Below are 57671 nucleotides of genomic sequence, written 5' to 3' on the forward strand. Positions count from 1 at the left end.
AACACATCGAGATAAGATAATTTTTCGTATTTAACGGCTGACTCATCTTTTCTCGGATCAGCATTATACACACCGTCGACATTATTTTTCGCCATTAAGATCACATCCGCTTCGATTTCAGCGGCACGCAGCGCTGCGGTTGTGTCCGTAGAGAAATAAGGGTTTCCTGTTCCCGCCGCAAAAATCACAACGCGTTTTTTCTCCAGGTGGCGGATGGCTTTTCTTCTGATGTAAGGTTCAGCGACCTGACGCATTTCAATTGATGTCTGCACTCTGGACTGGATTCCGAGCGTTTCAAGACTGTCCTGCAGGGCAAGTGAGTTCATGACAGTGGCAAGCATGCCCATATAATCGGCAGTCGCACGGTCCATTCCTAAGTCACTGCCTGTTTTTCCGCGCCATAAGTTGCCGCCGCCTACGACTACGGCCACTTCGACGTCAAGCTCAGCGATTTCTTTTACCTGTTTAGCGATGGATTGGATAACAGTCGGATTAATCCCGTTTCCCTGTTCTCCTGCCAACGCTTCTCCGCTAAGCTTTAAAACGATACGATTGTATTTTGGTTTTTCCATAATAACCTCCAAGTGTAAACATTGCCGTTTCCTATTATGCAAGAGAAAAAAAAGTTTGTAAATATAGTTTTAAAAATAGGGAACACAAGTAGTGTCCCCTATACTGCCTGAAAAGCCGCGAAAGATTCGCCGAGGCTTTCCGCCATTATTTTTTCACTTGGTTCATAACTTCTTCAGCAAAGTTTTCTTGGCGTTTTTCAATACCTTCTCCAACTTCGTAGCGGACGTAAGTTTTAACAGATGCGTTTTTCGCAGCGACAACTTGTTTCACTTTTTCGTCTGGGTTTTTAACGAAAGCTTGGTCTAATAAGCAAATTTCTTCGAAGAATTTGTTCAGACGGCCTTCAACCATTTTAGCTACGATGTTTTCCGGTTTGCCTTCTTGAAGAGCTTGCTGAGTCAGGATCTGACGCTCGTGGTTAGCTTCTTCTTCAGACACTTGGTCGCGTGAAATGTAACGAGGGTTTACCGCTGCAACATGCATGGCGATGTCTTTTGCAAGATCTTCGTCAGTTGTTCCGCTAAGAACAGATAATACGCCGATGCGGCCACCCATGTGAAGGTAAGCACCGAACGCTTCGCTGTCTTCTTTTGTAAGAACAGCAAAACGGCGAAGAGTGATTTTCTCTCCGATTTTAGCAACGTTGCTTGTGATGTATTCTTCAACAGTAGAACCGTTTTCCATCTTTTGTCCCATTGCTTCTTCAAGGTCAGCAGGAGCGTTTGCAAGAAGATGGTCAGCAAGCGTGTTCAGAAGCTCTTTGAAGCCTTCGTTTTTCGCAACGAAGTCAGTTTCAGAGTTTACTTCTAAGATAACGCCTTTGTTGCCGTCAGTTTTAATAAGAGTAGAACCTTCAGCAGCGATACGGTCAGCTTTTTTAGCTGCTTTCGCAATTCCTTTTTCTCTCAGAAGGTCGATTGCTTTGTCCATATCTCCGTCAGTTTCAGTCAACGCTTTTTTACAGTCCATCATACCAGCGCCTGTTTTTTGACGCAGTTCTTTTACCTGCTGTGCAGTAATAGCCATTTAAATTCCTCCTTATATGTGTAAACAAGATATGTATAGATACATTTTTCTTGAAAAAAGGTGATAAAAGGCAGTCCCTCTTATCACCTTTTGATTAGGTTACGCAGTTGTCGTTTCTGTTTCAGGTGCAGTCTCTTCAGCAGCTTCCGCTTCTTCTTCGCCTTGCTTCGCTTCTAAGATTGCATCTGCCATTTTAGAAGTAAGAAGTTTGACAGCGCGGATTGCGTCATCGTTTGCAGGGATTACGACATCAATTTCATCAGGATCACAGTTTGTATCTACGATTCCGATGATAGGAATGTTCAATTTGCGAGCTTCCGCAACAGCGATGCGCTCTTTGCGAGGATCGATGATGAATAATGCATCAGGAAGATCCTTCATGTCTTTAATTCCGCCGAGGAATTTTTCAAGACGCTCTAATTCTTTTTTCAATTGAACAACTTCTTTTTTCGGAAGCACTTCAAACGTACCGTTTTCTTGCATTTTTTCGATGTCTTTCAGACGCTTAATGCGTTTTTGGATTGTTTCGAAGTTTGTCAGTGTACCGCCCAACCAGCGTTGGTTGACATAGTACATGCCAGAGCGTACAGCTTCTTCTTTAACAGAATCCTGAGCTTGTTTTTTTGTGCCGACGAAAAGGATTTTTCCGCCTTCAGCAGCAAGGTTTTTCGTGAAGTTGTAAGCTTCCTCTACTTTTTTCACTGTTTTTTGAAGGTCAATGATGTAGATTCCGTTACGCTCCGTGAAAATGTAACGCTTCATTTTTGGGTTCCAGCGGCGTGTTTGGTGGCCGAAGTGAACACCAGCTTCAAGCAATTGTTTCATAGAAATAACTGACATGTGATTTCCTCCTAATAAAATGGTTTTTTTCCTCCGCTTAGGTCATTTTTGTGCAGAACTGCCGCCTGCAGCACCCTCTGCATAAATCGTTAAGCGTGTGTATTTAACACCAAGACATAATATAACACAGCTTTATGCGACAATCAAGAATCCTTTACAGCTTTGCCGCGAAATTTTAAAAACAGCTCGATTTCTGTCTTTCCGCTCTTCATCCGTTTGGCAATTTCCGCGGGAGTGAGCCCCTGTTCATATAATTCTGAAACGCGTTCTTCAAACGAATGCGCGCCGCTGTTTTCCTCACTTTCGGCCTGTTCCGTGGCACTGATGAGCTTTTCCATGTGATCCGGAATATCAGGCTCTTTTTGCGGTTTGACGGGCCGGGATTCCGCGTCTTCTGCGTCCGGCGCTTGATCAGCCCGGTTTTTGGCATCTTCGAGTCTTTCATTTTCTTCTTTTAACTCAAGCAGAAACGCAGCAAGGGTGTTTTCCGTCTCTTCAAGAATCTTCTTCTGCTGACGCTCCGTCTCCTTGAGGGCTGAAAACCTCGTGTACAGAATAATGACGGCATAAAGCAGCATGCCGTGAAGCACAAAGCTTAAAAGCCATAATAGTGTTGACATGTTTTTCACTCGCTAACCATGAGTTCATTATTGAATTACTTTTTCAAGCAGATGCTTTAATTTAAACAGCGCCTTTGAATGAATCTGCGAAATCCGGGAAGTCGAAAGGTTCAGGACTTGTCCGATTTCAGTCAGTGTCAGTTCTTCTTTATAAAATAAGCTGACGACAAGCTGTTCTTTTTCAGAGAGCTCGTGAATTTTGCCTGCAAGCTGGGCGATCAGCTCGTCCTTCATGATTTTTTCTTCCGGCGGCACATTTTTGTCATCTCTGATCATCACTTGAATATTCTCACCGTCATCCTGGTCGTGAAGCTTTTCATCAATTGATAAGAGATTGGCAAAAAACCCTTCATTCATCGTTGATACTACGTCTTGCTCCGTCATCCCCAGTTCTTCTGCGATCTCTGAAGGCGTCACATTCCGAAGGTAGCGCTGTTCAAGTTTTTCGATCGCCGCTTCGACTTTTTTTGTCTTCTCCCGTGAAGTTCTGGGCAGCCAATCTTCTTTACGCAGCCCGTCGATGATTGCACCGCGAATTCTAAACGAGGCATAGGTATCAAATTTTAAATCCCGGCCGGGGTCAAATTTTTCTAGGGCATCATATAAACCAAGCATACCAAGGCTCATTAGATCGTCTTTATGCACCGACTTCGGCAGTCCGACGGAAATTCTGCCGACATGATATGTGACCAGCGGCATGTAACGGCGCATTAAATCATCACCGGCTTTAGGATCTTTCCACTCTTTCCAGCGCGACCAAAGCACCTGATCTTCATAATTCAAGGATTGCATTGTTATCCCCCTACCTCATACCTTAATTAAATCGTTGTTTCACCTTGTTTAACAGTTCGGATGTGCAGCATGCAGGACTTTGGCTCAAATTCAATCGTCCGGCCGCTTGAGCCGCCGGTATCTTCACTGATGACCGGAATGTTATACAATGAAAGCTGTTCTTTAATGGCCGCTACGTTCCTTGGACCGATTTTCATCAGATCGTTTGTCATTTTAAACTTAAACATCTCGGCTCCCCCTGCGAGCTTTGCCTTCAGGGCAAACTTGCGGCATCCGGCTTTCAAAAGCATGTCAATCGTCGTCTTTACGGCGGTGTCCGCATATTTTGCGCGGTTCAGTTCCGCTGTTTTCGATAAACCGGAGTCCGGCAGCATCACGTGAACGAGTCCCGCCGTTTGTTTGTCTTTATCGTATAAAACCAGTCCCACGCATGAACCGAGTCCCGAAGTCCGGATTTTATCCGGATAACGCGCGATTTGAACATCCGCAATCCCCACTTTAACGACTGCGGCTTCCGCACGGCTCATAAAGCCGCACCCAATGAGACGAAGAGCTTTTCAAAAGAATCATAGTCCGGGAGCATAAACATATGGGCTTTGAGCTCCTGCCTGCTGCCTTGGTCAAAAATAGAAGTATCCACGACAATGGCATGTTCCCCGACTTGGCTGAGCTCCATCAGTCCTTCACTGATAACCGCACCGAACATATCCAGTGAGATTTCCGGCACACTCGGATAAATCTCAAGCTTCGTCAAATCAGCCAATGCCGTTAAATAGGAACCTGCTAAAATATTGCCGAACTCATGTAAAGCAGAAGAACTCAAATGATCTTCACCCAACTGGTCAATGTCAAAATCCGGATTTCCGATCAGTTCTCTGATAAACTGTTCCGCTTGATCAAAAGGCATGATGAGAAAGATAGACCCGGTCATGTCGCCTTCCATTCTTAAAAAGATACTGGCGACCGGCGTTTCGGCACCTCCGAAAAAATCAGCGAGCTCATCAAATGTCAACAAAGTCGCAAATGGCACTTCCATATCTATCTTTCTGTTCAGCAGCTGAGCCATGGCAGAGGCTGAGTGACCCGCCCCGATATTTCCGACTTCCCGCAAAATATCCATCTGCTCTTCTTTGATCGCTTCAAACTTACTCATGTTGTCTTATCCCCTTTAAGCATTCGGCTCTCCGGATGCAGATGCAGAAGCACCTTTATCCAGCACCGCATGCGCATCAATAATATTGAGGAGCCTGTTATCTTGCTTGACGATCTGTTTAATCCACACATCCGCTTCCTTTGTCTGGCTTTCGGGCGCGGATTCAATTTCATTTTCATGCACGGTGATGACATCATTAGCCTCATCCACAACCCACCCGACATCGGCGTCGCGGTAAGAAATAATGATAATCCGCGTCTCTTCTGTGATGTCCTGTTCAGGCTGGTTCAGACGTTTTCTTAAATCAAGAACCGGCGTAATCACCCCGCGCAGATTGATAACACCGCGGATATAAGGTTCCACACCCGGGACTCTCGTCGGTTTTTGCCACTTTTCAATTGATTTCACCTGGGAAACTGAGATAGCGTATTCTTTCCCGTTTATCATAAACACAATCATTTTTTCACCTGTTTTGATTTCAGCAGTCATAAGGGCACCTCCTCGTGTCGTTTTAGTAGATCAGCGCATTGCAATCAATAATCAGCGCCACTTCTCCGTTTCCGAGAATCGTAGCGCCGGAAATCGCAAAGACGTTCGTTAAATAGTCTCCGAGTGATTTCAGTACGACTTCCTGCTGGCCGATAAAAGAGTCCACGACAAAAGCAGTAGATTTATCGCCCTTTTTCACGACGATCATATGGAACTGATCCGCATCCTGTTTTGAATCCGTAATGCCGAATTCTTTTTTCAGGTAGACAATCGGAACAATCTGTCCTCTGAAATCAATCACTTCTCTGTCATGCGTCTGCAGGATATCTTTCTTTTCAATCACAGCCGTCTCTATAATAGAAGAGATCGGTATCGCAAACGTCTCTTCTTCAAGTTTAATGAGAAGGACGGATATAATTGAAAGTGTCAGCGGAAGCTGAATACTGAAAAGAGAACCCTGGCCTTCCGCAGATTTAACACTGACCGAACCGCCTAGTGATTCAAGTTTGTTTTTCACAACGTCCAGGCCGACACCCCGGCCTGAAATATCAGAAATTTGATCGGCAGTCGAGAAGCCCGGAGCAAAAATAAGCTCGTAAATCTCATTATCTTCAAGCGTTTCGGCATCACGTTCGGTGATGACATTCCGTTCGAGCGCTTTTTCGAGAATTTTCTTTCTGTTCAGGCCGGCCCCGTCATCTTCAACCTCAATAAAGACGTGGTTGCCGCTGTGATATGCTTTAAGCACGACATGGCCTGATTCCGGTTTTCCTTTATTCACCCGCACTTCAGGCGCTTCGATGCCGTGATCGATGCTGTTTCTGATTAAATGGACAAGCGGATCGCCGATTTCATCAATCACCGTGCGGTCAAGCTCTGTTTCAGCGCCGATGATGGACAATTCAATTTTCTTATTTAATTCCTTTTGAAGCTGGCGGATCATTCTCGGGAAACGGTTAAAGACGGTTTCTACCGGAACCATCCGCATATTCAGAATAATAGATTGAAGGTCTCCTGAGATTCTGGTCAGGCGTTCGACGGTTTCAGTCAATTCATTGTGATCTAGCTCTTTGGCGATCTGCTCAAGACGTCCGCGGTCAATGACAAGCTCTTCAAAAAGGTTCATTGAAGAATCCAGTCTTTCAATGTTGACACGAATCGTTTTCGAGCCGCTGTGATGCTTCGGCTGTTCTTCCGTTTTCGCTTGCGGGTTCGGCTGCTTGTCAGTCTTTTTAACCGGAACGTCCTTCACCGGTTCAGCTGCTTGCGGTTTTTCGGCCGTTTTTAACGGCGCGCCGACAGAAATTTCGACGTTCTCCACTTCTGAAATGCCGCTGATGAGGTCTTTAATTTCCTCAGCAGGCTGCTTTGTCAAGAAGCACACCTGAAAATCCGTTCCGAAATCTTCCGTCTCAAGCACTTCCGCGGCGGGTATCGTTTTTGCGACTTCCCCCGCTTCATTCAGCTTTTCAAATATCATGTACACGCGCACGGCTTTGAGCATGCAGTTTTCATTCAGGGAAATCGTTATTTCATAGCGGCTGAATCCTTGCTCTTCTGCCTCTTCGATGACAGTCCGTTCGAACTCATCATAATTCCATTCAGCTGAAGCCTGTTTCGTTGAAGCCGGCGGTTCTGCTGTTTCAGCTGAAGCGGCAGTCTCATGCACCGCGTTTACATCGAGTTTTGCGCTCACTTCTGAAATATCACGTTTGCCGTCTCCTCCGTCAATAATGGACTGCACCATCTCTTCAAGATGATCCAGCGCTTCAAACAGCACATCCAGCCAATCTGATGTGACCGGCATCTCTCCGTTGCGGATGGCGTCCAGCACATTTTCCATCAAGTGAGTTAAATGCGCCAGATCAGTATATCCCATCGTTGCGCTCATGCCTTTCAGCGTATGGGCAGCTCTGAAAGATGTCATGCACAATCTGAAGGTCTGACGGATCTTTTTCCAACAGCAGCAGCTTTTCGTTACATGTCTGTAAGTGCTCTTTACTTTCATCAATAAAGACATCTAAATATTGATTCATATCCAATTGATTCACACCCTCTCTTTTTTCACACATCCGGTGATGGATGCCGCGATTTCTTCCACATGTTTAATTTCATGAATGAGGCCCGCTTTTATCGCTGACTTCGGCATCCCGAACACAACACAGGATTCGTCGGATTCCGCAATCGTTTTAACGCCGCCTGTTCTGAGCATTTCTTTTACGCCCTCGGTTCCGTCGCTGCCCATGCCGGTCATAATGACGGCTACCTTTTCATAATCGGACAATCGGCTTGCCGAACGAAACAAATAATCGGCCGACGGTTTATGCCGGCTTTCCGTATCATGAACGTCAAGAATGATACGGAGCCTTCCGCCTTCCTCGGCAACCGTCATATTTTTTCCGCCGGGCGCGATGTACACCCATCCGTCTTTAGCCTCTTCACCGTTTTCCGCTTCCTTCACTTGAATATCTGACAAATGGTTCAGCCTGTCTGCAAGTGAAGCGGTAAAGCCTTCAGGCATGTGCTGCACGACAAATACAGGCGCCTGTAAATCCTTCGGCAGCTTCGGAATCACCTTTTGCAAAGCCCGCGGTCCGCCTGTAGAGGTCGCAATGAATACGGCCTGCTTAGCAGATTTTGCTTTCGGCCTCTCAAATCCCACAGCAGCCGGACGTTCCGGGGTGAGGGGCTCTTTCACCGCCGGCTCAGTTTCTTTTGCGAGGGACAGTCCCGCGGCAATCACCCTTTCAATCAGCTGTTCTTTAATTTTATAAAGATCAAGTGATATCGCTCCGGAAGGCTTGGTGATAAAATCAAAGGCACCCATTTCCAGACAGTTGATCGTTCGGTCTTTTCCTTGCTGCGTCTGACTTGATACCATGATTACGGGAAGTTTGTATATGCTGATGATTTTCCGCAATGTATCCGTTCCGTTCATGACCGGCATTTCAATATCAAGCGTGACAACATCCGGCTTGAGAAGCTCTATTTTTTTCAGCGCCTCTTCTCCGTTTCTGGCTGTCCCGATGACTTCTATCTGCACTTCCGCAGCCAGAAAATCGGTAATCATTTTTCTCATAAAAGCTGAGTCATCAACGACAAGCACACGAATCACTGTAAAGTCCTCCTCATTAAAAAAGAAGATAATCTCTCAATAAATGCCGGTTTCTCTTCTCTTGGTTTGTTTTCTTCCGTTTGAAACAAGACATCCGTCAGAAGACGGACGGACTTGCTGGCTTTTGCTTGAGGACTTTGTATTAAAAAAGGCACCTGGTCAATGACAGCTTGACTTACCAGCGGATCATCCGGGATGGAGCCGGCGAAACGCACCTCCGCGCCTAAAAACGTGTGAATCGCGTAAGAAAGACGGCTGTACGTGTCCAGCGCCTGTTTTTGGGTCCGAGCGCGATTGACGGCAATGTTTACGGTCAGCCGCTCATCCGCGAGGGTAAGATGTTTGATCGCGCTGTAGGCATCCATAATTGCCGTCGGCTCAGGCGTTGTCACGGCGAGAATGTCTTCTGCCGATAAAATAAACGGCAGCTGTTCTTTTGAAAGTCCCGCTCCCATATCAAACAGAACATAATCAAAATCGCTTAATACAGCGGAAAGACCATTCATAAATGCTGACCACTTCTCTCTGTCAGCTTGATAGATCGCCTCAAGCCCCGTTCCTCCGGATATGTAGTGAAGGCCTTTCGGACCGGAGGACAGTGATTGAGCCAACGCGTACCGATTCTCCATCACATCAATAATAGTGCGTGCAGATGCCGCACCGATCAGCACATCAATGTTGCCCATCCCGATGTCAAGATCAATGATGAGTGCTTTTTTTCCTTTTTCCTGCAGGGCAACGGCCATGTTTAATGTTAAATTAGATTTTCCGACACCGCCTTTGCCGCTGATGACGGCTAATGTCTTCGCTTTTTTTTCATAAAGCTCCGGCTTGGCCATTTGCCGCTGTCTCATTTTTCTTCTTAATGACTCTGCCTGATCGGGTTTCATGTCAAAAGCATCCTGACAAATTGTTCTGGTGAAGCCGACAGGATGTCTTCAGGCACATCTTGTCCATTTGTCAAATAGGCGGCCCCGATTCTCGATTCAGAAAGCACTTGAAACACGGAGCCGAGTGAGGCGGTTTCATCCGTTTTCGTAAAAATGAATTGATTGACCGGCACACCGGAAAATTGTTTCAGCACCTGTTTCATATCTTCATATTTTGCAGATGAAGATAATACGAGAAAGGATTGTAAGCCTGCTTCAAACGGAATCATCTCTTGTAATTCCGTAATATACTGCTCTTCTTTAAAGTTTCTTCCGGCTGTATCAATGAAAACATGGTCATATTCAGCGAATTTTTCCTGCGCCTTCAGACAGTCTTCCTTTGAATAACATACTTCAAGAGGAGCCTGAAGCAGCTCCGCATATGTCTTCAGCTGTTCGACTGCGGCAATCCGGTAAGTATCCGTCGTCATAAATGCAATTTTTTTGTGCTCTGTCAGCGTTGATGCGGCTGCAAGTTTTGCAAGTGTGGTCGTTTTGCCGGCCCCGGTTGAACCGAAAAGCACGACGTATTTTGATTGAATCCCTTCCTGCCACCTGTCTGCTGAGGGGAGTTTTTTCACTAACAAATCCTGCAATTTCGGGCTGACATTGTCTTCAGTTAAATCACCGGTGGCAATCGAAGAACGAAGCAATTCACTCAAAACGGCGTTTTGCGTATTGTCAGGAAGACCTGCTTGCTTCAATAGTCTCTCGGCTTTTTTTATTGGTTCGGGGAGCACTTCTTTATAACGTGCCAGATCACCAGATGCAGCATGATCCGAAAGACGCGGCGGCTGAACAGGCTCGGCTTTTTTCGCCGTTTCCGTCTTTTTCATGTCTTCATCGGCAGCTGGCGGCGTTTTTCTCGCTTCCCTGACGTCACGGTCTAAAACAGCGACCACTTCAACAGCCGGCTGCGACCGCAGCCCCAGCCATTTTCGCTTCTTTACTTGTTTGGAATGTAAAATGACGGCATCGTTGCCGAGTTCCTTTTTAATTTGCTTCGCGGCATCCTGCATTGAAGCGGCTGTAAATTTTTTTATTTTCATTAAATATCCACCACTCCAATGCTCTGTACTTCAACGTTTGCTTCCAGCTCATTATAAGAAAGAACCGGAAGATCAGGGAAATAGCGTTCTAACAGCTGTTTTACATACATTCTGACAGCAGGCGAACAGAGAAGAATCGCCGTCTCCTGCCGGATGGAAAGCTGCTCGGCCTCTTTAGCGACAGAACGGATGATACTGTCTGAAACCTCAGGATCAAGCGACAGGTAATTGCCCTGTTCAGTCTGCTGCACACCGTCTGCAATTGCTTTTTCGACCCGGCCTGAGCATGTGATGACTTTCAGCGTTTCATGCTCTCTCGCATATTGGGCCGTGATTTGTTTGGCAAGCGACTGTCTCGCGTATTCCGTCAAAAGATCTGAATCAGTCGTTAATCTTCCGTAATCGGCAAGTGTTTCAAAAATGGTCACCAAGTTTCTGATTGAAACTTTTTCTCTCAGCAATTTAGCAAGCACCTTTTGAATATCGCCGACAGAAAGAGGATTTGGCGTGACTTCCTCAACAAGCACGGGATAATTTTCCTTCAGATGATCGATCAGCTGCTTTGTTTCCTGTCTGCCGACCAGTTCATGGGCATGCTGCTTAATTTTTTCCGTAATATGCGTAGATACGACTGACGCCGGATCAACAACTGTATACCCCAGCATGTCCGCTTCATCTTTTGCAGCTTCGCTGATCCATTTTGCGGGCAGTCCGAACGACGGTTCAATCGTTTCAATTCCTTCAATCACGTCATCTTCAGGCGTCGGTGACATCGCTAAGTAATGATCAAGCAGGAGCTCTCCTTTAGCGACTTCATTGCCTTTAATTTTCAATCTGTATTCATTCGGCTGAAGCGCGATATTATCCCTGATGCGCACAACCGGAATGACAAGCCCTAATTCAAGCGCCAGCTGTCGTCTGATCATGACAATGCGGTCAAGAAGATCACCGCCCTGACCAGCGTCTGCGAGCGGCACCAGGCCGTATCCGAACTCAAATTCAATCGGATCAATATGTAAAAGCTGCACAACGCTTTCCGGGCTTTTCAGTTCATCCGCCTGAGCCTCTTCTTCAAGAATTTCTTCCTCTTCTTCGCTCGGCTTATCCGTTTTGGACAGCTTATAAGCGCCGAATGCAAGCAGACCGGCAATCGGCCCCGTCAGCAGAATGCCGATCGGCGTGAGAAGACCAAGCAAAAGAACAGTTCCCGCGGCTACATATAAGAGCTTCGGATAAGCGAACAGCTGGCCTGTAATATCATGACCGAGGTTCCCTTCAGATGCCGCTCTCGTCACGACAATCCCCGTAGCCGTTGAAATAAGCAAAGCCGGCATTTGAGAAACGATACCGTCACCGACCGTCAGCATTGTAAAGTGAGAAGCAGCTTCTTGTATGCTCATCCCCTGCTGCAGCATGCCGATTACGATCCCGAAAATAATATTGATCATCACGATGATGATACCCGCGATCGCATCCCCTTTGACAAATTTGCTCGCACCGTCCATCGCGCCGTAAAAATCCGCTTCCCGGGCGACTTTTTCACGTCTGTGTTTCGCGTCCTGCTCCGTAATCATGCCGGCGTTTAAATCGGCGTCAATACTCATTTGTTTTCCAGGCATCGCATCGAGCGTAAATCTCGCCGCCACTTCCGATACCCGCTCGGCGCCTTTTGTAATGACGATAAACTGAATAATAATCAAGATTATGAAGACAACAAGCCCTACCAGCACATTTCCGCCGACAACAAAATTCCCGAATGTCTCAACAACCTTTCCCCCTTCTCCGTGAGAAAGAATCGAACGAGTCGTCGACACATTGAGCGCAAGCCGAAACAGCGTCAATAACAGCAGCAATGACGGAAATATCGAAAATTGCAGCGGTTCTTGCATATTCATTGTGGTGAGAAGCACGATCAACGCAAGAGAGATATTAATGATGATCAATATACTTAACAACCATGGAGGGAATGGAATCACCAGCATTGCCACAATGAGGACAACACTTATTAAAACCGATAAATCTCTTGTTGACATGCTGTTTTTCTCTCCTTTTGAATCTGAAATTCACTATACTTTTTGTTTTGTTTTATAGACATAAGCCAAAATTTCCGCAATGACTTTGAAAAACTCTTCCGGTACGGCCTGGTCGATGTCAACCTGATCATATAACGCACGCGCGAGCGGCCTGTTTTCAATCGTCATGACCTCATGTTCTTTGGCGATCTGCCTGATTTTTAATGCGAGATGATCGACCCCTTTGGCAACAATGTAAGGGGCATCCATTTTCTTTTCATCATATTTTAGAGCGATCGCATAGTGGGTCGGGTTGGTAATGATGACATCAGCTTTCGGCACTTCCTGCATCATTCGCCTCATCGCCATTTCCCGCTGCTTCTGCTTAATTTTGGACTTGATAATCGGGTCGCCCTCCGATTTTTTGTATTCATCTTTTATATCCTGCTTTGACATTCTGATGTTTTTCTCATAGTCAAAACGCTGATATAAGTAATCGAGCCCGGCCAGCAGCATTAAAGCCCCTGAACCCGCAAGCCCCATCCAAAGAGTGAGCTTAGATACGAATGTGAGCACTTCCGCAGGCGTTAAAAGCGGAAGACGGAGAATATCGCCATAATGCAGCCAGAGCACCATAAAGGCGGCAAAACCGACTACGGCAATCTTCAAAATCGATTTAACCAGTTCAACAATCGCCCTCATGCTGTATATCCGCTTAAATCCTTTCAGCGGGCTGAGCTTGTTCAGGTCAGGTTTGAGAACTTCCGCAGAAAACAGAAAACCCACCTGCATGTAGTTGCTCACGACACCTGCCACAAGCGCGACCAGCATAATCGGCGCAAGGATGAGGCTGATATCTTTCACTGTATCCACAAAAAGCTCATGTACGTTAGACGCTGACAGATCTAATGCTATCGATTTCGTATAAAACGTTTTAATAAAGGACAGCAGCCTGTCCCGCATGTAAGGGCCGAGCGCGATCAGCGAAAGAAAGATAATCAGTAAAGAAACGGCTGTATTCACATCCGTACTTTTCGGGACCTGACCTTTCTTTCTTGTATCTTTTCGTTTTTTCGGGGTGGCTTTCTCCGTTTTTTCACCGGCAAAGAATTGCAGATTCAGTCTGAGTCTCATCACGTCACACCGACCAATGCCAATAAATTTCGCATTGTTTCAACGGTAAGGCTGAAGATATTGCGGACGAGGACAAACATCACCGCCATACAAACGATCAGCATAATAAAACTCACGGCTATTTTAAGAGGAAGCCCGACAACGAAAACGTTCAGCTGCGGCACCGTTCTCGCCACAATGCCAAGCGCCAAATCAACTAAAAACAGACTGGCTACAACCGGCGCAGACATTTGAAAAGCGATAATAAACATGGCATTGAAGCTTTTTGCGATAAAAAGTCCAAAGTGCTCATTTCCAAACGACGGAAATGCCTGATCAAGCGGAATATACTGAAAGCTGTAATAAATCCCGTCCAATAATAGATAATGGGCGTTTACGCTGAGCATAAATAACAGCGCCAGCGTATAAACGAATTGGCCGATCAGCGGGCTTTGCGTTCCTGATTGCGGATCAATGACATTCGCGATGGAAAAACCCATCTGAAAATCAATAAAGGAACCCGCGATCTGAATGGCTGCCAGCATCATGAAAGCAATCAGCCCGAGGCTCAAGCCCACAACGGCCTCTTTTATAACAAGCAGCATATACTGTTCCCCTATGTCAACTGACGGCGCATGTTTCAGCGTACTGAAGCAGATCACCGAAAGAAAGAAAGCAAAACCGATTCGGTGAACCGCCGGCAGATTCCGGTGCCCGAAGATTGGCACCGTTACAAAAAAAGCAGAAATTCTAATAAAAACCAATAAAAAAGCGGGAAATAAATCAATGATGGAATTCATTTGATTCTACCCTGCAAATCGGTTCAGATGAGAGAACAGATCAGTTGTAAACGAAAGAATCGTCGACAGCATCCAAGGACCGAAAAAGATCAGTCCGAGCATTACCGCCACGATTTTCGGAATGAACGCAAGCGTCTGTTCCTGGATTTGAGTTGTCGCTTGAAAGATACTGACGAGCAAACCGACGATCAGCGCGATCGCTAGCAGCGGCCCGCAGATCATCAATGTTACGTATACGGCTTTTTCCGCCATGGAAATTACAAATTCTGAACTCACAATTAGCACCTACCCTAAAAGCTGTCAAGCAAAGATTTCACGATTAAATACCATCCATCGACCAAAACGAAAAGCAATATTTTAAAGGGCAGAGAGATCATAACCGGCGGAAGCATCATCATTCCCATTGACATTAAGACGCTCGCCACGACCATATCGATAATTAAAAACGGAATAAAAATCATAAAGCCCATTTGAAAAGCGGTCTTGAGTTCCGAGATCGCATAAGCGGGCACCATCGTCGTCAAAGGAATATCCTGAATCGATTCGGGCTTTTTCATTTTGGCGTAGTTCATAAACAGCGCCAGATCCTTTTGCCTTGTATGCTTGCTCATGTATTCTTTAATCGGCTTCTCGGCTTTTGTATATGCTTCATCGAGACTGATTTTGTTGTTCATCAGCGGCGTTAAGGCATCCTTATTAATCTCAGAAAAAGTCGGAGCCATAATAAAAAACGTCAAGAACAGCGCAAGACCGATTAATACCTGATTCGGAGGCATGTTCTGCGTCGCCAGTGAGGTTCTCACAAAAGACAGGACGATGACGATTCTCGTAAAGCAGGTCATCAAAATCAAAATACCCGGAGCCACTGAAAAGACGGTCAAAAGCAGCAGTAACTTAACAGTAGAACTGACTTCGGTCGGACTGCTTGAATTAAAAAGATTAATAAATTCATTCATGATGATACGGGCCTTTCTTTTTTCCTTCAGAACGGCTTTGTTTCAGCTCGCTCAGCTGTTCTTTCAGCGCTTTTGAAAACGACGGAAGCATCGTTTGCGGCTTTTTTTCTCCATCCTTACGCGGCTTTACGAGTTTGTTCCATTCCACTTTTGAGGACATCGCCTCTTCGTATTGGCTCAGAATCGCCTCGCGCTCTTTTTCATCTTCAATTTCTTTTAAAAGCTGTATCGTCTCGCCGACACCGACCACAAGTACGCTGTTTCCCACTTTAATCAGCTGCACGGAACGGTTTTGGCCGACTGACGTTCCGCCGATATTTTCTACATATTGAAACGGCTTCAGCAGACGGTTTCTTTTATTCATCAGTTTGACAAATCCATAGATCAGCAGAATGACAAATAATAACGCCCCAATCATCTTTACAAAATCAAAAGCGGAGACAGAAGATGCAGAAGCATCCCCTATCTCTTGATCAGCCGTTTGTTTCGATGTATCGTTTTTTTTCTCTGTTTTGTTTGTTGATTGTTTGTCAAACCATTCGTTGACGGTGGAATTATCAGACTCCGCCGCAAAAGCAGGGAACGGATGTACATTGAGTAAAACGAAACAACAAATCAAAGCTAGTAAACCATGACTCTTTTTCAACAGTCGTACACCCTTTAGCTTAATGTTTTATTAATGGCTTCAAGCACGCGGTCCGCTTGGAATGGCTTCACGATAAAGTCTTTTGCCCCGGCTTGAATCGCGTCAATGACCATTGACTGCTGGCCCATTGCCGAACACATGATGATTTTCGCCTGCGGATCGATTTGTTTAATTTCCTTTAATGCGGTAATCCCGTCCATTTCAGGCATTGTAATATCCATTGTCACAAGATCGGGTGAATGCTCTTTGAATTTTTCGACCGCCTGTGCTCCGTCTGAAGCTTCAGCTACAACGTCAAAACCGTTCTTCACCAAAATATCCTTGATCATCATTCTCATAAATGCTGCATCGTCTACAATTAAAATTCTGTGTGCCATAATCTGTTTCTCTCCTCTATGTTCGCTTATTTTAAATTGTTAAGGCGGTCAGCCTGACTTAAAATGTCAGTAACTCTCACGCCGAAGTTTTCTTCTATGACAACGACCTCGCCTTTTGCTACGATCCGCTGATTGACCAGGATGTCAACGGGTTCACCCGCCAGCTTGTCAAGCTCAATTATGCTTCCCGCAGAAAGTTCAAGGATTTCTTTGACGCTTCTCTTCGTTCTGCCGAGCTCGACCGTAACGGAAAGCGGGATATCCATCAGCATATCAAGGTTGTTTCTTGAACCGTGCGCTGCCGCTGCATTTTGATCAAACGCCTGAAATTCCACCGGAGCGACTTGAACGGGAGCAGCTTTTTTAGCGGTTCCCTGTCTCTTCGGAAGCTCGGGTTTTGCCTGCGGTTCCTGCTGAACGGCAGGTTCCTGCTGCGGCGTTTCGTATGTTTCCTGCGGTTCTGACACGGTTTCTGCGGCTTCTGCCACAGGCTGATCTGTATTCATCAGCTCCGCGATCAGATCTTTCGCAAACGTAAGCGGATAAAGCTGCATGATGCTCGAATCGATTAATTCACCGACTTTCAGGCGGAATGAAACTTTTACAAGCAGGTCATCCTCCGGTATTCTGTCCGTCCCTTTTTCTTCCGTCACATCCAGAAGTTCAACCCGCGGCGGAGAAATGTCGATCTTTTTACTGAATACGGTCGACATCGACGTAGCAGCCGAGCCCATCATTTGATTCATTGCTTCCTGCACGGCGCTCAGGTGGATTTCCCCGAGTGACGGATCGGCGCCTTGGCCGTCTCCGCCGATCATCAAATCCGCTATGATGGCTGCGTCGCTTTGTTCTACGACGAGCAAATTGCTGCCGTCAAACCCTTCTGTGTAGTTCACTTCAATGGCAACATACGGATGAGGAAATTCATCACTGATTTTGCTTTTTGAAATGACGGTCACACTCGGTGTCGTAATGTCCACTTTTTGATTTAAAAGAGTGGACAGCGCCGTAGCCGAGCTGCCGAATGAAATATTCCCGATTTCTCCGATCGCATCGCGCTCAAGTTCAGACAAGTTCGCCTTTTGAGGCTGTTCTGTATCCTCTTGACTTCCTGTGCCATTAAGAAGAGCATCGATTTCATCTTGAGATAATCTATTGTTCATCTTGTTCACCTCTTATGTCGTGATCTAAAATTTGCACTGCCTGTCTTCGATTCACCCGGCCGGCCTGCCCTAAAAACTTCGGTTTGTTTCCGACCAATACAGTAAGAGGATCAGTCACTGATTTGTCCAGAGTTATACAGTCCCCGGCTTCCAAACTTAAAAATTCTTCTATTGTCAGTTCAGAAGCTCCCAAGAGAGCTACTACGGGAATTTGTGCCGTCATGATGCGCTTTTCAAGCAACTTTGTTTCTTCGGGCTTCGCTTCATTCCGATCTGATTGCATCCAATAATGTACGGAAAGCTTAGGGATTATCGGCTCAAGCACGACATGGGGAATACAAAGATTAATGACACCGCTGATTTCACCGATCTGCGTATTGAGAGAAATGACCACGACGGTTTCATTTGGCGAAACCATCTGTACAAACTGAGGATTCACTTCAAATTCAGTCATTTCAGGATCAATATCAGCAATGGATTGCCAAGCTTCTTTGTAGTTGCCCAGTGCATTTTCAAATAAATTAGAAATAATGTTCGTTTCTATTTCCGTAAGATTGTCAGCTTTGTTATGGGTGATGCCGATGCCTCCCATGACGCGGTCAAGCATGGCGTATGCGATGGTGGGATTAACCTCCATCATGATCCTGCCTTCCATCGGATGAACATCGAACAAATTCAGGATCGTCATGTTCGGTATGGAGCGGATAAATTCTTCATACGGCACCTGGTCAACTGAGCTGACAGATATATGGATATACGTTCTGAGCTTGGCGGAAAAGTGTGTTGTGAGAAGCCTCGCAAAGTTATCATGTATCCGGGTTAAACTCCGTATCTGATCTTTCGAAAACCTGAGCGCCCGTTTAAAATCATATACTTTTACTTTTTTCTCTTTAACTTCCTTTTTCAGCTCTTCCGCATCCGCCTCACCCGTCGAAATGGCTGAAAGCAGTGCGTCTATTTCATTTTGAGAGAGAACTTCTCCTGACATTTTCTTCACCTCCGTATTCTGTCAAATTTGTTTTTATTGCAGATTAAAGGAGGTAATGTACACTTTCTGAACTTTTCCTTCTTGGAGATAGCTGTTTACTTTTTCTTTTAAGGATTGTTTAAACGCTTCTCTTCCTTTATCTCCCTCAATCTCTCCGGCGCTTGTATCGGCTAAAATGGAAATGATGTTGTCTTTCACCTGAAAATCGCGTTTTTCTAGTTCTTCCTTCGCTTTTTCCGAGTCGGTTTCAAGCTTTATGCCGATGCGGATGATGCTGTCGGACTTTAAGTTCGTCGTGATATCATCGACAGACACAGTAGCTGCAACGACTTCATCGATTGTAGGCTTTTTGTCTTTGTCTGAATGTCCGCTGACGACAAAATATGCTGCCGTTCCGAGGCCGGCAACGACAATTAAAATAATCAGCATAATAATGACTAATTTTTTTTTCATTCTTCTTCCTCTATTCCCTGATCCAGTGAAAATATTTGTATGCTATGGTAAAACGAAATGACTTTTTTAAGAACTGCTTCTTCCGGTTCTTTCACGACGAACTTTTTGCCGTTGGACAGCGTAATCGTCGTGTCGGGGAAGCACTCAATCTGTTCGATAAACAGCGCGTTCAGCGTAAAAGGCTGGCCGTTTAAACGGGTGACTTGAATCATTCAATCCGGAGAAGCGGCCTTACCGCCCCCCCTCCCTCCTTACCGTTTCAGATTAACCAGCTCCTGAAGGATTTCATCTGAAGTCGTAATGATTTTTGAGTTTGATTGGAAACCGCGCTGAGCAACGATCATTTCGGTAAATTCATCTGTCAGATCAACGTTTGACATTTCAAGATAGCCTGCCAAAAGCTTACCTGAGCCGTTTTCGCCCGGAGCGGTGACAGCACTCGCAGCTCCTGAACTTAATGATTGTCTGTAAAGGTTTCCTCCGATTTTTTCCAGACCGGCGCTGTTAGGGAACGTGACCAGACCGATTTGTCCGGCATCATGAACCGCATCCCCTGCATCAGTGTATGTAACGGTTCCGTCTGCACCGATACTGTAATCTTTCGCGTCAGTCGGAATATTGATTTTGCCCCCGCCGATTTTTTCAAGGTAGTAGCCGTCAGTCGTAACAAGGTTGCCTTTATTGTCCTTCCCAAAATTCCCCGCACGTGTGTAAACGATTCCCGCACCTGTATTAATCTGAAAGTAGCCGTCTCCGTCAATGGCTAGGTCGGTTTTATTCTGTGTAGCCTGCGGGGCGCCGGTTGAATGAACGACATCAATGGAAGAAGTCGCGGCACCCAAGCCGATTTGTTTTGAATTGGTCACGTTTGAACCGCCGGCGACTGTCTGGCTGATCAAATCTTTAAACGTAACGCGGCTTTTCTTAAATCCCACTGTGTTGACGTTGGCGATGTTATTGCCGATTACATCTAGTTTTGTCTGAAAGTTTTTCATGCCGCTGATACCGGAATATAATGAACGTAACATGTTAAATTCCCCCTGGGTTTTCTTTTTATTTAGATGTTTCGCTGACGGCCGTGACATTCCACGGACTGACCTCTTTGCCATTTTCAAGCACGAGCACGTAATTGCCGTTTGAATGCTTGACTGAATTGACTGGGCTTGTCTGATCCTTCCCGTCGCTGTCGCTGAATGTGACATTTTTGCCGATCCAGTTCACATACATCGTAAACGGATCTTGATTTTCTACAAATTTAGTCATCGTCGTATTCATATTCATCATTTGCTCCAATGAAGAAAATGTCGCCATCTGGCTGATGAACTCTTTGTCATCAACCGGATTTAGCGGATCCTGGTTTTGAACCTGTGTCATTAGGATCTTCAGAAATTCGTCTTTCCCTAAATTCGTGCTGCTGTTTACGGCGGCGGTGCTCTTCGTATTAGAAGCGCCCGCTGCGGCATAATCCGAGTTTACAGATGTCAACTATTCTTCCTCCATTTCATTGAGAGAAAGCTCCTCCAGCATATCTCCGAATTCACCTGTCTGCTGCTGGTTTTTCTGCTCTCTCTGTCCCTGCTGCTGCTGTTTATTGTGATCGGCTGTCTGACCGTAAACCGGCTGCTGATCCCCGCTTTGAAGCGGGACGGTAAAACGGTCGATTTGGACCGACATATTCGGAAGCGACTGTTTCAGCTGAGGAAGATGCTGTTCCAGCAGCTCTTTCGCAGACTGGCTTGATGCGATTATTTTGCTTTGAAACATCCCGTTTTCGTTTGTCACCTTAATCGTGACAAAACCGAGGTTCTCAGGATTAAGACGAATCGTAAAGCTTCCGGTCGTTTTCCCGAAAGGCGTGTATTTCATCTGTTTCCAGCCGCTGATGACCTGGTCTGTTAACGGTTTATTTTCTGCCGGCGGCTGTTCGGCTCCTGCGGACGCTTGCTGAATGCCGGCAAGACTTCTCGTTCCCGAAAACAGTATATGCTCGGACAATTTGCTGTCAGATGCTTTCACTTGAGAAATCGTGCCGCTGTTTTGCTGTTCCGTTTTCCCGGCTGACTCTTGGGATGATTCAGATGATTGAGATAACACAAAAGCTTTCAGCTCAGTTTCAGCCATATTCCATTCCTTTGTTCCTTTTTGAGAAAGGCCCGCAAGCTGCTCAGCGACGCTTTGAAAGCTCTTCAGCTCAGCGGCCGACATAGAATAAAGCTTAGATGCAGATTCATTTTTCGGAAATAGCGTCTGCCGCAGGTCTTGAATCACGCGGTCCGGTACGCCTTGTTTTTTCAACGCCGCTAATAAACGGTCACCTTCCTGATAAACCGCCTTTGCCTGTGCGCTGTCCGGCTGATTCTCTTGATGCGCAAATAGCTGGGCTGCGGCTTCTTGAATGAAAAGGAGGCCCGTTTCAAGCGCGTCTCGCCCGGAATCCCCGTCATTAGCGGCGGGAGAACCCGGCTCAATCTTTTCAGGCTTCACATCATGACGTTTGCCGGCTAACATGTCTTCAACAGATTCAGCAAGCTGCTTCAATAAAGGAAGAGCGGTTTCAGCCGGTTGCTTTCCTTCAAGGGCTTTGACCGCCTCAAGCAGCTGTTTCAGCTGAAGTTCTTTATCTTCCGGGCCGGCTTTCAGCCAATCACCGATTTTCGAGAGAGCATCATTAAGCTCTGCATCACTTGTTTTTGCCTCATCTCCGGGCTTCTGTTGAGAAGTGATTTCCGACAGAAGCCGGTTCTGAAATAGGCCTAAGCTGTTTACATTCATCTTCACATTGCTGTTTTGCGCAGTCTGCGTGCGATTCCCCGTTATTTCAAGCAGCTTCAACTTACATCACTCCTTATTTCCGTCAGCGGATAGTTTTTCTGTATATTTAGCCGCTTGTTCAGGAGTCATTTTCGTCAAGATTTCAGCAAGCTGCTTTTTACTTAGTCCGTTTAAAATATCGAGGGCATCTTTTTCTTTCAGCTTTGCGATAATGCTTGCCGCTTTACCGCTGTCCATACTTTTATAGATATTGATCATTTTATCTTTTCCCGCTGAACCCGAAGCGTCTTTTTTCATTTCATCCGTTTTCTGCTGCTGTTCCGTTTTCTGCTGCTGTTCAGCTTCCTGTTTCAATGAACGGATTTTCTGGTTCAGATTGTCGATTTCGGATTTGCTTGTGTCCAAATCTTTATTTAAAATGTTGATTTCACTTTTTTGTTCCTTTATGGTCTTTTCAAGAGAAGCCGTTCGGTCTTCCTTCTGCTTTTCCGCTGCGCTTTTTGTTTCTTTCGTTTCGGGAACCAATTCTTTTAAAACAGGCGTTTTTGCGGCTGTTTCCTGAATCGGCTTCATCACATCTACGCCGGCAGCCCAAAGGACGATGCTTGCGACGATGATCAAAAAAACCAGCGGGATAATGATAAAAAGCAGGATTGAACCGAACTTTCCAGATCCCTTTTCTTTATCGGCCATTTTATTCGCTCCTAATGCCCCTGAATCATAAACTGCTTGATTGAAATATCGTCCATTTCCCTCATTTCTGCAGCTTTGTCTTCAAGAGCAAACATATTAAATTGTTTTTCCCGCATTTTTTCAAATTTCTTTACTTCAATGTTTTTTTCGGTGAGCTGTTCCTGCTTCTCATTCATTTCATTTCGTTTCATAATGACAAGTTTTTGATAATGATAGATGGTGTTCTCAAGATTGGAGACAAATTGCTGATAATGTCTCATTTCCTGAACGCTCATCCCGCATTTCAGCTTTGATTCTTTGTCTTTTTCGAGCGATTCTTTTTTGCTCATATTTTCATATAGTTTTTCAGCCACTGTTTCAAATTCAGAAACCGATTGTCTGTATTCAGACAATGTTTGGTCTTTTTCATTCTCTTTTAAGTCCAGCAGCTTTTGAAATCTGAATTGGTACGCCACGATGTTTATTCCTCTTTTCCTGTCATACTCGTCAATACCGCAATACTGTCTTCCAATTGAGCAGGTTCTTCAGTTCCTTGTTTTAAAAATTGAATGAGCTGCGGATAAAACTGAATCGCTTCATCAATTTCTCTCGATGACCCTCTTTTGTAAGCTCCGATATTAATGAGGTCTTCAGAGTTTTGATAAGTTGACAGAAGGTCGCGGAATTTGTTGGCCGCCTCTATATGCGCGGCGTCTGAAATATTAGACATAACCCTGCTGATGCTCTTCAGGATATTCACCGCCGGGAACTGCCCTTTGTTGGCAAGCGCCCGATCGAGAACGATATGCCCGTCTAATATACCGCGCACCGTATCGGCAATCGGTTCATTCATGTCGTCTCCGTCAACGAGAACCGTATAAAAAGCGGTTATCGTCCCTTGTTCATTCGCACCCGTTCTTTCCAGCAAACGGGGCAGAATAGCGAACACAGAAGGTGTATATCCTTTTGTTGTCGGCGGTTCCCCCGCTGCCAGCCCGATTTCACGCTGAGCCATCGCAACCCTCGTGACGGAGTCCATCATGAACATGACATTCCGGCCTTTATCACGGAAATATTCCGCAATGGCGGTCGCTGTATATGCCGCTTTCAAACGCATTAATGCAGGCTGATCAGAAGTCGCGACTACGACAATCGAGCGTTTCAAGCCTTCTTCGCCTAAATCCTTCTCAATGAATTCCCGCACCTCGCGCCCCCGTTCACCGACGAGTGCGATGATGTTTAGATCGGCTTCGGTCTGCTTTGCGATCATTCCCATCAAAGTGCTTTTTCCGACTCCGCTTCCGGCAAAAATTCCGATTCTCTGCCCTTTTCCTACTGTCAGCAGACTGTCAATCGACCTGACACCGACACCCATCTTTTCCCGTATCGGCGGCCGTTTCATCGGGTTTGGCGGCGGCTGTTCCGTCGAAACGGGAGACAATCCTTTAGGAAGCGCCCTGCCGTCAAGAGGCTCACCGAACGCATCAACAACCTGTCCGATTAAACCTGCGCCTACTTTGATACGGAGAGACTCGCCGGTAGCCTCCACAATGCTGCCCGGGGCAATGCTTGCCGCTTCCAGATAAGGCATTAACAGTATGTTTTCATCCTGGAAGCCTACAACCTCAGCTTTAATCGCTTTTTTTGAATGACCTTTCGGATAAATGAGACAAACATCTCCGATCGAGCTTTCGGGCCCTTTTGATTCAATCATCAGCCCGATAACACGTTTAACCTTACCGTAGCGTTTGTACGGATCCGCTGTTTCAATCGAGTCTATTAAATACTGTGTCTTCATTGCTCCGCTCCTGCCTCAAGCGCCGTTAAAAGCTTTTGCTTTAATTGCATCAGCTGGGTGTCTATTCCTGCATCCACCCGTCCGAACGGTGTTTCTATGGAGCACGTTCCCTTTGCAGCTTTTTCATCGGCATACAAGCTTAACCTGCATTCTTTGTACAACAGCTGCTGAATTTCATCCATATGCTGATGAACCGTCTCATAATATTCCGGGTCCACATAAATGGAAATGTCATCATAATCTTTCACTTCGGCTATTACCTGTTTGACTAACAGAAGAAAAGCTTCTTTATCATCACTTTTTTGCCGCCAAACTTTTTTAGCGAGCGCAACGGAAAGCTCAATGATTTCTTCCTCAGCGCTTTCCAGCTTTTCCTCGACTGACTGTCTGGCCATTTCCATAACGGCATTGGCCCGGCTGATGAGGTCTGCGTATTCGGCCTGAGCCTCAGCTTTTCCCAATGCCATGCCTTCGTTATATCCTTCTGCCTTTGCCTCTTCTATCAGTCTTTGTTTTTCATCCGCCCAGCGGCTTTTCTCTTCCTCAATCTGCCGGAGGGTGTACTCCAGCTGATTTTTCGCTTCTTCAGATACCCTGTCGGCTTCTGCTTTGGCAAAAGCCATGAGAACCTCAGGATTTTCTTCCTCCAGGCCGAGCTGGGGATGCGTTTTCCTGACTTCCTGCAAGGAAAGCTTGCGCCGTTTTTGTTCAGGAGAAAATGATGATTGCTGTTTAATGATATTAGACAATAATATCGTCTCCTCCGCCTCGCGCGATTACAATTTCACCGGCTTCTTCAAGCTTGCGGACGACGCCCACGATTCTTGATTGCGCCTCTTCCACATCACGCAAACGCACAGGCCCCATAATTTCCATTTCTTCTTTAAACGTTTCAACCATACGCTGTGACATATTGCTGAAGACGATCTCTTTGACTTCCTCGCTCGCAACCTTCAATGACAGCAGGAGGTCGTCATTTTCAACGTCTCTGATCACGCGCTGAATCGCACGGTTATCAAGGGTGACAATATCTTCAAAGACAAACATCCGTTTTTTGATTTCATCCGCCAATTCAGGGTCTTGTATTTCTAATGAATCAAGGATCGTTTTTTCAGTTCCTCTGTCTACGCCGTTTAACACTTCAACAACGGCTTCTATGCCGCCTGTCTGCGTATAATCCTGCGTAAAGGAGGAGGACAGCTTTTGTTCAAGGACCCGCTCCACTTCATTTATGATTTCAGGAGACGTCCTGTCCATAACCGCAATCCTTCTCGCCACCTCAGCCTGAACGTCCGGGTTCAGCTCAGACAAAATCTGTCCGGCCTGCACCGGGTCAAGGTAGGATAAAATCAGCGCCATCGTTTGCGGATGTTCTTGCTGAATGAAATTCAAAATCTGTTCGGGCTCCGCTTTTCTTGCGAAGTCAAACGGCTTTACCTGCAATGAAGAGGTCAGCCTGTTTAAAATGCTTACCGCTTTGTCTTCTCCGAGCGCTTTTTCAAGCACTTGGCGGGCGTAATTTAAACCGCCTTGAGAAATATAATCCTGAGCGATTGCGATATTATGAAATTCTTCAATGATTTCATCTTTTCTCTGATGATCGACGCTTCTGACTCCCGAAATCTCGAGAGTCAATCTTTCAATTTCTTCTTCAGACAAATGCTTGTACACAGAGGCTGATACATCAAGACCTAAGGAAATCATGAGGATGGCTGCTTTTTGTTTTCCTGTAAGCTTGTTCTGATCACGTTTCGCCATTTTCCATTCCCCCTAATCCTCGTCCAGCCAGCTTCGAAGCAATTTTGCAAAGTCTTCCGGTTTTTCTTTAGCCATTTTTTCAAGCTGTTTTCGTCTGACTGTTTCTTCCGTTTCATTTTTCTCTTCGTTGATATCAGGCAGTCGAACCGGCTCCGGCGCCGTTTCATATTCGTATTCTTCATATTCATCCTCTTGAGAGCGTTTCTTTCTGATGAGGAGAATAATAAGCAGAATAATGGCTGCAAGCAACACCCCGCCTGTAATATATACCCAGATCGGGAGACCCGAAGATTGTGCCGAATTTGTGTTCAGGCTTGTTTTTCCGTCAAACGGCTGTACGGATACAACGATTTTATTGTTGATATCATTGGCTGTCAGGTTTTGATTTTGCGTTTCATTTTTATCAAGGGACGTTCTGACAACCGTTCCTAAAATCTTCTGTATATCAGCCTGTCTCTGCGCTGATAATGAGGCGGCATTTTTCGGATTCGGCGGTTCCACCATGACCTGAATGCCTAAATCACGCACTTTATACGGGCTTTCTGCGATTTCTTTATGAATGCGGTTGACTTCATAGTTGATTTTATTGCTGCTTTTTTCGTAGTCTCCGCTGTTTGAACCGTCATTTGCCTGTTTATAGTTGGCGGTGTCATTGCTGCCCGTTCCGGCTGTTCCGCCGTTGGCCGCGCCATCGCCTTTATACGTTTCCGCAACTTTTTCGGCGCTTACCGCTATGCCTTCCATGTTATCTTTATCGACAGGCTCGACAATGTCTTCAGTGCGTTTTTCTTTCGTGAAGTCAACATCTGCCGTAACGGAAACCACGACTTTATCCTGTCCCATCATTGTGCCGAGCAGGGACTGAACATGTTTTTGAATATCCTTTTCGACCTGCGACTTAATACCTTGCTGAGAAGCATAACTGTCAGAAACGGACCCTGCGCCGCTGTCACTTTTGTCATAATATGTAGAATTTTGATCCATTATGACGATATTATCTTCTTTTAAGTTCGGGACGCTTTTCGAAACGAGATGGTACAGCCCGTTGATCTGGCTTTGATCAAGCGAGTAGCCCGGTTTAATCTGCAAAACGATCGATGCGGATGCTTCCGGCTGATCTTCCCCGACAAACACGGCTTCTTTCGGCATATTGATCATGACCTTCGAGCTTTTAATACCGTCCATTTCATTTATCAGGTTTGACAATTCAGTCTGAGTCGCCTCAACCTTTAAAACGTCAAACTCATTATCTGTCAGGCCGAAGCCCGCATTCTGTCCGAAAAACGAATAATCAATTGATCCCGTTTTCGGCAGGCCTTCCGCGGCAAGCTGGACTTTAAGCGAATCCACTTGGCTCTCAGGAACCTTAATGACCGTGCCGCCGTCAGCAAGTTCAGAAGACACCTTTTTCGTATCGAGCTCTTCTTTAATCTTCCCCGCTTCTTCCGCGGACAAGTCTTTATAAAGAGGCACCATCTTTTCAGACGAAGTAAAAATAATAACGACGATGAGTAAAATAATGAATGCGGCCAAGCCGCTTACCATGAGTATCTTCTGTGTTTTTGATCTGTTATTCCAAAACGCTGCCGTTTTGGTTTTCATTTGCGTTAGAGTACGATTCATGTTAACCCCCGGTCATTCCAGTCATTCTCTTTCATCTGACCACCACTACATCTGCATTCTCATGATTTCCTGATAGGCTTCCACGGCTTTATTGCGGAATTCGGTAGCGGCCGTCAGAGAAATATTTGCTTTTTGGGCAGCGATCATGACCTCGTCAAGGTTTACATCCTTTCCTGCAGCCAGTTCGTTCGTTATTTGGTCAGATTGCACTTGCGACTCATTTAACGAATCAATCGAGTTTTTTAAAAGCTCCGAAAAGCTTGTTTGATTTGAAGAATCAGTTTTTTGAGCTTGATTTAATTGATTCGTTACGTTTTGAGTGTTTTGGGTTTGTTGAAGCTGAAAAGGAGTAATAGCGTTAACCACTTACATCACCTTACTTTCCGATTTCTAAAGCCTTTAAAAGCATGCCTTTGGAGGCGTTCAATGCCGTCACGTTTGCTTCATATGATCTCGTGCTGCTGACAAGATCCACCATTTCCTTTAATGGGTCTACATTGGGTTTTTGTACATATCCGTCTTTATTCGCATCGGGATTTTCCGGATCGTAAACGAGATTAAAAGCGGATGGGTCTTCCGTAATCGAAGATACCTTTACACCATTTCCGGCGTTTCCGATTCCGTTCATCTTGGAATTTAAAAGGGACGAAAATGATTCGCCTCCGGATTGGAGAGAAACCAGCTTTCTTCTGTAAGGCACCCACTCGCCATTGACCTGCTTCGCTCTCGTTGTGTCCATATTGGCCAGGTTGGACGATACGACGTCCATCCGGACACGCTGTGCAGTTAAAGCAGACCCAGAAATATTTAAGCTTTGAAAGCCACTCATTATTTTCCTCCTGTCAAGACTGTTTTCAGGGAATTGAATTTGCCGCTCATTCTTTCAACCAAAGCCTGATAATTAATTTGGTTTTCGGCTAAATCTGTCATTTCTTTGTCGATATCGACATTGTTTCCGTTTTGCTGGTACGATGTATCACCGCTGGACACGATGGAATAATCGTCCCCCGAATCCGTAAAGTCAACGTGTCGATAGTCGGTTTTTACAGCCTCAAGATTGGATGTTTCCTGATCTAACAAATTTCGGAAAGAGACTTTTTTTGCCTTATAGTTCGGTGTATCTATATTGGCGATATTATTAGTTGAGACTTTTTGCTTAATGTCCGCTCTCCCCAAGGCATTCTCAAGATTTTGTATAGTTCCAGAAAATAAGTCCAAATCCACTTACCTCCATTTCAGATATTTTTCTCCTAAAAATCCTTGTCGAGAATTGTAAAACCATATGCTTATTGTAAGAAATAACAGGCTTAAAGTCTATGAAGTTGGGCTAAAAAAAAGTGCTCATTTGTATCTATTTTGCGCATAGGTATTAAGTCCTAGAGTATTTGGACTACAAGCATTTGATTAATATAAGACTGAAAATAGCCGAATTTCTGTATCTTCCCCATTTTTCACACAGCAAGATGGATTATCTCAAATCAGATACCAATAATCAACTTTAAACTGCAACTTTTCACCTATTGTCCATAAAAAAAGCAGGACCCCCGCTTTTAGGGATCCTGCTTTTGGATTAATGAGATTTTAGGTTTTCCAATTCAATAAGGAATTTGTTGTTCAGAACTTTAATGTAAGTCCCCTTCATTCCCAGTGATCTGGATTCAATAACGCCGGCGCTTTCGAGCTTTCTCAGCGCGTTAACGATGACTGAACGGGTAATGCCTACACGGTCGGCAATCTTACTTGCCACAAGTAAGCCTTCGTTTCCGTCAAGCTCTTCAAAGATATGCTCAATCGCTTCAAGTTCACTGTAAGACAAAGAACTGATCGCCATTTGAACAACTGCTTTGCTTCGCGCTTCTTCTTCGATCTCTTCTGCTTTTTCTCTTAAAATCTCCATTCCTACAACGGTTGCTCCGTATTCAGCAAGAATGAGATCATCATCTTCAAATTGATCCTGCAGACGGGACAGGATCAATGTGCCCAGGCGCTCTCCTCCGCCGATAATCGGCACAATCGTCGTTAAGCCTGCTTGGAACAGGTCTCTGTTTTCAACAGGGAAAGCCGTATATTCGCTGTTGATATCAAGGTTTGAAGACGTCTCCGGAACGTTGAAAAGGTTTTTCGTGTACTCTTCCGGGAACTGGCGGTCTTCAAGCATTTTTTTCATGCGGTCATTTTCGATCTGCTGATTAATAGAGTAGCCCAAAAGCTTTCCTCTGCGGCTGACGACGAAAATATTAGAATCAATGACGTCGCGAAGCGTTTCTGCCATTTCTTTAAAGTTTACGGGTTTGCCTGCCGCAGCCTGCAGCATGCTGTTAATAATTCGTGTTTTTTGTAGTAAAGCCATGTTAAATAATCCTCCTAGAATTCCTCTTATTAAATTTTCACAATATAAATTGACTTAGATCTTTGTTGTTTGCAATCGATCCGAGCTTTTCTTCAACGTATTGCGGCGTGATGGCGACTTTTTCCATCGTCACGTCCGGCGCTTCAAACGACAGGTCCTCCAAGAGACGTTCTAATATCGTGTGAAGCCTTCTTGCTCCGATGTTGTCCGTATCCTGATTCACATGATAAGCCACTTCGGCGATCTTACGAATAGCTTCGTCAGAAAATTCAAGAGATATACCTTCTGTCTGCAATAAAGCCTGATATTGTTTTAACAGCGCATTATCAGGTTCGACGAGAATTTTCACAAAATCATCCACCGTCAGCTTGCTCAGTTCTACACGAATCGGAAAGCGCCCCTGCAGCTCCGGAATCAGATCAGACGGTTTGGCCATATGGAATGCCCCGGCGGCTATAAACAGCACGTGGTCGGTTTTGACGGAGCCGTATTTCGTGACGACGGTCGAGCCTTCGACAATCGGAAGGATATCCCTTTGGACACCCTCTCTCGAGACATCGGCTGAGGAAGAAGCTCCTCCGTTTTTTGCGATTTTATCTATTTCATCAATAAAGATGATGCCGCCCTCTTCAGCTCTTAACACGGCCTCCTGGCTGACTTCATCCATATCGATTAATTTGCTCGCCTCTTCATTGGTCAGAATCTTTCTTGCCTCTCTGACCGTCATTTTGCGGCGTTTCTTCTTTTTAGGCATCAGATTGCTCAGCGCATCCTGCATATTCATGCCCATCTGCTCCATGCCGGAGCCTTGCAGCATGTCAAACATCGACGGCTGCTGCTCTTCCACCTCTACGGAGACGTAATGGTCTTCGAGCTCTCCCAATGCGAGCTGATGCGCCATGCGCTTTCTTTTCTCTTCAAGGCTCGCTTCTTCCTGCTGATCGCTTTCATCATCGCTTGACGGCTGGCTTCCTCCGAAAAGCATTTCAAACGGATTTTTCACACCCGCTTGTTTTTTCTTTCCCGGAACGAGAAGCCGCACAATGCGTTTGTTTGCATTTTCTTCAGCCTGTTCTTTCACTTCGCTGATTTTTTCTTCTTTAATGAGCCGCACGGATGTCTCAACAAGGTCTCTGACCATTGATTCGACATCTCTGCCTACATAGCCGACTTCTGTAAATTTTGTCGCTTCAATTTTTATAAATGGCGCACCGGTAAGCTTGGCGATCCGTCTGGCGATTTCTGTTTTCCCCACCCCTGTCGGACCCATCATCAGGATGTTTTTGGGAACGATCTCATCTCTCAGTTTTTCATCAAGAAGACTTCTGCGATAGCGGTTTCTTAATGCCACGGCGACAGCTTTTTTTGCATCCTGCTGTCCTACAATGTATTGATCCAACCGATCTACGATTTGTCTCGGTGTTAACGGTTTGTTTTCCATGAGCCTCAAGTCCTTTCTATTCAAGTTCTTCCAAAATGATCTGATCGTTTGTGTACACACAAATCTCGCCTGCGATTTTCAAAGCGGCTTTTGCAATTTCTTTGGCGGACAGGTTTTCTCCGGCATAAGTTTTCAGCGCTCTTCCTGCTGACAGGGCGTAGTTTCCGCCGGAGCCGATTGCCAAAACGCCGTCATCCGGCTCAATCACTTCACCTGTTCCCGATACGAGAAGCAAGGTATCCTGGTTCATGACAATCAGCATCGCTTCCAGCTTGCGCAGCACTTTATCGCTGCGCCATTCTTTCGCAAGCTCAACCGACGCACGTTTTAAATTGCCGTTGTATTCTTCAAGCTTCGCCTCAAACATTTCAAAAAGTGTGAAAGCGTCTGCAACAGATCCCGCGAAGCCGGCCAGAACCTTTCCGTTAAACAGCTTTCTCACTTTTCTCGCAGTATGTTTCATGACTACAGCCTGACCGAATGTGACCTGGCCGTCTCCTGACATAGCGCTTTTTCCTTTATGCTGGACGGCAAAAATCGTTGTCGCATGAAAAGATGACATGAGAAGGGCCTCCTTTTAATTTTCTTTAAAAGCTCTCGGATGGTGGGACATATATGTGTTTCTCAGCATTTCCTTCGATACATGCGTGTATATCTGCGTGGAAGACAGATTAGAATGGCCCAAAAGCTCCTGGACGCTTCTTAAGTCAGCCCCTTCATTCAGCAGATGGGTCGCAAACGTATGCCGAAGCATATGCGGGTGTATATGTAAAGTGCCGGATGCCTTTTTTACAAGCCCGCTTAAAATATACCGGATGCCTCTGGCGGTAAGCGGACCGCCTCTTTGATTGACAAACAGCAAATCATGAGGCTCTTTTGCTTTTTCAAGCAGGCACGGCCTTCCGCTATTGATATACAGCTCCAGCGCATCACGGGCATATGAGCCGAACGGGATGTAGCGCTGCTTCCTGCCTTTCCCGTGAACGAGCACCGTATCCATAGATAAGTCAAGATCGCCGACAGTGAGCGTACAGCACTCACTGACCCTCATTCCGGTCGCATATAGAAGCTCAAGCAAGGCCTGATCGCGCATCCCTGACGGCTTGCTTCTGTCTGAAACAGCGAATAGTTCCTCAAGTTCTTTTTCATAAAGAAACTTCGGAATCCGTTTCTCTTGTTTCGGCAGATGAACAAGCTGAAACGGATTCTCTTCAACAAGCTTTTCCCTCATCAAAAATTTATAGAAGCTTCTCAAAGCTGAAATCTTCTTGCTGATTGTTTTTCTTGACAGGCCTTTTTCATAAGCTTCTGTCAAAAATATTCTCACATCATGATATGCAGCTTCTTTCAATCCATTTATATTTTGAGCATGCAGAAACATCCCAAATTCTTCAATCGAATTAACATAATTCACAATAGTATATTGTGAATAATTTTTTTCAATTTGTAAATATTCAACGAATAACTTTAAAAAAAAGTTAACATTCTCCGCCATTATTATGACCTCCCTCTCCGAAGGGCTTTTAAATGGTATCATATAATGCATTGAAGTTGCAATGAAAAGCTATATCGTTTTCGAAATAGTTTGAATAGTCTCAATTGCGCGTTTAGCGTATTCTTCATTTCGTTCTTTTTTGTTTTTAATTTTAACAGGCAGTTCTTTTAACAGACCGAAGTTTGCGTTCATCGGCTGGAAGTTCTTCTGGTTCGTCGTCGTAATGTAATGAGCCATGCTTCCGATCGCCGTCTCCTGAGGGAATGTCACAAGGTCCTGACCGAGCACAAGTTTGGCCGCATTGATTCCCGCCACAAGGCCTGAAGCTGCAGATTCAACATAACCTTCTACGCCGGTCATTTGGCCCGCGAAAAACAGGTCGTTCCGCTGTTTAAATTGATATGTCGGGTTCAAGAGACTAGGCGAGTTGATAAATGTGTTTCTGTGCATGACGCCGTATCTGACAATGTCAACATTTTCAAGTCCGGGGATCAGTTTAAGCACTTCTTTTTGGTCTCCCCATTTTAAATGTGTCTGAAAACCTACAATATTATATAGCGTTCCCGCCGCGTCATCCTGTCTGAGCTGCACGACTGCATAAGGCCGCTTGCCTGTTTTAGGATCTTCCAGCCCGACCGGTTTCATCGGTCCGAACAGCATCGTTTTCTTGCCTCTTTTCGCCATGACTTCAATCGGCATGCAGCCTTCAAAGAAAATTTCTTTTTCAAATTCTTTTAACGGAACCGTCTCAGCCGTCGTCAGCGCTTCATAGAAACGGTCAAACTCTTCTTCTGTCATCGGGCAGTTTAAGTATGCCGCTTCTCCCTTGTCATAACGGGATTTTAAGTACACTTTATCCATATCAAGGCTGTCTTTTTCAACAATCGGCGCCGCCGCGTCATAAAAATACAGGTACTCTTCTCCGGTGAGTTCTTTCAGCTGCTGTGAAAGCGATTCTGACGTAAGCGGTCCGGTCGCAATAACTGTCGGACCTTCCGGAATTTCTGTTACTTCCTCAGTAAGTACCGTTACGTTCGGATGGTTTTTCACGAGATCCGTCACGCTTTGCGCAAATTCATGACGGTCAACGGCAAGCGCTCCCCCTGCCGGAACCGAACATTTATCAGCAGATTGAATGATTGCAGAGTCAAGCGCCCGCATTTCTTCCTTTAATACGCCTACCGCATTGGCAAGCGTATTTGAACGGAGGGAGTTGCTGCATACCAGTTCGGCAAATTTATCAGTATGATGGGCTGCCGTCTGCTTTACGGGCCGCATTTCATATAGTTTTACTCGAATTCCTCGTTTTGCAAGCTGCCATGCCGCTTCACTTCCGGCAAGGCCTGCTCCGATTACATTAACTGTTTGCTGGTTCATTTCTTTTCATCTCCTGTTGTTTGTTACTTCCACACAAAGAAGGTGAGCAAGGCTCTGCTCACCGCTACTTCTGTGGTTCTTCCTTATAATCGCATTCGACGCATTGGACTTGTATGCCTTTTTTAAGCTTTTTCTCTACGAGCATATTTTCACATTTCGGGCATTTTCGTTCAATCGGTTTGTCCCAAGATACGAAGTCACAGTCAGGATAACGGTCACAGCCGTAAAAGACGCGTTTCTTTTTTGATTTTCGTTCGACAATGTTTCCTTCATGACACTTAGGACATTTCACGCCGATTTGTTTAACAATCGGTTTAGTATTCCGGCAGTCAGGGAAGTTGGAGCACGCCATGAATTTGCCGTACCGGCCCATTTTATAAACCATCCGGGAGCCGCATAACTCACAATCTTCGTCGGCGTATTCAGGTTCAATTTCCACTTCTTTCATTTCGGCTTCCGCTTTTTTCACACGCTTTTCGAAATCGGAATAGAAGCTGTCAATGATTTGAACCCATTCTGTCTGACCGTCTTCAACATGGTCAAGGTCTCTTTCCATTTTTGCCGTGAATTCAACGTTAATGATTTCCGGGAAAAACTCCATGATGAGATCCAGTACAATCTGTCCGAGCTCAGTCGGCACAAACCGTTTATTGTCTAATGCCACGTAACCGCGCCGCTGGATCGTGTCAAGAGTCGGCGCATATGTGGAAGGACGGCCGATACCGAGTTCTTCAAGCGTTTTAACCAAGCGCGCCTCTGTGTAACGCGGCGGCGGCTGAGTAAAGTGCTGCTCGGGCTCAATATCTTTCGACAAAACCGTGTCTCCCTCTTTAAGGTCCGGAAGCATGCGGTCTTTTTCTTCCAGCTGATCGTCTTTACCCTCTACATAGACTTTCATGAAGCCGGCGAATTTGACTTTACTTCCGTTTGCCCGGAATGTCAATCCGTTATTGCTGAGATCGACACTCATCGTATCCAGAACGGCTGGCGCCATCTGACTTGCAACAAAGCGCTCCCAAATCAGCTTGTATAATCTGAGCTGGTCTCTGCCAAGCACCGCTTTTAAATCAGCAGGTTTTCTGAGTACTGAAGTCGGGCGGATCGCTTCGTGGGCATCTTGAGCGTTTTCATTTTTCTTTGCCGGTTTCCGTTTTCCCGCTAAGTACTCTTTTCCGTACGCCTGATCAATAAAAGCTGACGCCTCTTCAACGGCCGTGTTGGAAATCCTCGTTGAGTCCGTTCTCATATACGTGATGAGTCCGACTGTACCTTCTTTGCCGAGATCAATTCCTTCATATAATTGCTGAGCGATCATCATCGTTTTCTTCGCTCTGAAATTCAGCTTCCTTGCAGCCTCCTGCTGCAGGGTGGACGTTGTAAACGGCAGAGCGGGATTTCGTTTCCGCTCTTTTTTCGTAACCTTGTCTACTGTATACTTATTGCCTTTCAGCTCAGCAAGAACGGCTTTTACGTCTTCTTCGCTTTTTAAAGGAAGCTTTTTGCCGTTTTTTCCGAAAAAGCCGGCTTCAAACGTCTCTTTTCCTTTTAGAAATGAGCCGGTAATCGTCCAGTACTCTTCAGGTTTAAAGTCGTTGATTTCCTTTTCCCGGTCAATGATAATCCGGAGCGCAACGGATTGCACGCGGCCCGCACTGAGGCCTTTTTTTACTTTTTTCCAAAGAATCGGGCTGATTTTGTATCCGACGAGCCGGTCTAATATACGGCGCGCCTGCTGCGCATCGACAAGATCCATGTTAATCATGCGCGGATGTTTAAATGATTCCTTAATGGCGTCTTTTGTTATTTCATTAAAGACGACCCGGCAGTCGGAGCTGAGATCCAGATCAAGACTGTGCGCGAGATGCCATGCAATCGCTTCCCCTTCTCTGTCGGGGTCGGCCGCGAGATAGACTTTTTTTGCTTTCTTTGCCGCTGTTTTTAATTCTTTTAAAACAGGGCCTTTTCCGCGGATCGTAATATATTTCGGTTCAAAGTTCTGTTCGATGTCAACTCCCATTTGACTTTTTGGAAGATCCCGGACATGTCCCATTGAAGCTTTGACTTTATATTTCTTTCCTAAATAACGTTCAATCGTTTTCGCCTTTGCCGGCGATTCGACGATGACTAGATAATCAGACATTTTCATCCCCCTCAAGAGGTGTTCTCTCTCTTTTCAAGTATCAATTCATTTTAGAGCTGCCTTTTTATGGCTTTCAACATTTCATTCTTTATGATGAACGTCATTTTATACATGAAAATAATATGCAACTTTAAATCCTCACTATTATTAAATATTACAATACCGTTTGTCAAACGATATTTCAAAAGGGTTCCGTATACTGAACGCATCGGGCGGTCAGCTCTCCGTCAATATCCTCTGCGCACAATACAGCTTTCGCCCCTTCTTGAATGAGTTTTATAGGTCCTCCGGAATATGGATTAAATATGGAACCGGGAACGGCAAATACCTCTCTCCCTTGATCGAGGGCCTGGTAAGCTGTGATTAATGAACCGCTTTTTTCTTTTCCCTGCACGACTACAATTCCTTCACTTAATCCGCTGATTATACGGTTTCTCATCGGAAAGTGCCACTTTTTCGGCTTTGTTTCAGGAGGATGTTCTGAGAGTAGGAGGTGGTGTTCAGCCATGTATTCTGCTAACAGGAGATTTTCCCGGGGATAAATGTGATGGAATCCGCCGGCTATCACGCCGATCGTAAGCCCTTTTGCCCTGATGCTCGCCTTATGAGACAATCCGTCTATGCCGGATGCAAGCCCGCTTACGATGACCCAGCCTTTTTTTGAGAGTTCGGCGGTAAGATGCCCAACCGCTTTTATTCCGTCTTCCGTCGGTTTCCGCGTGCCCACAATCCCAATTTTTCGGCCTTTTTCAAGAAGCTGCGTATTCCCTTTTGCAAACAAGACGGCCGGCGGATCATAAATCGTTTTAAGCCATGAAGGATAGCGGCTTGATGAAATCGGGATGACAGTAATGCCTTCGCGGCGGTAATCGGACAGAACTTCATCGAGTTCCGAATCCTTGCGTTCTATTTCTCGAAAAATGGCTTTCGGAGCTGTTTTTCCTTCTGATAAAACGGTTAATGGATGCGGGTCCCGTAAAAAAGACAGGGAGTGATCAGCTTTCCACCATTTTAATAGAAGAGACGGGGAAATGATTTGATTGATACTGCAGACCATTAAACAGCGCGATGCTTGATCCAAATCTGGCAACCTCCTCTTTTTTTTACAGTAAAAACAGGAACAGCCGTTACGGCTGCCCCTGCTTCGGTCAGTGAGTTTTGCACGTTTCAAATAAGCCTTTTTCTTTTAACACCTTAATCAGCGTTTCGCCCATTACAGAAGGGGTTTCCGCCACTTCAATCCCGCAGGCGTTCATCGTTTTGACTTTTTCTTCTGCCGTGCCTTTTCCTCCGGAGATGATGGCGCCCGCATGGCCCATGCGTTTTCCCGGAGGAGCGGTTTTACCGCCGATAAAGCCGACAACAGGCTTCGTCATGTTTGCTTTCACCCACTCAGCCGCTTCCTCTTCAGCCGTGCCGCCGATTTCTCCGATCATGATGACGGCATGTGTTTCAGGATCTTCATTGAACGCTTTTAACACGTCAATAAAGTTCGTGCCGTTGACCGGATCACCGCCGATTCCTACAGCGGTAGATTGGCCTAATCCGGCTTCTGAAAGCTGATGGACGGCCTCGTATGTCAATGTACCCGAACGGGATACAACGCCTACATGCCCCTTCTTATGAATGTATCCCGGCATAATGCCGATTTTGCATTCTTCAGGCGTAATAACACCCGGACAGTTCGGCCCTATTAATCTCGTTTTCTTGCCTTCCATAAAGCGCTTCACTTTCACCATGTCCAAAACCGGAATGTGCTCAGTGATACAAATGACAAGATCAATTTCCGCGTCAACCGCTTCCATAATTGCGTCCGCCGCAAAAGGAGCCGGCACGTAAATGACTGACGCATCAGCGCCTGTTGTATGAACTGCTTCTGCGACCGTATTGAATACCGGTACGCCTTCCGCTTCCGTTCCGCCTTTACCAGGTGTTACACCGCCAACGATATTCGTGCCGTATTCCAGCATCTGCTTTGTATGAAATAAAGCGGTAGAACCTGTAATCCCCTGTACAATAACTCTCGTATCTTTATTGATAAAAACACTCATTATCTGGTCCCCTGCCTTTCATTCTTTCCTAAACTAAGGATACGATTTTCTGCGCGCCGTCTGCCATTGATTCCGCAGATGTAATGTTTAAGCCTGATTCATTCAGGATTTTCTTTCCTAAATCTACGTTTGTCCCTTCAAGGCGCACGACCAGCGGCAATGTCAATCCGACTTGTCTCGTCGCTTCAACAACACCCTCGGCGATGACATCGCACTTCATGATGCCTCCGAAAATATTTACGAAAATTCCTTTTACGTTTTGATCGGAAAGAATGATTTTAAAAGCTTCCGTTACTTTTTCAGCGGTTGCGCCGCCCCCGACATCCAGGAAGTTTGCAGGTTCTCCGCCGTAGTGTTTAATGATATCCATTGTAGACATTGCAAGACCCGCGCCGTTTACCATACAGCCGATATTTCCATCAAGGGAAATGTAGCTCAGATCGTATTTTGACGCTTCGATTTCTTTCGGATCTTCTTCATCTAAATCTCTGTATTCCATAATATCTTTTTGTCTGTATAACGCATTGCTGTCAAAGTTCAGCTTAGCATCGAGCGCCATGACGTTTCCGTCTCCCGTGACGACGAGAGGGTTGATCTCGGCGATGGAGCAGTCCTTCTCAACAAATGCTTTATATAAACCGAGCATAAATTTAGCGGCTTTGCCGACAAGCTCTTTCGGGATGTTAATTGCGAATGCAATTTCCCTTGCCTGATAGCCTTGAAGGCCGACAGCCGGATCAATAACCGCTTTTTTAATTTTTTCAGGTGTTTTTTCCGCTACTTCTTCAATCTCCGTTCCGCCTTCTTCAGACGCCATTAAAACGATTCTTGAAGTGGCGCGGTCAAGTACAAGCCCGACATAGTATTCCTTTTTAATATCGCAGCCTTCTTCAATAAGTAAGCGTTTTATTACTTGTCCGTCCGGACCCGTTTGATGGGTGACGAGCGTCTTGCCTAACAGTTCTTCGGCATACCCCTTCACTTCATCTATTGTTTTTGCAATCTTTACCCCACCAGCTTTGCCGCGGCCGCCAGCATGGATTTGCGCCTTTACGACATAAACCGAGCTTGACAGGCTCTCTGCTTTTTCAACTGCTTCCTCTGCTGTAAAAGCCACTTTACCTTCAGGAACAGACACCCCGTATTTTCTGAGGACTTCTTTTCCCTGGTACTCATGGATATTCATTTCCCATCCTCCTAACTTATGTAGCAAAACTAAAAATAGACTGCGCTTTCATTCTATATAATACTGGAAGAATTGTCTAGGGTTCAAAACAAAATCTTTATATCCTTCCGAACATTCTAACTTTTATTTTATTGAAAATATAAATTTATACGGAGTCTGGGAAATGAATGTTCCTTATTTTTCGTTTTTCAGGCTTTCATCCAGTCGGTAAACAAATGAAAAAATTTCAGCAACGGTCTCATAAAGCGCTTCCGGTATCTGATCGTCGACCGTCAAATGGCGCATTAATTCGACAAGGGTTCTGTCTTCCTGAATGGGAACCCCCGCCTTCTCAGCTTCTTTTATGATACTTTCCGCGACATGCCCCCTGCCTGTCGCGATAACCTTCGGGGCTTGGTCTTTCTGCCGGTCGTAATGCAGGGCGACAGCTCTTCTTAACGGTGTTTGCTCTTTCATATTTTCACATCCACTTTTCGTCCGCCGTCTTTTTGTATAAACTCTTCCACAAGAGCGCTCTGGTCTTTCGGTCGCCGCTTTTTAGCCGTAACGCCCGACAGACTGAAGCCCGTTTCTTTTACAGCCTCTTTTAAAGCCGGTACGAGAGGGTCGATGGCCGCCTGAAGCTCAAAATCGGTTTCAACCGTAATGGTCATTACATTTTGCTGAATCATGCAGTCCACGACGGTTTCTTGCAGCGTTTCAAGATGCAGCAAAAACAGAAGCCTGCAATGTGACGGATCGAGTTTTCCGTCCGACTTCTTCCGTCCTTTAAAGAGAACTGTGATGTCATTCTCATATGCGGACGCTCCCAGCGGAAATGACAGCACCATCTGTGTAAAAGATGGGTTCTGTTGCTCAATAAACAGCTGGCCGTTTAATTTATGAATGAGCGGTTCCGCCTCTTGTTTAACGGATTGGGGCGCGTCTTGAAGCGTCCGGACGGCTTGGAGAGCCGTTTTCAGCGCTTGTTTCTCCGGCTGCGGAGTCACGCCTTTTTCAAGCGCTGTAATGAATGATAATTCATCACGGGTGCCCAGCCCTTTTTTGATTCTTTGCAAAAGGCTTAATACGTCATGTTTTTCTGCATATTTCAGTTCAGTAAGCTGAACGGCTTTTTCGAAAACAGCCGCCTCCTGTTCTGTCAGATGTACGTTTTGGAGAACAAGTGCTGTTTTGGATGTTTTTTCTTGAGAAATGAAAGCCTTGATGATGTCCGCTGTTTCTTTTACGGGACGGTTTTCATTCTTTTCGGCTGATGTCATTAATTTTTCGATAAGCTGTCTTGCCGCTTTTTCAGGCAGCTCCGTATCTGTCCGGGCATGCGGAGGAGAAGGGCGGCTTGAGACTGCCTTTACGTTTTCACGAGTCTCTCGGACAATTGGTGATTGTTTTAATTCCGTCCGTTCTCCTTTATCCATCGGCCCGGTTTCTGAAATCGGCATGCGTGCGGCCTCGGCAAGCTTCTTCAAGAGGCGCTCAGCATGAAGATCCGTTTCTGCGTCTAACACGTCAGAAACCGCCTCTTGAAGCGCGGACAGCTCTTTTGCCGATTGCGGAGCCTGATTGATTGCCTGAAGCAGTCCGGAAAGAAGGCGGCGGGCCGGAACCGGATATTTAACCGCATGAATGGCTGACAAGACTTCCGGATGCGCGGGCAGTTCCCGTTTCAGCGCAAATACGATTGTTTCTGCCGCCTTTTTCGATTCGGCGGCCGGAAGCGATTCAGCCCAGCGGATGCAGGCTTTGAGGCTGTTTTCCGTCATTGGGAGCTTCTGCTGCATAAACGTTTCGGCAATCTGCAGAGATACCGGGTTCGGTTTGACGGAAAGAGCGTTTAACAGTCTTCCCGCCGCTTCCTGAACGGTTTTCGGGCTTCCTTCAAATTGGTCAACAACATGAAGCCGGCCCATTTTTTCCGCCGGCTGTCTGTCATAAGAAAACCAGTAATACGCCTGAGGACGGAGGGCGGTTTCAAGCTTTCCCTGCATCGTCCGGCCGCCGATTTGGATAAGCGCGCTTTGATCGTCCAGCAAACGGAGAACCTTCCCTAACAGCAGTCTTTTTTCGCCGCTGTCTTTACCGCCGTCTTGCCGATCCTGAGAGATTTCCGACGTCAGCTGTCTGAAAGCCGCTTGGATTTCGCCGCTTATGTTCATGTCTTAAGCCTCTTTTCTAACAATAAGATTGAACGGGAGCGAATGTTTTACGGTGAATATTTGTCGGTCCGTATGCCTGAAGAGCTTCAAGATGTTCTTTCGTTCCGTAGCCTTTATTTTTTTCAAAGCCGTACATGGGATAGGTTTTGGCGTACTCCGCCATGAGACGGTCCCGCGTTACTTTAGCAATGCAGGCTCCGGCGGCAATTGACACGCTTTTGGCATCCCCTTTTATAACAGATGACTGCGGAATGTCAAGCGGAAGCGTCATGGCATCTGCAAGCAGATAATCAGGTGTTTCCGATAAAGCATTGACCGCTTTTACCATCGCGAGTCTCGCGGCCTCATAAATGTTGATCCGGTCAATGACATCCGCATGGACAATGCCTACTCCTATCGCTGCGGCTTCTTCCGTAATCCGATCGTAATACTCCCCGAGCTTCTTTTCCGACAGTTTCTTCGAGTCCGTGAGCCCGAGAATCTCGCATTCTGCCGGCAAAATGACAGCACCCGCGACAACCGGTCCGGCAAGCGGCCCTCTTCCCGCTTCGTCAACGCCTGCAATCAGGCGGAAACCCTTTTTGTATGACAGCCTTTCGTATGCCGTCATGTTCAGCCACTGCTCTTTAAGGGCTTTTTCCTTCGCGTGTTTTTTCAGCCATTGCTCTAAAAGCGTCTGTACGCTTTTTCTCGGATCTTTTTCACATTGGGCAAGGAATGGGTCTCTTTCATCTTTGACCTCTTGCAGGCGTTCTTTTACGCTTTTTACGGTTAATGTATTCACGTGCTCTTCTCCCTTACATTATGTATATCGGTATTCTGCGGAAAAAATAAAGACCCGCATCGCTGCGCGTCTTTATTCTGATGGCGTTTCAAATGAAAGCCTGCCGAACTTTTCCGTCCGGATGTCCCGGATGATGACTTCTGTCGTTTTATCGTAGTCAATCAGTCCGCCGCCCATTAAACAGCCGCGTTTTTCACCGATCGCGTCAAAAAGAGCGGCGATATCCTCAGGGATTTCCTGAAGTCCGTAACGCTCCTTTAAGCGGTCTGGATAATGCTCTTCCAGAAAGCGCAGCCCGAAAACGGCCACATCCTGCAGGTTGATAATGGTATCTTTAATCGCCCCGGTGATCGCCAGACGCAAACCGACAAGCTCGTCTTCAAATTTAGGCCATAAAATTCCCGGTGTATCGAGCAGCTCTAATTCCTTGCCTACCTTTACCCACTGCTGTGAAGTGGTAATGCCGGGCCTGTCTCCCGTCTTGGCAATATTTTTTTTGGCCAGACGGTTGATGAGCGTCGATTTCCCGACGTTCGGAATGCCGATGATTAATGCGCGGATCGCTCTTGGCTTAATGCCTTTTGCTTTCATTTTATCGAACTTATCTTTCAGCAGTTCTTTCGAGGACGGCACGATTTGATGCAGCCCCTGTCCGTTAACGGAATTTATTGAAAGAGAGGGAATCCCCTGTCCCTGAAAGTGATCCTTCCATTGGGCCGTTACAGCCGCATCGGCCTTATCGGCTTTATTTAAAAGCATAATGCGCGGCTTGTTTTTTAAAATTTCCTCAATCATCGGATTTCTCGATGACATCGGTATTCTTGCATCCACCAATTCGTAGACGATATCAATTAACTTCAGCTTTTCTGTTACTTCCCGTCTCGCTTTAGCCATATGGCCCGGGAACCATTGAATGGTCATGTGACTTCGACACCTGCCTTATTTGCCGGAACTGTATGTCCCGGTGATCTCTTATGTATTTTACGTTGCTTGTTCCGCTTTTACAAATGTCATATAAAAAAAGAGCCTGTTACGGGTAACAAGCTCTTTTCGTTCGTTATCATTATCGTCTGATTTCTTTAATACGAGCCGCTTTTCCGCGAAGTTCACGCAAGTAGTAAAGCTTAGCGCGACGTACTTTACCGTAACGTACAACTTCGATTTTCGCGATTTTTGGTGTGTGTACAGGGAATGTACGTTCAACGCCAACACCGTAAGAAATCTTACGAACTGTGAACGTTTCGCTGATTCCACCACCACGACGCTTGATCACAACACCTTCGAAGATCTGGATACGCTCACGGTTACCCTCAACAACTTTTACGTGTACACGTAAAGTGTCACCAGGACGGAACGCAGGAAGATCAGTGCGAAGCTGTTCTTTTGTGATATCTTGAATTAGTTTTTGCATCGTTTTCAACTCCTTCCAACAGATGCTCTTAGCCACAACTGCAAGGCACAGCGGAACATCGTTTTCAAGCTTTTGAAGGATAAGCCTTCTTAAGCCACAAGTAGTATCTTATCATATCTTCATTGCCTGCGCAATAGAATCTATTCGTTTTCCCACTCGGAAATCCATTTTCTTTGCTCATCGGTGAGAGGATAGTTTTCAAGAAGGTCCGGACGTCTTAAAAAGGTTCTTCTGATTGATTCTTTATTGCGCCATTCTTTTATTTTGGCATGGTTGCCGGACAGAAGCGTCTCAGGCACTTTTAAGCCTTTATAATCTGCAGGCCTTGTATAATGCGGATGCTCTAAAAGCCCCGTGCTGAAGGAATCCTCCACGTGGGATGCTTCTTTTCCGAGGACACCCGGCAAAAGCCTGACAACGCTGTCGGCAATCATCATGGCCGGGAGCTCTCCGCCTGTCAGCACAAAGTCCCCGATGGAGATTTCATCCGTGACAAGGTGTTCCCGGATCCGTTCATCATACCCTTCATAATGTCCGCAAATAAACATCAGATGTTCCTCTTCCGCCAGCTCCTCGGCTTTCTTCTGCGTATAACGTTCACCTTGCGGGCAGACGAGAATAATGCGCGGCTTGGCGTCCGTACCGGCTGTCAGCTTTTCAACAGCATCAAACACAGGCTGCGGCTTTAACACCATCCCGGCTCCCCCGCCGTACGGGTAATCATCAACCGTTTGGTGTTTATTATCCGAAAAAGCCCGGAAATTGATGACGTCAAAACGGACAGCCTCTTTTTCCTGTGCTTTTTGCAGGATGGATGAGCCGAGAACCCCTTGAAACATCTCGGGAAACAGTGTTAAAAAGTCGATTTTCATTCGTCTATTAACCCTTCCATTACATGAATCTTAATTGTCTTCTCATTTATATTAATATCCTTGACCACAGAAGCGATATACGGAATGAGCGCATCTTTTTTCCCTTTTCTTGCAACCACCCATACGTCATTAGCCCCGGGCGTCAAGATTTCCTTCACTGTGCCGATCAGTTCCCCGTCCTCTGATACCACTTCGCAGCCGATGATTTCATGAAAATAAAATTCATCTTCTTCAAGCTCTCCCAAGTCTTCTTCAGGGACTTTGATCACCATGTTTCTTAGGTGTTCGACTTCATTAAGACTCGGCATTTCTTTGAATTGCAGCAGGTGAAACTGCTTGTGAAGCCTGTGGGTGCTGACCGTTACCTTGATTGGCTCCGCAGCCCCTTCCGCAAACAAATAGAGCGTATTGCCGGGCTTGTACCTTTCTTCGGCAAAGTCCGTTTTAGAAATGACCCGCACTTCGCCTTTAATGCCGTGGGTATTTACAATTTTGCCTACATTAAACCATCTGTTTGTCATATTATCACCTCGGGCGAATTTCAATTACTACCCCGTCTTTTATGACGATGGTATTTGCCGCTGTTTTTTCATGCCAGTTATCACCGACGTTGATTGAAAGCAGCGCATCGATCTCCTTTTCCTTCACTTCGCTTCCGAGCGGGAGCGAATGTGTCTGGCTTATTTGGAAATCGATCATTTTGATTTTGTCTTGTCTTTTTTCAATGGCTTTTTTAAAAGATTCCGCCACATCGGGATTCTGCGGATCTTTTTCATGTTTTCTAAGCTGAAAATAGAGCTGGCTGCATTCTCGTTCAAGCGTTTGCTTTTTTTCTGCAAAAGAGGCCAAAAGCTTTTCCTTGCTTTGCTCGGTCAGAACTTGCATAACGGTTACCCTGTGAATAATCTGCATAGGACCAGACTCCCCACTCTTCCAACATATTTCTGTTCATTTTCCTTTTTTACGTGTAAAAAAAGGGGAGGTGCCGGCCCTCTCCCTTTCAGTCAAATATTTCAAATTGAACTTTCTTAGAAGACTGTGCGCCAGCTGCAAAAACGACGGTTCGAATCGCTCTTGCAGTCCGGCCTTGCTTTCCGATAATTTTACCGGTATCTGACTTATTGACAGATAAGCGCAGCGCAATCTTTTGATCGGTCTCTTCTTTTGTGACCGTTATGTCTTCCGGATGGTCGACAAGCGGAGCCACAATGCTGACAATCAAATCTTCCAAGTTCTGATCAGTCATTACTTGCCTTGTTTAGCGTTGTGGAATTTTTCCATAATTCCTTGGCTTGAGAACAAGTTGCGGACTGTATCAGAAGGTTTAGCTCCTGTTTGCAGCCATTTAAGAGCAAGCTCTTCGTTGATTTTCACTTCAGCCGGCTTTGCAACCGGGTTGTATGTTCCGACTGTTTCGATGAAACGGCCGTCACGCGGTGAACGAGAATCTGCTACAACAATACGATAGAAAGGAGATTTTTTTGCTCCCATACGTTTTAAACGAATTTTTACTGCCATTTTACTAGCACCTCCGAAAATATTTCAACAAGATAGTATATTAACAATGATAAAAGTGTTTGTAAAGTGTTTTTTCTTAACAACGGTTTTATCATGTATAACCGATTACATAAAAGGTAATTTGAAGCCTTTTTTCTTCCCTTTTGTCATGTTGGTCATCTGCTTCATCATTTTTTTCATTTCCTCAAACTGCTTTAAAAGACGGTTGACTTCCTGAACGGATGTTCCGCTTCCTTTGGCAATCCGCTTCCGCCGGCTGGCGTTAATGATATCCGGCTGTTCTTTTTCAAGAACGGTCATTGATTTAATGATCGCTTCCACATGATTCAGCTGTTTTTCATCGACTTGGATGTTTTTTAAGCCTTTCATTTTGCCTGCGCCGGGCATCATTTGCAGCAGTTCGTCAAGAGGCCCCATGTTTCGGACCTGGCCGAGCTGCTCAAGAAAATCATCCAATGTGAAGCTCATCGTTCTCATTTTCTGCTCAAGCTCTTTGGCTTTGTCTTCATCAACTGTCGCCTGAGCTTTTTCAATCAGGGTTAACACGTCACCCATTCCGAGAATCCGGGATGCCATACGCTCGGGATGGAACGCTTCTAAAGCGTCGAGTTTTTCTCCCATTCCGGCGAATTTAATCGGCGTTTCAGTGACTGCGCGGATAGAAAGCGCCGCACCTCCGCGGGTATCCCCGTCAAGCTTTGTTAAAACGACGCCCGTTAAACCGAGCTGGTCATTAAAGCTTTTGGCGACGTTCACCGCATCCTGACCGGTCATTGAATCGACAACAAGGAAAATTTCTTCAGGGTTTGCGACTTCCTTTACACCTGAGAGCTCATCCATCAGTTCGTGATCGATGTGCAGCCGTCCGGCGGTATCTAAAATCACATAATCATGATGCTCTTCCTTCGCTTTTTCAATCGCCTGTCTGGCAATTTCCACCGGGCTGACCTGATCGCCAAGCGAAAAGACCGGCATATCAAGCTGTTTCCCCAGTGTTTCCAGCTGCTTAATCGCAGCGGGGCGGTAAATATCTGCAGCCACGAGCAGCGGTTTGCGGTTATGTTTTTTGCGCAGCAGGTTGGCGAGCTTCCCCGTGGTTGTCGTTTTACCGGCACCTTGGAGCCCGACCATCATAATAACGGTCGGCGGGCGTTTGGCGACGGCAATTTTGCTTTCTTCGCCGCCCATCAGCTCGGTAAGCTCTTCTTTTACGACTTTAATAACCTGCTGACCGGGTGTCAGACTCTTCATGACTTCGTGTCCGACAGCCCGTTCACTTACTTTTTTCACAAAATCCTTTACGACTTTAAAGTTAACGTCAGCCTCAAGAAGCGCAAGACGAACTTCACGCATCATCTCTTTTACGTCTTGTTCGCTGACTTTTCCTTTTCCGCGGATTTTTGAAATCGTCTTTTGCAGTCGGTCGGCTAATCCTTCAAATGCCATTGTTTGCCGCCTCCTAATCTAATTTCTCAAGCGCTTCAATCAGAGCCGTCATTTTTTCCTCTTCCTGCAAGCCGGAAGCAAGCTCTTTCAGCTTTGTAAACATTTCTTTACGCTCCTGAAACTTTTTAAAAAGGAGCAGTTTTTCTTCATATTGTTCAAGCATCGCTTCAGTCCGTTTGATGTTATCGTAAACGGCTTGCCTTGAAACGTCATACTCTTCGGCTATTTCACCAAGGGAGAAATCGTCCAGATAATAAAGCGACATATAGCTCTTTTGTTTTGACGTCAGCAACGACTGATAGAAGTCAAACAAATAGTTCATTCTCGTCGTTTTTTCGAGCGACATTTGAGCTCTCCCCTTTGTTAAGTCAAATCCCTTTACAAAAACATAGTTTACATGGTTTCAGAGCGTGTGTCAAGTTTTTATCTTGTCAAAGCATTGAGGCTCTTTTTACATAATAAGTTTATTAAAAAAATTCATATAGACCGCCGTTAAAATACTCGAATTCTTGTTTTGATACACGATAGCGGCAATAACCTTCGTAAAAAGCATTGAGGCATGCTTCATTTGTGACAAAATGACGGATCGCTAATGATTCATCATATCGCGGATCTCCCGCCGATATTCCCGCAGCATCGATAAACAGACAGACCTCTCCGTCTTTCACCAGCACATTATCAGTCGTGCAGTCACCGTGAATCATTGTCTGCTGAACAGGAACAGGCCTGTAACGGTCCAATGCTTTCAAAAGCTCTTCACTTCCTTCAGCCTGTCCTTTTTTGACATATTCCCCGGCCCGTTTAATTTGCAGATCGAGCCAGTCTGTTTCCGGCTGTAAACCAGGTACCATTTCGGTTTCATGCAGCCGTTGCAGAAACTGGCCGAAACTTTTGATCAGCTTTTTCTTTTCAGTATCCCCTTTTGCTTTTCTTAAAGCAGAAGTCAAGGTGATTCCATCCTCAAATGACATGACGATATGGCTGGCATGCCGTTCCTGTATAAACCCATAAAAAACGGGAACAGGCAGATGATGAGTTTTTGTGAGCTTCTGCAAAACAAAGGCTTCTCTCCTTAACCATTCCCGATACCTTTGTTGAAAAGAACTTTTCAGCAGAAATGCGCCTTGGCCGGTCACTATTTTTCGAACGGTTGAAGTGCCTCCCTGTTCATCCAGCAACGACATATGTTTTATCGCGCCGATCTTACTTTCCAATTCAGCTTTCAGCCATTTGTCCAACAACTGCTCCTCCATTCCGAGTATCAATGCGTATAAAAAACGAGTATAAAATGGACGGTTTTATACTCGTTTTTTATTCATTAATCCTCGGCTTTTTCAACTAAATCAGAAAAGAGACCGTATACGTAAGATTCTGCATCAAAACGCTGGAGATCGTCAACCTTTTCTCCGAGGCCGACCAATTTAACGGGGATGTGAAGCTCATTGCGGATCGCCAGGACGATACCGCCTTTTGCGGTGCCGTCAAGCTTCGTTAACGCGATACCCGTCACATTCGTCGCTTTGGAGAATTCTTTCGCCTGCGCCATCGCATTCTGACCTGTCGTCGCATCAAGCGCGAGCAGAACCTCATGCGGAGCCTCAGGCACTTCTCGTTCGATGACGCGTTTGACTTTTTCAAGCTCTTTCATTAAGTTTACTTTATTCTGAAGGCGGCCGGCCGTATCACAAATCAGCACATCCGCGCCTCTTGCTTTAGCCGCGTGTACGGCATCGTAAATAACCGCCGCAGGGTCGCTCCCGGCAGCCTGCTTAATGACAGGCACGCCAGTACGCTCCCCCCACACTTCAAGCTGTTCAATCGCCCCGGCTCTGAAGGTGTCTCCGGCAGCAAGCACAACGGATTTGCCTTCATTCTTCAGCTTGTGGGCCAGCTTTCCGATCGTTGTCGTTTTTCCGACGCCATTTACGCCGACAAGAAGAATAACATTTAAGCGCCCGTCCTGAATATTCAGTTCAGAAATCTGTTCGTCGCCGCTGTTATAAATGTCGACGAGCTTTTCAGAAATGACGGACTGCACTTCCTGAGGGTCCTGGATGTTTTTCAGCTTCACTTCTTTTTTGAGCTCGTCGATCAGTTCCATAACCGTTGTGAAACCGACGTCAGCACTAATCAGCACTTCCTCAAGCTCTTCGAAGAAATCTTCGTCGACTTTCCGGTAGCGGGAGACGAGCTCGTTCACTTTATTTGAGAAGGAATTTCTTGTTTTTTCGAGACCATCTTTAAATTTTTCAGAGACGGAGTCTGTCTGTTTCGTGATTTTCTCTTTTAATTTTTTAAAAAAGCTCATCTTTCAACCTCTTTCCTCGTTACTGAACGAATTCTTTTGTTTCTTCCAGTTTGACCGAAACCATTCGGGAAACGCCGGATTCCTGCATCGTCACACCGTAGAGGACATCCGCTTCTTCCATGGTGCCTTTTCTGTGGGTGATGACGATAAACTGGCTGTCGCTGCTGTATTTTTTTAAGTATTGCGCAAACCTGAATACATTGGCTTCATCCAGCGCGGCTTCCACTTCATCAAGCACGCAGAACGGAACGGGCCTTACTTTCAAAATGGAGAATAAAAGGGCAATGGCGGTCAGCGCCCGTTCTCCCCCTGACAAAAGATTTAAGTTTTGCAGTTTTTTGCCCGGAGGCTGGGCGATAATGTCCACCCCTGAGTTGAGAAGGTCATTCGGATCGGTCAGCTTCAGTTCAGCGCGCCCTCCTCCGAACAAGGAACGGAACACGTCGTTGAATTGAGAACGGATCTGGATAAACGTTTCATGGAACCGCTTCGTCATTTCGGAATCCATTTCTTCAATGACTTGGAACAGTGTATTTTTCGCATCCGTCAGATCATTTTTCTGCTCCGTTAAAAACTGATACCGTTCGTTCACTCTTTCAAACTCATCGATGCTGCCGAGATTGACCGTTCCGAGCTCTTCAATTGAAAGCTTGATCAGTTTGACCCGTTTTCTCGCCTCTTCAGGCTCGAGTTCGAGCTGATATTGTTCTTTTGCCCCTTCAAAGGATAAGCTGTACTCCTCACGTAAATATTGCAAGAGGTTATCAAGCTCAACTTCCATCCGGCCGAGTTTTACCTCTTCATCTTTCAGAATGTCTGTTTTTTGCCTGTACAGACGCTTCATCTCTTTCAGTTCAAGCTCGTTCGTATCAAGCGCCCTCTGAAGTTTCACACGCTGATCGCGCCGGCTGGCGATCAATTCGATCGTTCTCGTTTTATCGTGAAGCTTATGTTGGGCTGCTTCTTCAAGCTGCTCCTCACCGCTTGTGCTGGACGTCATCTCTGAGGTCAGGAGGCTTAAATCTTCCCGTGTTTCTTTCAGGGCGAGCTGTGTTTCTTCAAGCTCTTTTTTCAGCCTTTTGAGGTTGTCTTCCTCACTCGAGCACGCCTGTTCTTTTTTCGCCGCGGCCACTTTACATTCCGTCAGTTCATGAGAGAGCGTTTCTTTTGTTGAGGATAGGGTCTGCTTTTGTTTTGTCAGCCTGTCCATCTCTTCCTCAAGCTCTTTCAGCTGTCCGGATGCCTCACTCAGCTGTTCTTCCAATGCTGATTTTCGCGCCTCTTTTTCCCGGCTGCTTTCCGTAAGTGATGCTTTCTCCTGATCGTAAAGCTCCAGATGGGTATTGATGTTCTTTTCGGCGACTTCGAGTTCATACAGCCTGCCTTTTACATCCTGCTGCTTTGTTCTGAAAGCCTCGCCGTCTTCACGGAGACCGTTCAGCGTATGTTCAAGCTCTTGAATGGCTTGTTTCAGCGATTTGACCTCTTTTTCGAGGCTAGCTGTTTTTTCTTCCATTTCGGCGAGCCGTGCAGTCACCGTCTCAAGCTCACGGCTTCTGCCGAGCAGAGAATTGTTTTTCTTTTTAACTGCGCCGCCTGTCATTGATCCGCCGGGATTGACGACATCGCCTTCAAGCGTCACGATGCGGTAGCGGTGCCCGACAAGCTTGGCGAGTTCATTCGCACCTTTTAAATCTTCAGTAATCAGCACGGTGCCGAGAAGGTTTTCAATGACATTCCGATACGCCGCATCATACGTGACAAGCCCGCTCGCTGCACCGAGGAAAGACGGATGCTTCGAAGCCGTCTGTTCATCACGGGTTTGGAGCTGGCGCGGTTTCATGACCGTAAGCGGCAGAAACGTCGCGCGGCCGAAGGAATTCTGTTTTAAATATTGAATCGCTTTCCGTGCCGCCTGCTCATCGTCTGTGACAACGTGCTGCGCCGCCGCGCCGAGTGCAATCTCGATCGCCGTTTCATATTTTTGTTCAGTGGAAATCAGTTCGAGAACGGCGCCGCGGATGCCGCCAAGCTGCTCCTTCTGCTTCAGTACTTCTTTTACGCCTTGGTAAAACCCTGAAAAATCGCCTTGCATCGTTTCAAGCATATCTTTTTTAGATCTGGCCTGCTGTACAAATTGATACGCCTGATACAGGGCTGATTCTTTCTTTTCATACTGGCGTTTTTTCTGTTCATATGCGGTCTGGACTTCGCGAAAGCGGCCGACCTGATTGTCAATATCAGCTTCAACTGCGGCCAGTTCTTCTTCGCATGCCGCTTTGCGGACGGAAATATCATTTCGTTCCTGAAGATATTTTTCATTGTTTGCGGTCAGTCTCGCCTGCTGGACGGCAGATTGGGACATCTGATCATCTAAAAGCTGCAGCTCGTTGCGGATCGACGCCTGGCTGTTTAACAATTCGAAGTAATCGCTTTTTAATTGTTCGATTTTCTCTTCGACGTTTTCATTATGAAGGCTGAGCGCCTGCTGCTTTTCTTTCACCTGGGCATTTAACCGCTTCACTTCGGCACGCAGCTTATCAAAGACGGCAGATTGTTTTTCAATAGCCGATTTCAGTTCTGCTTCTTTCTTTGTGTAATGTGTGACCGATTCCTCAAGCTGTTCCCGGTTTTGGGCGGCGTTTTTTTTGCGCTCTTTCAGCACTTCTTTCCGGCCTTCCAGCTTTTCAAGCTCTTCACTTGTCACGAGCAGAACCTGCTGCAGCTCGTTGACGGATTCGTCGAGCGCGTGGATTTTATCTCTCGTCTCTTCTATCGCCGCTTCTTTAGCGGAGATCGCCGACGATTCCGCCAATTCTTCTTCTTTAGCAGCCTGCACCTTGTCTTTTAAACCCGACCATTTGCCATGCAGTTCTTCGATATCAAAGGCTGTTAGGGCGATTTCGACGTGCTCAAGCTCTTTCTTTTTTTCTAAGTAGTCTTTGGCGATTGATGCCTGGATTTTCAGCGGTTCGACCTGATCTTCGAGCTCGTGAAGAATATCTTCCACCCTGTTTAAGTTATCCTGCGTCTCAAACAGTTTGTTTTCCGCTTTTTTCTTTCGTGTTTTATATTTCAGCACGCCGGCCGCTTCTTCAAAAATACTGCGGCGGTCTTCCGCTTTGCTGCTTAAAATCTCTTCGACTTTCCCCTGGCTGATAATGGAAAACGCTTCTTTCCCGAGCCCGGAGTCCATAAATAAGTCAATGATGTCTTTCAGGCGGCACTGCTGATTATTGATGAGAAATTCACTTTCTCCGGAACGGTAAACCCGTCTCGTCACGCTGACTTCGTGATAATCGATCGGGAGAAAATGATCTTCATTATCAAGCGTTAACGTGACTTCCGCAAGGTTAAGCCGCTTGCGTGAATCACTTCCGGCAAAAATGATATCTTCCATTTTTCCGCCCCGAAGCGAGCGGGCTGATTGTTCGCCGAGCACCCAGCGGATGGCTTCGGTAATGTTGCTCTTTCCGCTGCCGTTTGGACCGACAACGGCCGTGACGCCTTTTACAAAGTCAACGGATATCCGTTCTGCAAATGATTTAAATCCTATAACGTCTAAACGTTTGAGGAACATCCCAGATCCTCCTTATCGTATAAGTATCTCAATATTATCATAATCCCCCGCTTATATCAGGCGCAGACATATTGAAATCCCCCTAGGGGTACAGGGGGATTTTATTGTTTCGTATGGTGTTTTTGCAATTTTGCAAGAGCTTCCTGTGCTGCATGCTGCTCGGCTTCTTTTTTGGAACGTCCGTTCCCGATGCCGAGCGCCTCACCTTTAAGAGAGACAAGCGCCTCGAATTCCCGGTTGTGGGCAGGTCCTTTTTCATTGAGAATTTTGTACTCAAGCGATCCTTTTCCGTCCCTCTGCACAAATTCTTGAAGCTGGCTTTTGAAATCCATCACATGAGAAAAAGCACCATCGTTTATTTTAGGGAACACGTACTCTTTCAGGAATTGCTGAACCGGCTCAAGGCCCTGATCCAGATACAGTGCGCCGATAAACGCTTCAAACACATCCGCTAAAAGCGCAGGACGCTTTCTGCCGCCCGTCATTTCTTCTCCTTTACCCAAAAGAACAAGATCGCCGAATGACAATTCGTGGGCAAGGGAGACGAGTGACGGCTCGCATACGATAGCGGCTCTCAGCTTCGTCAAATCTCCTTCACTCATGGCCGGATATTTGGCAAATAAGAATTGGGAGATCGTCAGTTCCAAAACAGCGTCACCTAAAAATTCAAGCCTTTCATTGTCTTCATACGGCTTTTTCCGATGCTCATTCACATAAGATGAATGTGTAAATGCTTGATACAAAAGTTTCTCGTTTTGAAAATGAACTGAAATCCGTTCTTGGAACTCTTTAAATTGCTCTATTTTTTTATAGAACTTTTTTTTATCTTTAAAATGTGAGTGTTTTGACATAGTAACCTCCATAGGCACATCAGGTTCACCGCGCTTCCCGCCGTAAACGGAATCGGCAGCGCGTTCAGCGTCAGACGCCGGTAACCGAACGGTTAAAGGGCTAAAGCCCCGCTGTCAGGCGGGACTTTTAGCATCAGCTTATTGCTGGTTTTGTATGTAGTTCACAGCGTCGCCGACTGTTGCAATCTTTTCAGCATCTTCGTCAGAAATCTCCATATCAAACTCGTCTTCAAGTTCCATAACAAGCTCAACTACATCTAGGGAATCAGCACCTAAGTCTTCCTTGAAAGAAGCTTCAAGTTTGACGTCAGCTTCATCAACGCCAAGGCGGTCTACGATGATTTTCGTTACACGCTCTAATGTATCTGCCATAGCAATTCACCTCCCCTCAAGTATTATAGAGGATTCGTTTTTAAAAAACTAGAGAAACTAGGATGAAATTTTAAAAACAAATCTTTACATCACCATTCCGCCGTCAATATGGAGGGTCTGACCCGTCATATAACGCGATCCTTCAGAAGCAAGGAACGTGACAACGCTGCTGATATCGGAAGGATCACCGAAACGCGCGAGCGGAATCTGCTTCAGCATTTCATCTTGGACTTCTTTAGAAAGCTTGTCCGTCATATCCGTGGAAATAAAGCCCGGAGCGATGGCGTTGACCGTAATATTACGGCTCGCAAGCTCTTTGGCAGAGGACTTTGTCAAGCCGATCACACCGGCTTTTGCCGCCACATAGTTCGCCTGGCCCGGGTTTCCGCTGACGCCGACGATTGATGATACGTTGATAATCCGGCCGGAGCGCTGTTTCATCATCTGTCTTGTCACGGCTTTCGTGCAGTTGAAAACACCTTTCAGGTTAATGTTGATGACGTCATCCCATTCATTTTCTTTCATTCTCATCAGGAGATTGTCCTTTGTGATTCCCGCATTGTTCACGAGAATGTCGATTGAAGAGAATTCGGCGACAGCCTCTTTCATCATGTTTTGTACTTCTTCGGAATTTGATACATCGGCTTTTACCGCGATCGCGTTTCGGCCCAAAGATTTGATTTCATCTACGACTTCGTTCGCTTTCGCTTCACTTCCGGAGTAATTGACAACTACGTTACATCCGTTTTTCGCAAGATCAAGCGCGATCGCCCGCCCGATTCCGCGGGACGCTCCCGTTACGACTGCTGTTTTTTCATTAAGCATCCTGATTCTCCTCCTTCAGCGTTTGAATCGCCAATTCAATGGTTTCATGGTCAGAAACCGCGATTGTTTTCAGACGGCGGTTCACTTTTTTCACAAGGCCTGAAAGCACTTTTCCGGGACCGATTTCAACAAACGTCGTGACTCCTTCATCAATCAGTTTGTTAATCGTTTCTTCAAAGCGTACAGGTGAATAAAGCTGTTCGATCAGCTTTTTCTTGATATCGTCTTTTTCTGTCATGATGTCAGCCGAAACGTTTGATATAACGGGAACAGCCGCACTTTTCAGCTCACAGGCGCTGAGCACCTCTTCGAGTTTTTCCGCCGCGGGCTTCATTAATTCAGAATGGAACGGTCCGCTTACTTCTAGCGGGATCGCCCGTTTTGCCCCATTGTTTTTCGCTTCTTCTGAAGCAAGCTCCACGCCTTTTGCCGTTCCGGAAATCACGATCTGGCCGGGGCAGTTCAGGTTTGCAAGCTGTACGAGGTGGCCGTTTTCCGTCACTTGATCCGTCACCTTTTTCAAGGATTCCGCATCCATTCCGAGAATAGCGGCCATTGCGCCTTCTCCCGCCGGTACGGCTTCATTCATGAATTCTCCCCGTTTTCTTACCGTGTAAACGGCATCTTTAAATGTCATCGCTCCCGCAGCAACAAGCGCCGAATATTCTCCGAGGCTGTGGCCGGCTGTGAAATCCGGCGTGATGCCGGATTCTTTAAACTTTTCCAATACGGCAATGCTTGTTGTTAACAGCGCAGGCTGCGCATTGTATGTAAGGGTTAATTCTTCAGCATCGCCTTCAAAAATGAGCGAGCTCAGCTTTGTTTCAAGCGTTTCATCCGCTTCATCAAAAATACGTTTTGACGCTTCTTCGCGTTCGTACAGGTCTTTTCCCATACCGATATATTGTGATCCCTGTCCGGGAAATAAAAATGCAATCTTACTCATGGTGTGATAACCTCCAGACTACTCATCTGTTTTTTCTTCTTTTACTTCTTCTTCTATAAATGCGGCCACGTTTTGGCTGACCATTTCTCTCGCCTGGCGCAGCGCGTGATAAACAGCGCGTGCATCAGAAGAGCCGTGCGCTTTAACAACAGGCGCTTTCAAACCGAAAAGACTCGCCCCGCCGTACTCAGAATAGTCCATTTTCAGTTTCATTTCCATCAGCTTCGGCTTCAGCACTCCCGCTGCCAGCTTAGAAACAAAACTTGAAGTCAGTGTATCTTTCAGCATTTTGAAAATTGATAACGCTGAACCTTCCAATGTTTTCAACGTGACGTTGCCCGTAAAGCCGTCTGTGACGATAACGTCAGCAGCGCCTTCCAGCAAGTCTCTCGCCTCTACGTTTCCGACAAAATTCACGTTTGTTTCTTTTAATAATTCAAACGTCTTTTTTGTCAGGTCGTTTCCCTTCTTTTCTTCCGTGCCGACATTTAACAAGCCGACGCGCGGCGAGCTGATTCCGAGAACCTGCCGGGCATATACAGACCCCATTATTCCGTACTGGACAAGGTGCTCCGGCTTGGCATCGACATTGGCGCCCACGTCTAAAAGAAGGAAACCGTCGCCTGATACGGTCGGAAGCGTCGGCGCAAGGGCCGGCCGGTCGATTCCTTTAATTCTGCCGACAATAAACAGTCCCGCTGTCATCAATGCACCCGTATTCCCCGCTGAAATGCAGGCGTCCGCTCTGTTTTCAGCCACTTCCTGCGCCATCAGCACCATAGAAGAATTTTTCTTTCTGCGTACGGCGCGGACCGGTTCATCCGTCGGTTCAATCACTTCATCGG

63 protein-coding genes and 1 pseudogene (2 of these 64 cut by a window edge) are annotated in these 57671 nt (G+C 46.0%); all 64 read right to left on the minus strand.

Annotated elements, in window-relative coordinates; translation table 11 throughout:
• Positions 1-572 carry the 5' portion of a UMP kinase gene (gene pyrH, locus ACXN9U_RS06325; RefSeq protein WP_003154213.1) on the minus strand. It extends 151 nt beyond the left edge of the window, so the window shows 572 of its 723 coding nt (coding positions 1-572); its start codon is at positions 570-572; its stop codon lies off the left edge, out of view.
• A gap of 145 nt (positions 573-717) precedes the next feature.
• Positions 718-1599, minus strand: coding sequence for a translation elongation factor Ts (gene tsf / locus ACXN9U_RS06330; RefSeq protein WP_003154214.1), 882 nt, complete (start codon positions 1597-1599; stop codon positions 718-720).
• Positions 1600-1698: 99 nt separating this feature from the next.
• Positions 1699-2439 carry a 30S ribosomal protein S2 gene (gene rpsB, locus ACXN9U_RS06335; protein WP_003154215.1) on the minus strand — a complete coding sequence of 247 codons (741 nt, stop codon included), beginning with the start codon at positions 2437-2439 and terminating at the stop codon, positions 1699-1701.
• Positions 2440-2582: 143 nt separating this feature from the next.
• Positions 2583-3059, minus strand: coding sequence for a Swarming motility protein SwrB (locus ACXN9U_RS06340; RefSeq protein ID WP_489202333.1), 477 nt, complete (start codon positions 3057-3059; stop codon positions 2583-2585).
• A gap of 27 nt (positions 3060-3086) precedes the next feature.
• On the minus strand, positions 3087-3851 hold the full coding sequence (sigD, locus tag ACXN9U_RS06345) for an RNA polymerase sigma-28 factor SigD (RefSeq protein ID WP_003154217.1): 765 nt from the start codon (positions 3849-3851) through the stop codon (positions 3087-3089).
• Positions 3852-3877: 26 nt separating this feature from the next.
• Positions 3878-4378, minus strand: a complete 501-nt coding sequence (gene cheD, locus ACXN9U_RS06350) for a chemoreceptor glutamine deamidase CheD (protein ID WP_016936101.1) — start codon at positions 4376-4378, stop codon at positions 3878-3880.
• The gene (gene cheC, locus ACXN9U_RS06355) at positions 4375-5004 is read right to left on the minus strand and encodes a CheY-P phosphatase CheC (RefSeq protein ID WP_014417781.1); all 630 of its coding nucleotides are present in this window, start codon (positions 5002-5004) and stop codon (positions 4375-4377) included. The genes cheD and cheC overlap by 4 nt, the downstream gene beginning before the upstream one ends.
• 15 nt (positions 5005-5019) lie before the next feature.
• Complete coding sequence (gene cheW, locus ACXN9U_RS06360) at positions 5020-5493, minus strand: chemotaxis protein CheW (protein WP_016936103.1); 474 nt, start codon at positions 5491-5493, stop codon at positions 5020-5022.
• A gap of 22 nt (positions 5494-5515) precedes the next feature.
• Positions 5516-7535 (minus strand): annotated as a pseudogene (gene cheA, locus ACXN9U_RS06365) (chemotaxis protein CheA).
• 5 nt (positions 7536-7540) lie between these two features.
• On the minus strand, positions 7541-8608 hold the full coding sequence (locus tag ACXN9U_RS06370; RefSeq protein WP_489202334.1) for a protein-glutamate methylesterase/protein-glutamine glutaminase: 1068 nt from the start codon (positions 8606-8608) through the stop codon (positions 7541-7543).
• The gene (locus ACXN9U_RS06375; protein ID WP_489202335.1) at positions 8605-9498 is read right to left on the minus strand and encodes a MinD/ParA family protein; all 894 of its coding nucleotides are present in this window, start codon (positions 9496-9498) and stop codon (positions 8605-8607) included. Before ACXN9U_RS06375 ends, ACXN9U_RS06370 begins: the two co-directional genes overlap by 4 nt.
• Positions 9495-10586 carry a flagellar biosynthesis protein FlhF gene (locus ACXN9U_RS06380; RefSeq protein ID WP_489202336.1) on the minus strand — a complete coding sequence of 364 codons (1092 nt, stop codon included), beginning with the start codon at positions 10584-10586 and terminating at the stop codon, positions 9495-9497. Before ACXN9U_RS06380 ends, ACXN9U_RS06375 begins: the two co-directional genes overlap by 4 nt.
• A complete protein-coding gene (flhA, locus tag ACXN9U_RS06385; RefSeq protein WP_095240718.1) occupies positions 10586-12619 on the minus strand; it encodes a flagellar biosynthesis protein FlhA in 2034 nt (677 codons plus the stop codon). Before flhA ends, ACXN9U_RS06380 begins: the two co-directional genes overlap by 1 nt.
• A 33-nt stretch (positions 12620-12652) precedes the next feature.
• Complete coding sequence (flhB, locus tag ACXN9U_RS06390) at positions 12653-13732, minus strand: flagellar biosynthesis protein FlhB (RefSeq protein WP_060962786.1); 1080 nt, start codon at positions 13730-13732, stop codon at positions 12653-12655.
• Positions 13732-14511 (minus strand): flagellar biosynthetic protein FliR, encoded by a 780-nt coding sequence (gene fliR, locus ACXN9U_RS06395; protein WP_016936110.1) that lies wholly within the window; start codon positions 14509-14511, stop codon positions 13732-13734. The genes flhB and fliR overlap by 1 nt, the downstream gene beginning before the upstream one ends.
• 6 nt (positions 14512-14517) lie before the next feature.
• Positions 14518-14787, minus strand: a complete 270-nt coding sequence (gene fliQ / locus ACXN9U_RS06400; protein WP_013352270.1) for a flagellar biosynthesis protein FliQ — start codon at positions 14785-14787, stop codon at positions 14518-14520.
• 14 nt (positions 14788-14801) lie between these two features.
• Complete coding sequence (fliP, locus tag ACXN9U_RS06405) at positions 14802-15467, minus strand: flagellar type III secretion system pore protein FliP (protein ID WP_016936111.1); 666 nt, start codon at positions 15465-15467, stop codon at positions 14802-14804.
• A complete protein-coding gene (gene fliZ, locus ACXN9U_RS06410) occupies positions 15460-16113 on the minus strand; it encodes a flagella biosynthesis regulatory protein FliZ (protein ID WP_060962787.1) in 654 nt (217 codons plus the stop codon). Before fliZ ends, fliP begins: the two co-directional genes overlap by 8 nt.
• 14 nt (positions 16114-16127) lie before the next feature.
• Positions 16128-16490 (minus strand): chemotaxis protein CheY, encoded by a 363-nt coding sequence (gene cheY / locus ACXN9U_RS06415; protein WP_003154238.1) that lies wholly within the window; start codon positions 16488-16490, stop codon positions 16128-16130.
• A 26-nt stretch (positions 16491-16516) separates the two neighbouring features.
• Positions 16517-17653, minus strand: a complete 1137-nt coding sequence (gene fliY / locus ACXN9U_RS06420; RefSeq protein ID WP_060962788.1) for a flagellar motor switch phosphatase FliY — start codon at positions 17651-17653, stop codon at positions 16517-16519.
• Positions 17643-18641, minus strand: a complete 999-nt coding sequence (gene fliM, locus ACXN9U_RS06425; protein WP_047475000.1) for a flagellar motor switch protein FliM — start codon at positions 18639-18641, stop codon at positions 17643-17645. The genes fliY and fliM overlap by 11 nt, the downstream gene beginning before the upstream one ends.
• Before the next feature lie 33 nt (positions 18642-18674).
• Positions 18675-19094: a flagellar basal body-associated protein FliL gene (gene fliL, locus ACXN9U_RS06430; RefSeq protein ID WP_016936115.1), complete on the minus strand. Its 420-nt coding sequence runs from the start codon at positions 19092-19094 to the stop codon at positions 18675-18677.
• The gene (gene swrD, locus ACXN9U_RS06435) at positions 19091-19306 is read right to left on the minus strand and encodes a swarming motility protein SwrD (protein ID WP_003154243.1); all 216 of its coding nucleotides are present in this window, start codon (positions 19304-19306) and stop codon (positions 19091-19093) included. Before swrD ends, fliL begins: the two co-directional genes overlap by 4 nt.
• 39 nt (positions 19307-19345) lie before the next feature.
• Entirely contained in the window at positions 19346-20122 is a 777-nt protein-coding gene (gene flgG, locus ACXN9U_RS06440; protein ID WP_016936116.1) for a flagellar basal body rod protein FlgG, read from the minus strand.
• A gap of 25 nt (positions 20123-20147) precedes the next feature.
• The gene (gene flgD / locus ACXN9U_RS06445; protein WP_047475006.1) at positions 20148-20579 is read right to left on the minus strand and encodes a flagellar hook assembly protein FlgD; all 432 of its coding nucleotides are present in this window, start codon (positions 20577-20579) and stop codon (positions 20148-20150) included.
• A complete protein-coding gene (locus ACXN9U_RS06450) occupies positions 20580-21926 on the minus strand; it encodes a flagellar hook-length control protein FliK (RefSeq protein WP_489202337.1) in 1347 nt (448 codons plus the stop codon).
• Between the two features lie 6 nt (positions 21927-21932).
• A complete protein-coding gene (locus ACXN9U_RS06455) occupies positions 21933-22559 on the minus strand; it encodes a MotE family protein (RefSeq protein WP_489202338.1) in 627 nt (208 codons plus the stop codon).
• Between the two features lie 11 nt (positions 22560-22570).
• Complete coding sequence (gene fliJ, locus ACXN9U_RS06460) at positions 22571-23014, minus strand: flagellar export protein FliJ (protein ID WP_489202339.1); 444 nt, start codon at positions 23012-23014, stop codon at positions 22571-22573.
• A gap of 5 nt (positions 23015-23019) precedes the next feature.
• Entirely contained in the window at positions 23020-24336 is a 1317-nt protein-coding gene (gene fliI, locus ACXN9U_RS06465; protein ID WP_016936121.1) for a flagellar protein export ATPase FliI, read from the minus strand.
• A complete protein-coding gene (gene fliH / locus ACXN9U_RS06470; protein WP_489202340.1) occupies positions 24333-25085 on the minus strand; it encodes a flagellar assembly protein FliH in 753 nt (250 codons plus the stop codon). The genes fliI and fliH overlap by 4 nt, the downstream gene beginning before the upstream one ends.
• A complete protein-coding gene (fliG, locus tag ACXN9U_RS06475) occupies positions 25078-26094 on the minus strand; it encodes a flagellar motor switch protein FliG (protein WP_003154256.1) in 1017 nt (338 codons plus the stop codon). Before fliG ends, fliH begins: the two co-directional genes overlap by 8 nt.
• A gap of 12 nt (positions 26095-26106) precedes the next feature.
• A complete protein-coding gene (fliF, locus tag ACXN9U_RS06480; protein WP_060962794.1) occupies positions 26107-27717 on the minus strand; it encodes a flagellar basal-body MS-ring/collar protein FliF in 1611 nt (536 codons plus the stop codon).
• 45 nt (positions 27718-27762) lie between these two features.
• On the minus strand, positions 27763-28083 hold the full coding sequence (fliE, locus tag ACXN9U_RS06485) for a flagellar hook-basal body complex protein FliE (RefSeq protein WP_060962795.1): 321 nt from the start codon (positions 28081-28083) through the stop codon (positions 27763-27765).
• A 10-nt stretch (positions 28084-28093) separates the two neighbouring features.
• Positions 28094-28546, minus strand: a complete 453-nt coding sequence (flgC, locus tag ACXN9U_RS06490; protein WP_016936125.1) for a flagellar basal body rod protein FlgC — start codon at positions 28544-28546, stop codon at positions 28094-28096.
• Positions 28546-28935: a flagellar basal body rod protein FlgB gene (gene flgB, locus ACXN9U_RS06495; RefSeq protein WP_489202341.1), complete on the minus strand. Its 390-nt coding sequence runs from the start codon at positions 28933-28935 to the stop codon at positions 28546-28548. The genes flgC and flgB overlap by 1 nt, the downstream gene beginning before the upstream one ends.
• A 352-nt stretch (positions 28936-29287) precedes the next feature.
• Positions 29288-30067 carry a GTP-sensing pleiotropic transcriptional regulator CodY gene (gene codY / locus ACXN9U_RS06500; protein WP_013352252.1) on the minus strand — a complete coding sequence of 260 codons (780 nt, stop codon included), beginning with the start codon at positions 30065-30067 and terminating at the stop codon, positions 29288-29290.
• Between the two features lie 37 nt (positions 30068-30104).
• On the minus strand, positions 30105-31508 hold the full coding sequence (gene hslU / locus ACXN9U_RS06505) for an ATP-dependent protease ATPase subunit HslU (RefSeq protein ID WP_060962796.1): 1404 nt from the start codon (positions 31506-31508) through the stop codon (positions 30105-30107).
• Between the two features lie 16 nt (positions 31509-31524).
• On the minus strand, positions 31525-32070 hold the full coding sequence (gene hslV / locus ACXN9U_RS06510) for an ATP-dependent protease subunit HslV (protein ID WP_016936128.1): 546 nt from the start codon (positions 32068-32070) through the stop codon (positions 31525-31527).
• Positions 32071-32085: 15 nt separating this feature from the next.
• Positions 32086-33003: a tyrosine recombinase XerC gene (xerC, locus tag ACXN9U_RS06515; protein ID WP_047475018.1), complete on the minus strand. Its 918-nt coding sequence runs from the start codon at positions 33001-33003 to the stop codon at positions 32086-32088.
• A 69-nt stretch (positions 33004-33072) separates the two neighbouring features.
• Positions 33073-34380, minus strand: a complete 1308-nt coding sequence (trmFO, locus tag ACXN9U_RS06520) for an FADH(2)-oxidizing methylenetetrahydrofolate--tRNA-(uracil(54)-C(5))-methyltransferase TrmFO (protein ID WP_489202342.1) — start codon at positions 34378-34380, stop codon at positions 33073-33075.
• 64 nt (positions 34381-34444) lie between these two features.
• Positions 34445-36520 (minus strand): type I DNA topoisomerase, encoded by a 2076-nt coding sequence (gene topA / locus ACXN9U_RS06525; protein ID WP_489202343.1) that lies wholly within the window; start codon positions 36518-36520, stop codon positions 34445-34447.
• 181 nt (positions 36521-36701) lie between these two features.
• On the minus strand, positions 36702-37601 hold the full coding sequence (gene dprA, locus ACXN9U_RS06530) for a DNA-processing protein DprA (RefSeq protein ID WP_489202344.1): 900 nt from the start codon (positions 37599-37601) through the stop codon (positions 36702-36704).
• Between the two features lie 67 nt (positions 37602-37668).
• Positions 37669-38571, minus strand: a complete 903-nt coding sequence (gene sucD / locus ACXN9U_RS06535; protein ID WP_060962801.1) for a succinate--CoA ligase subunit alpha — start codon at positions 38569-38571, stop codon at positions 37669-37671.
• A gap of 28 nt (positions 38572-38599) precedes the next feature.
• Positions 38600-39757 carry an ADP-forming succinate--CoA ligase subunit beta gene (gene sucC, locus ACXN9U_RS06540; RefSeq protein ID WP_016936134.1) on the minus strand — a complete coding sequence of 386 codons (1158 nt, stop codon included), beginning with the start codon at positions 39755-39757 and terminating at the stop codon, positions 38600-38602.
• Positions 39758-39931: 174 nt separating this feature from the next.
• Positions 39932-40213, minus strand: coding sequence for a FlhB-like flagellar biosynthesis protein (locus ACXN9U_RS06545; RefSeq protein WP_060962802.1), 282 nt, complete (start codon positions 40211-40213; stop codon positions 39932-39934).
• A complete protein-coding gene (locus tag ACXN9U_RS06550; RefSeq protein WP_489202345.1) occupies positions 40210-41913 on the minus strand; it encodes a glycosyl transferase in 1704 nt (567 codons plus the stop codon). The genes ACXN9U_RS06545 and ACXN9U_RS06550 overlap by 4 nt, the downstream gene beginning before the upstream one ends.
• Positions 41914-41929: 16 nt before the next feature.
• Complete coding sequence (gene rnhB / locus ACXN9U_RS06555) at positions 41930-42697, minus strand: ribonuclease HII (protein WP_060962804.1); 768 nt, start codon at positions 42695-42697, stop codon at positions 41930-41932.
• A gap of 72 nt (positions 42698-42769) precedes the next feature.
• Complete coding sequence (ylqF, locus tag ACXN9U_RS06560; RefSeq protein ID WP_489202346.1) at positions 42770-43618, minus strand: ribosome biogenesis GTPase YlqF; 849 nt, start codon at positions 43616-43618, stop codon at positions 42770-42772.
• Between the two features lie 142 nt (positions 43619-43760).
• Positions 43761-44108, minus strand: a complete 348-nt coding sequence (gene rplS, locus ACXN9U_RS06565; protein WP_003154288.1) for a 50S ribosomal protein L19 — start codon at positions 44106-44108, stop codon at positions 43761-43763.
• Positions 44109-44248: 140 nt separating this feature from the next.
• Entirely contained in the window at positions 44249-44980 is a 732-nt protein-coding gene (trmD, locus tag ACXN9U_RS06570) for a tRNA (guanosine(37)-N1)-methyltransferase TrmD (protein WP_045926117.1), read from the minus strand.
• Entirely contained in the window at positions 44977-45501 is a 525-nt protein-coding gene (gene rimM, locus ACXN9U_RS06575; RefSeq protein WP_060962805.1) for a ribosome maturation factor RimM, read from the minus strand. Before rimM ends, trmD begins: the two co-directional genes overlap by 4 nt.
• Before the next feature lie 4 nt (positions 45502-45505).
• On the minus strand, positions 45506-45892 hold the full coding sequence (locus ACXN9U_RS06580) for a YlqD family protein (RefSeq protein ID WP_060962806.1): 387 nt from the start codon (positions 45890-45892) through the stop codon (positions 45506-45508).
• An 88-nt stretch (positions 45893-45980) separates the two neighbouring features.
• Positions 45981-46226, minus strand: coding sequence for a KH domain-containing protein (locus tag ACXN9U_RS06585; RefSeq protein ID WP_007611392.1), 246 nt, complete (start codon positions 46224-46226; stop codon positions 45981-45983).
• Positions 46226-46498, minus strand: coding sequence for a 30S ribosomal protein S16 (gene rpsP, locus ACXN9U_RS06590; protein ID WP_003154296.1), 273 nt, complete (start codon positions 46496-46498; stop codon positions 46226-46228). The genes ACXN9U_RS06585 and rpsP overlap by 1 nt, the downstream gene beginning before the upstream one ends.
• Before the next feature lie 105 nt (positions 46499-46603).
• The gene (ffh, locus tag ACXN9U_RS06595; RefSeq protein WP_060962807.1) at positions 46604-47944 is read right to left on the minus strand and encodes a signal recognition particle protein; all 1341 of its coding nucleotides are present in this window, start codon (positions 47942-47944) and stop codon (positions 46604-46606) included.
• Between the two features lie 13 nt (positions 47945-47957).
• Positions 47958-48290, minus strand: coding sequence for a putative DNA-binding protein (locus tag ACXN9U_RS06600; protein ID WP_003154299.1), 333 nt, complete (start codon positions 48288-48290; stop codon positions 47958-47960).
• A 121-nt stretch (positions 48291-48411) separates the two neighbouring features.
• The gene (locus ACXN9U_RS06605; RefSeq protein ID WP_489202347.1) at positions 48412-49182 is read right to left on the minus strand and encodes a phosphotransferase family protein; all 771 of its coding nucleotides are present in this window, start codon (positions 49180-49182) and stop codon (positions 48412-48414) included.
• A gap of 80 nt (positions 49183-49262) precedes the next feature.
• The gene (ftsY, locus tag ACXN9U_RS06610) at positions 49263-50252 is read right to left on the minus strand and encodes a signal recognition particle-docking protein FtsY (RefSeq protein ID WP_047475039.1); all 990 of its coding nucleotides are present in this window, start codon (positions 50250-50252) and stop codon (positions 49263-49265) included.
• 19 nt (positions 50253-50271) lie between these two features.
• On the minus strand, positions 50272-53832 hold the full coding sequence (gene smc, locus ACXN9U_RS06615; RefSeq protein ID WP_438421913.1) for a chromosome segregation protein SMC: 3561 nt from the start codon (positions 53830-53832) through the stop codon (positions 50272-50274).
• A 101-nt stretch (positions 53833-53933) separates the two neighbouring features.
• Positions 53934-54683 carry a ribonuclease III gene (gene rncS, locus ACXN9U_RS06620; RefSeq protein ID WP_003154303.1) on the minus strand — a complete coding sequence of 250 codons (750 nt, stop codon included), beginning with the start codon at positions 54681-54683 and terminating at the stop codon, positions 53934-53936.
• A 138-nt stretch (positions 54684-54821) separates the two neighbouring features.
• Positions 54822-55055 carry an acyl carrier protein gene (gene acpP, locus ACXN9U_RS06625; RefSeq protein ID WP_003154310.1) on the minus strand — a complete coding sequence of 78 codons (234 nt, stop codon included), beginning with the start codon at positions 55053-55055 and terminating at the stop codon, positions 54822-54824.
• Between the two features lie 84 nt (positions 55056-55139).
• Positions 55140-55880, minus strand: coding sequence for a 3-oxoacyl-[acyl-carrier-protein] reductase (gene fabG, locus ACXN9U_RS06630; protein ID WP_016936146.1), 741 nt, complete (start codon positions 55878-55880; stop codon positions 55140-55142).
• On the minus strand, positions 55873-56826 hold the full coding sequence (gene fabD, locus ACXN9U_RS06635; RefSeq protein WP_016936147.1) for an ACP S-malonyltransferase: 954 nt from the start codon (positions 56824-56826) through the stop codon (positions 55873-55875). Before fabD ends, fabG begins: the two co-directional genes overlap by 8 nt.
• An 18-nt stretch (positions 56827-56844) precedes the next feature.
• Positions 56845-57671 carry the 3' portion of a phosphate acyltransferase PlsX gene (gene plsX / locus ACXN9U_RS06640; RefSeq protein ID WP_007409758.1) on the minus strand. It continues 172 nt past the right edge of the window, so only the last 827 of its 999 coding nucleotides appear in the window; its start codon lies off the right edge, out of view; it ends in the stop codon at positions 56845-56847.

This window comes from Bacillus sp. BACIII, from assembly GCF_057836745.1.

Excerpts from the sequence above, each read along its gene's own strand:
- rpsB (WP_003154215.1), bottom strand. The coding sequence starts at position 2,439 with ATGTCAGTTATTTCTATGAAACAATTGCTTGAAGCTGGTGTTCACTTC.
- ffh (WP_060962807.1), bottom strand. The coding sequence starts at position 47,944 with ATGGCATTTGAAGGATTAGCCGACCGACTGCAAAAGACGATTTCAAAA.
- sucD (WP_060962801.1), bottom strand. The coding sequence starts at position 38,571 with ATGAGTGTTTTTATCAATAAAGATACGAGAGTTATTGTACAGGGGATT.
- rncS (WP_003154303.1), bottom strand. The coding sequence starts at position 54,683 with ATGTCAAAACACTCACATTTTAAAGATAAAAAAAAGTTCTATAAAAAA.
- rplS (WP_003154288.1), bottom strand. The coding sequence starts at position 44,108 with ATGCAAAAACTAATTCAAGATATCACAAAAGAACAGCTTCGCACTGAT.
- acpP (WP_003154310.1), bottom strand. The coding sequence starts at position 55,055 with ATGGCAGATACATTAGAGCGTGTAACGAAAATCATCGTAGACCGCCTT.
- flgG (WP_016936116.1), bottom strand. The coding sequence starts at position 20,122 with ATGTTACGTTCATTATATTCCGGTATCAGCGGCATGAAAAACTTTCAG.
- cheY (WP_003154238.1), bottom strand. The coding sequence starts at position 16,490 with ATGGCACACAGAATTTTAATTGTAGACGATGCAGCATTTATGAGAATG.
- xerC (WP_047475018.1), bottom strand. The coding sequence starts at position 33,003 with ATGGCGGAGAATGTTAACTTTTTTTTAAAGTTATTCGTTGAATATTTA.
- ACXN9U_RS06545 (WP_060962802.1), bottom strand. The coding sequence starts at position 40,213 with ATGAAAGAGCAAACACCGTTAAGAAGAGCTGTCGCCCTGCATTACGAC.
- codY (WP_013352252.1), bottom strand. The coding sequence starts at position 30,067 with ATGGCTTTACTACAAAAAACACGAATTATTAACAGCATGCTGCAGGCT.
- ACXN9U_RS06340 (WP_489202333.1), bottom strand. The coding sequence starts at position 3,059 with ATGTCAACACTATTATGGCTTTTAAGCTTTGTGCTTCACGGCATGCTG.
- topA (WP_489202343.1), bottom strand. The coding sequence starts at position 36,520 with ATGTCTGATTATCTAGTCATCGTCGAATCGCCGGCAAAGGCGAAAACG.
- rimM (WP_060962805.1), bottom strand. The coding sequence starts at position 45,501 with ATGACAAACAGATGGTTTAATGTAGGCAAAATTGTAAATACCCACGGC.
- cheW (WP_016936103.1), bottom strand. The coding sequence starts at position 5,493 with ATGACTGCTGAAATCAAAACAGGTGAAAAAATGATTGTGTTTATGATA.
- sucC (WP_016936134.1), bottom strand. The coding sequence starts at position 39,757 with ATGAATATCCATGAGTACCAGGGAAAAGAAGTCCTCAGAAAATACGGG.
- ACXN9U_RS06580 (WP_060962806.1), bottom strand. The coding sequence starts at position 45,892 with ATGCAGATTATTCACAGGGTAACCGTTATGCAAGTTCTGACCGAGCAA.
- tsf (WP_003154214.1), bottom strand. The coding sequence starts at position 1,599 with ATGGCTATTACTGCACAGCAGGTAAAAGAACTGCGTCAAAAAACAGGC.
- fliF (WP_060962794.1), bottom strand. The coding sequence starts at position 27,717 with ATGAATCGTACTCTAACGCAAATGAAAACCAAAACGGCAGCGTTTTGG.
- fliM (WP_047475000.1), bottom strand. The coding sequence starts at position 18,641 with ATGTCAGGAGAAGTTCTCTCTCAAAATGAAATAGACGCACTGCTTTCA.
- swrD (WP_003154243.1), bottom strand. The coding sequence starts at position 19,306 with ATGATTCAAGTCACCCGTTTAAACGGCCAGCCTTTTACGCTGAACGCG.
- fliG (WP_003154256.1), bottom strand. The coding sequence starts at position 26,094 with ATGGCGAAACGTGATCAGAACAAGCTTACAGGAAAACAAAAAGCAGCC.
- trmFO (WP_489202342.1), bottom strand. The coding sequence starts at position 34,380 with ATGAACCAGCAAACAGTTAATGTAATCGGAGCAGGCCTTGCCGGAAGT.
- hslU (WP_060962796.1), bottom strand. The coding sequence starts at position 31,508 with ATGGAAAACAAACCGTTAACACCGAGACAAATCGTAGATCGGTTGGAT.
- ACXN9U_RS06585 (WP_007611392.1), bottom strand. The coding sequence starts at position 46,226 with ATGACTGATCAGAACTTGGAAGATTTGATTGTCAGCATTGTGGCTCCG.
- ylqF (WP_489202346.1), bottom strand. The coding sequence starts at position 43,618 with ATGACCATTCAATGGTTCCCGGGCCATATGGCTAAAGCGAGACGGGAA.
- sigD (WP_003154217.1), bottom strand. The coding sequence starts at position 3,851 with ATGCAATCCTTGAATTATGAAGATCAGGTGCTTTGGTCGCGCTGGAAA.
- trmD (WP_045926117.1), bottom strand. The coding sequence starts at position 44,980 with ATGAAAATCGACTTTTTAACACTGTTTCCCGAGATGTTTCAAGGGGTT.
- fliY (WP_060962788.1), bottom strand. The coding sequence starts at position 17,653 with ATGAACAATAGATTATCTCAAGATGAAATCGATGCTCTTCTTAATGGC.
- fliI (WP_016936121.1), bottom strand. The coding sequence starts at position 24,336 with ATGAAGACACAGTATTTAATAGACTCGATTGAAACAGCGGATCCGTAC.
- ftsY (WP_047475039.1), bottom strand. The coding sequence starts at position 50,252 with ATGAGCTTTTTTAAAAAATTAAAAGAGAAAATCACGAAACAGACAGAC.
- flhA (WP_095240718.1), bottom strand. The coding sequence starts at position 12,619 with ATGTCAACAAGAGATTTATCGGTTTTAATAAGTGTTGTCCTCATTGTG.
- flhB (WP_060962786.1), bottom strand. The coding sequence starts at position 13,732 with ATGAGACTCAGACTGAATCTGCAATTCTTTGCCGGTGAAAAAACGGAG.
- cheD (WP_016936101.1), bottom strand. The coding sequence starts at position 4,378 with ATGAGCCGTGCGGAAGCCGCAGTCGTTAAAGTGGGGATTGCGGATGTT.
- ACXN9U_RS06455 (WP_489202338.1), bottom strand. The coding sequence starts at position 22,559 with ATGGCCGATAAAGAAAAGGGATCTGGAAAGTTCGGTTCAATCCTGCTT.
- rpsP (WP_003154296.1), bottom strand. The coding sequence starts at position 46,498 with ATGGCAGTAAAAATTCGTTTAAAACGTATGGGAGCAAAAAAATCTCCT.
- hslV (WP_016936128.1), bottom strand. The coding sequence starts at position 32,070 with ATGTCATCTTTTCATGCGACAACGATTTTTGCCGTCCAGCATAAAGGA.
- ACXN9U_RS06375 (WP_489202335.1), bottom strand. The coding sequence starts at position 9,498 with ATGAAACCCGATCAGGCAGAGTCATTAAGAAGAAAAATGAGACAGCGG.
- ACXN9U_RS06600 (WP_003154299.1), bottom strand. The coding sequence starts at position 48,290 with ATGTCGCTCGAAAAAACGACGAGAATGAACTATTTGTTTGACTTCTAT.
- smc (WP_438421913.1), bottom strand. The coding sequence starts at position 53,832 with ATGTTCCTCAAACGTTTAGACGTTATAGGATTTAAATCATTTGCAGAA.
- cheC (WP_014417781.1), bottom strand. The coding sequence starts at position 5,004 with ATGAGTAAGTTTGAAGCGATCAAAGAAGAGCAGATGGATATTTTGCGG.
- fliP (WP_016936111.1), bottom strand. The coding sequence starts at position 15,467 with ATGAATGAATTTATTAATCTTTTTAATTCAAGCAGTCCGACCGAAGTC.
- ACXN9U_RS06550 (WP_489202345.1), bottom strand. The coding sequence starts at position 41,913 with ATGAACATAAGCGGCGAAATCCAAGCGGCTTTCAGACAGCTGACGTCG.
- fliL (WP_016936115.1), bottom strand. The coding sequence starts at position 19,094 with ATGAAAAAAAAATTAGTCATTATTATGCTGATTATTTTAATTGTCGTT.
- fliR (WP_016936110.1), bottom strand. The coding sequence starts at position 14,511 with ATGAATTCCATCATTGATTTATTTCCCGCTTTTTTATTGGTTTTTATT.
- flgC (WP_016936125.1), bottom strand. The coding sequence starts at position 28,546 with ATGAGTGGCTTTCAAAGCTTAAATATTTCTGGGTCTGCTTTAACTGCA.
- fabD (WP_016936147.1), bottom strand. The coding sequence starts at position 56,826 with ATGAGTAAGATTGCATTTTTATTTCCCGGACAGGGATCACAATATATC.
- fabG (WP_016936146.1), bottom strand. The coding sequence starts at position 55,880 with ATGCTTAATGAAAAAACAGCAGTCGTAACGGGAGCGTCCCGCGGAATC.
- ACXN9U_RS06380 (WP_489202336.1), bottom strand. The coding sequence starts at position 10,586 with ATGAAAATAAAAAAATTTACAGCCGCTTCAATGCAGGATGCCGCGAAG.